The 57,671-nt window shown below is 71.4% G+C and carries 43 protein-coding genes and 1 pseudogene (2 of these 44 cut by a window edge); 23 read left to right on the forward strand and 21 right to left on the reverse strand.

Features of this window, described 5'->3' with window-relative positions; genetic code table 11:
- Both ACIBAD_RS03850 and ACIBAD_RS03855 read right to left on the reverse strand, forming a co-directional pair.
- Positions 1–272, reverse strand: partial view of a WYL domain-containing protein gene (locus ACIBAD_RS03850; RefSeq protein ID WP_134068848.1) — the start only. 745 nt of this gene lie to the left of the window's left edge; the window shows 272 of its 1,017 coding nt (coding positions 1–272); its start codon is at positions 270–272; its stop codon lies beyond the left edge, outside the window.
- A 178-nt stretch (positions 273–450) separates the two neighbouring features.
- Positions 451–1,485, reverse strand: coding sequence for an aldo/keto reductase (locus tag ACIBAD_RS03855; RefSeq protein ID WP_398904764.1), 1,035 nt, complete (start codon positions 1,483–1,485; stop codon positions 451–453).
- A 144-nt stretch (positions 1,486–1,629) separates the two neighbouring features.
- On the opposite strand from ACIBAD_RS03855, the gene ACIBAD_RS03860 reads away from it, so the two are divergent.
- On the forward strand, positions 1,630–2,259 hold the full coding sequence (locus ACIBAD_RS03860; protein WP_208328930.1) for a TetR/AcrR family transcriptional regulator: 630 nt from the start codon (positions 1,630–1,632) through the stop codon (positions 2,257–2,259).
- 29 nt (positions 2,260–2,288) lie between these two features.
- Here the strand turns inward: ACIBAD_RS03860 and ACIBAD_RS03865 are convergent, their stop codons facing one another.
- Positions 2,289–3,083 carry a polysaccharide deacetylase family protein gene (locus ACIBAD_RS03865; RefSeq protein WP_398904238.1) on the reverse strand — a complete coding sequence of 265 codons (795 nt, stop codon included), beginning with the start codon at positions 3,081–3,083 and terminating at the stop codon, positions 2,289–2,291.
- 424 nt (positions 3,084–3,507) lie between these two features.
- Here ACIBAD_RS03865 and ACIBAD_RS03870 point away from each other — a divergent pair, with 424 nt between their 5' ends.
- The 3 genes from ACIBAD_RS03870 (at position 3,508) to ACIBAD_RS03880 (ending at position 8,725) form a co-directional block, all read left to right on the forward strand.
- On the forward strand, positions 3,508–3,933 hold the full coding sequence (locus tag ACIBAD_RS03870; protein ID WP_134068850.1) for a subtilase-type protease inhibitor: 426 nt from the start codon (positions 3,508–3,510) through the stop codon (positions 3,931–3,933).
- Positions 3,934–4,078: 145 nt separating this feature from the next.
- Positions 4,079–4,579 (forward strand): VOC family protein, encoded by a 501-nt coding sequence (locus ACIBAD_RS03875; RefSeq protein WP_134068851.1) that lies wholly within the window; start codon positions 4,079–4,081, stop codon positions 4,577–4,579.
- Positions 4,580–5,050: 471 nt separating this feature from the next.
- Positions 5,051–8,725 (forward strand): DNRLRE domain-containing protein, encoded by a 3,675-nt coding sequence (locus ACIBAD_RS03880; RefSeq protein ID WP_398904241.1) that lies wholly within the window; start codon positions 5,051–5,053, stop codon positions 8,723–8,725.
- 145 nt (positions 8,726–8,870) lie between these two features.
- Here the strand turns inward: ACIBAD_RS03880 and ACIBAD_RS03885 are convergent, their stop codons facing one another.
- Both ACIBAD_RS03885 and ACIBAD_RS03890 read right to left on the reverse strand, forming a co-directional pair.
- Complete coding sequence (locus tag ACIBAD_RS03885; protein WP_398904243.1) at positions 8,871–10,016, reverse strand: RNA polymerase sigma factor; 1,146 nt, start codon at positions 10,014–10,016, stop codon at positions 8,871–8,873.
- Positions 10,013–10,420, reverse strand: coding sequence for a YciI family protein (locus ACIBAD_RS03890; RefSeq protein ID WP_208328932.1), 408 nt, complete (start codon positions 10,418–10,420; stop codon positions 10,013–10,015). The genes ACIBAD_RS03885 and ACIBAD_RS03890 overlap by 4 nt, the downstream gene beginning before the upstream one ends.
- 281 nt (positions 10,421–10,701) lie before the next feature.
- Here ACIBAD_RS03890 and ACIBAD_RS03895 point away from each other — a divergent pair, with 281 nt between their 5' ends.
- On the forward strand, positions 10,702–11,316 hold the full coding sequence (locus tag ACIBAD_RS03895; RefSeq protein WP_398904246.1) for a TetR/AcrR family transcriptional regulator: 615 nt from the start codon (positions 10,702–10,704) through the stop codon (positions 11,314–11,316).
- A gap of 104 nt (positions 11,317–11,420) precedes the next feature.
- Entirely contained in the window at positions 11,421–12,212 is a 792-nt protein-coding gene (locus ACIBAD_RS03900; protein ID WP_398904248.1) for a M15 family metallopeptidase, read from the forward strand.
- Between the two features lie 106 nt (positions 12,213–12,318).
- Here ACIBAD_RS03900 and ACIBAD_RS03905 read toward each other — a convergent pair whose 3' ends face one another.
- Positions 12,319–13,056: a TioE family transcriptional regulator gene (locus ACIBAD_RS03905; RefSeq protein WP_134068856.1), complete on the reverse strand. Its 738-nt coding sequence runs from the start codon at positions 13,054–13,056 to the stop codon at positions 12,319–12,321.
- A gap of 58 nt (positions 13,057–13,114) precedes the next feature.
- On the opposite strand from ACIBAD_RS03905, the pseudogene ACIBAD_RS03910 reads away from it, so the two are divergent.
- A pseudogene (locus ACIBAD_RS03910) lies at positions 13,115–14,348 on the forward strand (erythromycin esterase family protein).
- Here the strand turns inward: ACIBAD_RS03910 and ACIBAD_RS03915 are convergent.
- Positions 14,322–15,260, reverse strand: coding sequence for a LysR family transcriptional regulator (locus tag ACIBAD_RS03915; RefSeq protein ID WP_398904251.1), 939 nt, complete (start codon positions 15,258–15,260; stop codon positions 14,322–14,324). The pseudogene ACIBAD_RS03910 and the gene ACIBAD_RS03915 overlap by 27 nt on opposite strands.
- Before the next feature lie 135 nt (positions 15,261–15,395).
- Here ACIBAD_RS03915 and ACIBAD_RS03920 point away from each other — a divergent pair, with 135 nt between their 5' ends.
- A complete protein-coding gene (locus tag ACIBAD_RS03920) occupies positions 15,396–16,664 on the forward strand; it encodes an MFS transporter (RefSeq protein ID WP_398904253.1) in 1,269 nt (422 codons plus the stop codon).
- A gap of 68 nt (positions 16,665–16,732) precedes the next feature.
- On the opposite strand, the gene ACIBAD_RS03925 is transcribed toward ACIBAD_RS03920, so the two are convergent.
- Positions 16,733–18,961 carry an MMPL family transporter gene (locus ACIBAD_RS03925; protein WP_398904255.1) on the reverse strand — a complete coding sequence of 743 codons (2,229 nt, stop codon included), beginning with the start codon at positions 18,959–18,961 and terminating at the stop codon, positions 16,733–16,735.
- 268 nt (positions 18,962–19,229) lie between these two features.
- Here ACIBAD_RS03925 and ACIBAD_RS03930 point away from each other — a divergent pair, with 268 nt between their 5' ends.
- The 3 genes from ACIBAD_RS03930 (at position 19,230) to ACIBAD_RS03940 (ending at position 22,320) form a co-directional block, all read left to right on the forward strand.
- On the forward strand, positions 19,230–20,543 hold the full coding sequence (locus ACIBAD_RS03930; protein ID WP_398904257.1) for a sensor histidine kinase: 1,314 nt from the start codon (positions 19,230–19,232) through the stop codon (positions 20,541–20,543).
- Positions 20,540–21,208 (forward strand): response regulator, encoded by a 669-nt coding sequence (locus tag ACIBAD_RS03935; RefSeq protein ID WP_398904259.1) that lies wholly within the window; start codon positions 20,540–20,542, stop codon positions 21,206–21,208. Before ACIBAD_RS03930 ends, ACIBAD_RS03935 begins: the two co-directional genes overlap by 4 nt.
- Positions 21,209–21,276: 68 nt before the next feature.
- On the forward strand, positions 21,277–22,320 hold the full coding sequence (locus tag ACIBAD_RS03940; RefSeq protein WP_134068859.1) for a S66 peptidase family protein: 1,044 nt from the start codon (positions 21,277–21,279) through the stop codon (positions 22,318–22,320).
- A 10-nt stretch (positions 22,321–22,330) separates the two neighbouring features.
- Here ACIBAD_RS03940 and ACIBAD_RS03945 read toward each other — a convergent pair whose 3' ends face one another.
- Positions 22,331–22,945, reverse strand: coding sequence for a hypothetical protein (locus ACIBAD_RS03945; RefSeq protein ID WP_398904262.1), 615 nt, complete (start codon positions 22,943–22,945; stop codon positions 22,331–22,333).
- A gap of 505 nt (positions 22,946–23,450) precedes the next feature.
- Here ACIBAD_RS03945 and ACIBAD_RS03950 point away from each other — a divergent pair.
- Positions 23,451–23,951, forward strand: coding sequence for a DUF998 domain-containing protein (locus ACIBAD_RS03950; RefSeq protein ID WP_398904264.1), 501 nt, complete (start codon positions 23,451–23,453; stop codon positions 23,949–23,951).
- Positions 23,952–23,970: 19 nt separating this feature from the next.
- Here the strand turns inward: ACIBAD_RS03950 and ACIBAD_RS03955 are convergent, their stop codons facing one another.
- The gene (locus ACIBAD_RS03955; RefSeq protein WP_398904766.1) at positions 23,971–25,524 is read right to left on the reverse strand and encodes an MFS transporter; all 1,554 of its coding nucleotides are present in this window, start codon (positions 25,522–25,524) and stop codon (positions 23,971–23,973) included.
- A 341-nt stretch (positions 25,525–25,865) separates the two neighbouring features.
- Here ACIBAD_RS03955 and ACIBAD_RS03960 point away from each other — a divergent pair, with 341 nt between their 5' ends.
- Positions 25,866–26,483, forward strand: coding sequence for a TOPRIM nucleotidyl transferase/hydrolase domain-containing protein (locus tag ACIBAD_RS03960; protein WP_398904266.1), 618 nt, complete (start codon positions 25,866–25,868; stop codon positions 26,481–26,483).
- Here ACIBAD_RS03960 and ACIBAD_RS03965 read toward each other — a convergent pair.
- The gene (locus ACIBAD_RS03965) at positions 26,470–27,726 is read right to left on the reverse strand and encodes an MFS transporter (protein ID WP_398904268.1); all 1,257 of its coding nucleotides are present in this window, start codon (positions 27,724–27,726) and stop codon (positions 26,470–26,472) included. The two genes, ACIBAD_RS03960 and ACIBAD_RS03965, sit on opposite strands and share 14 nt — an antisense overlap.
- Positions 27,727–27,825: 99 nt before the next feature.
- Between ACIBAD_RS03965 and ACIBAD_RS03970 the strand changes: the two genes are divergently transcribed.
- Both ACIBAD_RS03970 and ACIBAD_RS03975 read left to right on the forward strand, forming a co-directional pair.
- Positions 27,826–28,911: a DUF5937 family protein gene (locus ACIBAD_RS03970; RefSeq protein ID WP_398904270.1), complete on the forward strand. Its 1,086-nt coding sequence runs from the start codon at positions 27,826–27,828 to the stop codon at positions 28,909–28,911.
- 270 nt (positions 28,912–29,181) lie between these two features.
- A complete protein-coding gene (locus ACIBAD_RS03975) occupies positions 29,182–30,618 on the forward strand; it encodes a serine/threonine-protein kinase (RefSeq protein ID WP_398904272.1) in 1,437 nt (478 codons plus the stop codon).
- A 13-nt stretch (positions 30,619–30,631) separates the two neighbouring features.
- On the opposite strand, the gene ACIBAD_RS03980 is transcribed toward ACIBAD_RS03975, so the two are convergent.
- Together ACIBAD_RS03980 and ACIBAD_RS03985 are read right to left on the reverse strand one after the other, a co-directional pair.
- Positions 30,632–31,672, reverse strand: coding sequence for an alpha/beta hydrolase (locus ACIBAD_RS03980; protein ID WP_398904274.1), 1,041 nt, complete (start codon positions 31,670–31,672; stop codon positions 30,632–30,634).
- A 96-nt stretch (positions 31,673–31,768) separates the two neighbouring features.
- Positions 31,769–34,243 carry a penicillin acylase family protein gene (locus ACIBAD_RS03985; RefSeq protein ID WP_398904276.1) on the reverse strand — a complete coding sequence of 825 codons (2,475 nt, stop codon included), beginning with the start codon at positions 34,241–34,243 and terminating at the stop codon, positions 31,769–31,771.
- Positions 34,244–34,447: 204 nt separating this feature from the next.
- Between ACIBAD_RS03985 and ACIBAD_RS03990 the strand changes: the two genes are divergently transcribed.
- Positions 34,448–35,116, forward strand: coding sequence for a cutinase family protein (locus ACIBAD_RS03990; protein ID WP_119094445.1), 669 nt, complete (start codon positions 34,448–34,450; stop codon positions 35,114–35,116).
- A gap of 16 nt (positions 35,117–35,132) precedes the next feature.
- Here the strand turns inward: ACIBAD_RS03990 and ACIBAD_RS03995 are convergent, their stop codons facing one another.
- Positions 35,133–36,188, reverse strand: coding sequence for a BTAD domain-containing putative transcriptional regulator (locus tag ACIBAD_RS03995; protein WP_398904279.1), 1,056 nt, complete (start codon positions 36,186–36,188; stop codon positions 35,133–35,135).
- 397 nt (positions 36,189–36,585) lie between these two features.
- On the opposite strand from ACIBAD_RS03995, the gene ACIBAD_RS04000 reads away from it, so the two are divergent.
- Together ACIBAD_RS04000 and ACIBAD_RS04005 are read left to right on the forward strand one after the other, a co-directional pair.
- A complete protein-coding gene (locus ACIBAD_RS04000) occupies positions 36,586–37,011 on the forward strand; it encodes a hypothetical protein (protein WP_398904281.1) in 426 nt (141 codons plus the stop codon).
- Positions 37,012–37,130: 119 nt separating this feature from the next.
- Positions 37,131–38,039, forward strand: a complete 909-nt coding sequence (locus ACIBAD_RS04005; RefSeq protein WP_134068873.1) for a poly-gamma-glutamate hydrolase family protein — start codon at positions 37,131–37,133, stop codon at positions 38,037–38,039.
- An 82-nt stretch (positions 38,040–38,121) separates the two neighbouring features.
- On the opposite strand, the gene ACIBAD_RS04010 is transcribed toward ACIBAD_RS04005, so the two are convergent.
- The gene (locus tag ACIBAD_RS04010) at positions 38,122–38,394 is read right to left on the reverse strand and encodes a hypothetical protein (protein WP_134068874.1); all 273 of its coding nucleotides are present in this window, start codon (positions 38,392–38,394) and stop codon (positions 38,122–38,124) included.
- Positions 38,385–45,587 carry a polymorphic toxin-type HINT domain-containing protein gene (locus tag ACIBAD_RS04015; protein WP_398904283.1) on the reverse strand — a complete coding sequence of 2,401 codons (7,203 nt, stop codon included), beginning with the start codon at positions 45,585–45,587 and terminating at the stop codon, positions 38,385–38,387. The genes ACIBAD_RS04010 and ACIBAD_RS04015 overlap by 10 nt, the downstream gene beginning before the upstream one ends.
- Positions 45,588–45,969: 382 nt before the next feature.
- On the opposite strand from ACIBAD_RS04015, the gene ACIBAD_RS04020 reads away from it, so the two are divergent.
- Both ACIBAD_RS04020 and ACIBAD_RS04025 read left to right on the forward strand, forming a co-directional pair.
- Entirely contained in the window at positions 45,970–50,913 is a 4,944-nt protein-coding gene (locus tag ACIBAD_RS04020; RefSeq protein WP_398904285.1) for an FG-GAP-like repeat-containing protein, read from the forward strand.
- A 214-nt stretch (positions 50,914–51,127) separates the two neighbouring features.
- Positions 51,128–51,562 carry a VOC family protein gene (locus ACIBAD_RS04025; RefSeq protein WP_398904287.1) on the forward strand — a complete coding sequence of 145 codons (435 nt, stop codon included), beginning with the start codon at positions 51,128–51,130 and terminating at the stop codon, positions 51,560–51,562.
- 198 nt (positions 51,563–51,760) lie between these two features.
- Here ACIBAD_RS04025 and ACIBAD_RS04030 read toward each other — a convergent pair whose 3' ends face one another.
- On the reverse strand, positions 51,761–52,060 hold the full coding sequence (locus ACIBAD_RS04030; RefSeq protein WP_134068880.1) for a hypothetical protein: 300 nt from the start codon (positions 52,058–52,060) through the stop codon (positions 51,761–51,763).
- 228 nt (positions 52,061–52,288) lie between these two features.
- Positions 52,289–53,101 (reverse strand): class I SAM-dependent methyltransferase, encoded by an 813-nt coding sequence (locus tag ACIBAD_RS04035; RefSeq protein WP_398904289.1) that lies wholly within the window; start codon positions 53,099–53,101, stop codon positions 52,289–52,291.
- A gap of 157 nt (positions 53,102–53,258) precedes the next feature.
- Between ACIBAD_RS04035 and ACIBAD_RS04040 the strand changes: the two genes are divergently transcribed.
- The 3 genes from ACIBAD_RS04040 to ACIBAD_RS04050 all read left to right on the forward strand — a co-directional run bounded on the left by ACIBAD_RS04040 (position 53,259) and on the right by ACIBAD_RS04050 (position 56,181).
- The gene (locus tag ACIBAD_RS04040; RefSeq protein WP_398904291.1) at positions 53,259–54,149 is read left to right on the forward strand and encodes an SDR family NAD(P)-dependent oxidoreductase; all 891 of its coding nucleotides are present in this window, start codon (positions 53,259–53,261) and stop codon (positions 54,147–54,149) included.
- Positions 54,150–54,377: 228 nt separating this feature from the next.
- Positions 54,378–54,929, forward strand: a complete 552-nt coding sequence (locus ACIBAD_RS04045) for a superoxide dismutase family protein (protein WP_398904293.1) — start codon at positions 54,378–54,380, stop codon at positions 54,927–54,929.
- A gap of 100 nt (positions 54,930–55,029) precedes the next feature.
- Complete coding sequence (locus ACIBAD_RS04050) at positions 55,030–56,181, forward strand: hypothetical protein (protein WP_398904296.1); 1,152 nt, start codon at positions 55,030–55,032, stop codon at positions 56,179–56,181.
- A gap of 28 nt (positions 56,182–56,209) precedes the next feature.
- Here the strand turns inward: ACIBAD_RS04050 and ACIBAD_RS04055 are convergent, their stop codons facing one another.
- The 3 genes from ACIBAD_RS04055 to ACIBAD_RS04065 form a co-directional block, all read right to left on the reverse strand.
- A complete protein-coding gene (locus tag ACIBAD_RS04055; RefSeq protein WP_134068885.1) occupies positions 56,210–56,761 on the reverse strand; it encodes an ATP/GTP-binding protein in 552 nt (183 codons plus the stop codon).
- Between the two features lie 34 nt (positions 56,762–56,795).
- Positions 56,796–57,167, reverse strand: a complete 372-nt coding sequence (locus tag ACIBAD_RS04060; RefSeq protein WP_398904298.1) for a DUF742 domain-containing protein — start codon at positions 57,165–57,167, stop codon at positions 56,796–56,798.
- Positions 57,168–57,283: 116 nt separating this feature from the next.
- A protein-coding gene (locus ACIBAD_RS04065) for a roadblock/LC7 domain-containing protein (protein WP_134068887.1) crosses the window boundary here: on the reverse strand, positions 57,284–57,671 show its 3' portion. It continues 47 nt past the right edge of the window; only the last 388 of its 435 coding nucleotides appear in the window; its start codon lies beyond the right edge, outside the window — the gene reads right to left on this strand; its stop codon occupies positions 57,284–57,286.

A 57,671-nucleotide genomic window follows, 5' to 3' on the forward strand; every position in this document is an offset into this window, starting at 1 on the left:
GCGGCGGTGCGCAGGGCGACGGCGATGGCGACGGCCTCGTCGTCGTCCAGGAGGAGCGGCGGCAGGTCCGTACCGGAGGCGAGGCGGTATCCGCCGCCGTGGCCGCGGGCGCTGTCGACGGGGTAGCCGAGCTCGCGCAGCCGGTCGATGTCGCGGCGCACGGTGCGCACGGTCACCCCGAGCCGGTCGGCCAGGTGGAGGCCGGACCACGCCCGCCGGGTCTGCAGCAGGGACAGCAGGCGCAGCATCCGGGCGGGCGTGTCACTCGTCATGCGTTCCACTATGCGCTCGTCAAAGGACACTTCCTGTCCTGAAACCCTCCTGGATTGGGGGCTGCCCCTTACGCGTCAGACCAGGAGATGTGGCGGTGGCCGCGCGCACGGCCGTTCGGCATCGAGGTCGTGCGCTGAAACCCCTGTCGCCGCCGCCATGACCAGCGCCGGAATCGGCCTAGACCACCGGGGGGTTGAGCCGGGCGAAGCCCTCTTGGCGCCGGTACGGGAAGTACGGGTACGGCGCCGGGCGGCTGCTCGCCGCGTCGAGCCGCGCCATCTGCTCGGGGGTGAGCGTCCAGCCGACCGCCCCGAGGTTCTGGCGCAGTTGTTCCTCGTTGCGGGCGCCGATGATGACGGAGGAGACGGTCGGCCGCTGCAACAGCCACCGGAGGGCGATCTGCGGGATCGCCTTCCCGGTTTCCCGCGCGATCTCGTCCAGGGCGTCGACGACGCGGTAGAGGTATTCGTCCTCCACCGGCGGCGCGAACTCGGCGGTGTCGTGCAGCCTGCTGCCGGCGGGCAGCGGTGCGCCGCGACGGATCTTGCCGGTGAGCCGCCCCCAGCCGAGGGGGCTCCAGACGATCGCGCCCATGCCCTGGTCGAGCCCGAGCGGCATCAGTTCCCATTCGTAGTCGCGGCCGATGAGCGAGTAGTACACCTGGTGGGCGACGTAGCGCTCGCGGCCGCGGCGGTCGGCGGTGGCGAGGGATTTCATCGCCTGCCAGCCGGAGAAGTTGGAGATGCCCAGGTGCCGGATCTTCCCGGCCCGGACCAGGTCGTCCAGCGTGGACAGCACCTCCTCCACCGGCGTGCCGGCGTCGAACGCGTGCAGCTGGAAGAGGTCGATGTGGTCGGTGTCGAGGCGGCGCAGGGCGTCGTCGACGGAGGTGATCAGACGGGACCGCGAGGTGCCCGCGTCGCCGGGCCCGTCACCCATGGGCAGGCCGGCCTTGGTGGAGATGAGCACCCGGTCCCGGCGTCCCTTGAGCGCAGCCCCCAGCACCTCCTCCGACGCGCCGTCCGAGTAGACGTCGGCGGTGTCGAACATGGTGATCCCGGCGTCGATGCAGATGTCCACGAGGCGCCGCGCCTCCTCCACGCCCGTACTGCCCCAGGCGCCGAAGAGCGGTCCCCGTCCGCCGAAGGTGCCGGCGCCGAAGCTGAGCGCCGGAACCTGAAGTCCGGACGCGCCCAGTCGCCGGTACTCCATGTCGTTCATGCCCTCGACGTCCTTCGCGTCCTTCGCGTCCGTCATGGCGAGCCCCTCCCACACATCACACTAATGGGTCCGTAGTTCCGTTAATATGGCCTCAGCCTAGCAAGGCTCGACGACTAATGGAACTGGAGTCCCGTTATGGAGTTCGTGGAGACCGAGGCGGATCCAGGGACCACCCGGCCCGGTGGGCGCACGGCGAGGGTGCGCGCGGCGGTGCTGCAGGCCGCCGCGGACACCTTGGCCGAGCAGGGCTTCGCCCACCTGGACCTCGCGGACATCGCGCGCCGGGCGGAGGTCGGGAAGACGACCGTCTACCGGCGCTGGGGCACGGTCACCGGCCTCGTGACCGACCTGCTGCTGGACATGGCACGGCAGTCGGAGCCCCGCACGGAGACGGGCTCCCTGCTCGGCGACCTCAGGGCCAACGCCTCCCTGGTGCAGCGGACACTGTCCGATCCGCGGCAGGGGGCCCTGTTCAAGGCGGTGATCGCGGCCGCCACCTGCGACCCGAAGGCGGCAGAGGCGCTGCACGGCTTCTACACCACCCGCGTCGAGGAGTGGGTGCCGTGCGTCGAAGCGGCCGCCGCCCGCGGGGAGGTGCCCGAGGGCACCGATCCGCACGAGGTGATCCGCGCGGCGTCCGCCCCGCTCTACTACCGGCTCCTGACCACCGCCCTCCCGCTCGACGCGGCCGCCGCCGATCGCGCCGCCACGGCCGCGGCGGTGGCCGCACGTGCGGGAGCGTACGTACGGGAACGGGAGGCGTAGCGGCCGGCGACGTCGGCCGGCCCCCGCCCTTACGGGGCGGTGCGGACCGGGAACGTGAAGCTGTAGCCCTGCGCGGTGAGCCAGGGCAAGTACTCCTTGAGCGCCGCGACCGTCTCGCTGCGGTCACCGCCTCCGTCGTGGAACAGGACGGTCGGCTGCCGGGGCAGCTTCCCCTCCACCGCGGCGACGATCGCCGGCAGACCCGGCCGGCTCCAGTCCTTGGGGTCCACGCTCCAGCCCAGCGGCCGCATCCCGCTCGCGACGGCTATCGCACGGCTGTCGGGGGTGAAGGCACCCCCCGGCGCGCGGTAGTAGGTGACGGCGACGCCCGGGACGGCCCGCTCGATCATGGCCTTGCCGTCCAGGATCTGCTGCCGCTGGTAGGCGACGGGCTTGTGGTCCATCGTCACGTCGTGGTCGACGGAGTGGTCACACAGCTGGTGCCCGTCGGCCGCGACCGCACGCACGAGAGCCGGGTACTTCTGCGCCTTGGCTCCGATCATGCAGAAGGTGGCCTTGACGTGGTTCTGCCGCAGGACCTTGAGGACCTGCGGAGTCCAGCGGGGGTCCGGACCGTCGTCGACGGTGATGGCCACGTTGCGGCCCGAGCCCTGGGCGAGGCGCGAGATGCCCATCGGGAGCGGGGTGGCGCCCTGGGCGCCCCGGGCGGATCCGGATATGCCCGAGGACCGGCCCCCCGAGCCGTCCGCGGCGGCGGCGAGGGCCGGCGTACCGGCGGCCGTGAGAAGGACGAGGACGGCCGCCGCCACGGCGGATCCCGCCCGGCGCCGGCGACGGCGTGCGGGATTGCTGGTGATACCCATGGACGCGCTCTTCCTTTGCGCTCGACCCCCGGAACTCACGATTCCGATCCAGGGTAGGTCACTCGTACGGGCCCCTCCCTCAGCCGAACGGCCGAACGGGACCGCCGACGGAGGCCGGGGAACCGCACCGATCCGGACAAGCCGGATGACCTTCAGGTGAACGCGGAACGCGCAAGGGCAGGTCAGCGAGCCGGATTCGAGCGGGGAACGGGGCGTCACCCCCTGTTTCCGAGCGGGTACGGAGTGAGCACACCCCCTGCGAGCTGCCCGAACGACCATTCGTTATCCGATATTCGAACGCGGTGTCCGTAAAACGGCCATCGATATGCGGTCTGCCTTCGTCTCGGACAGACTCAGCCACATCGAAGCGCGACAACACAAGTAGATGTCGCGCTTGACCTTCGAATCGAATGTGAGTCCTGTCGTGCGTTATCGCTCCCTTGCCGTCTCCTCCGCCGCTGTCCTCTGCCTGGCCGGCGCCACCGGGATGGCGGAGGCCAAGCCGACCAGCCTGTACGCCCCGTCCGCCATGGTCTTCGCCGTATCCCAGGGGGACGGCGCGAACGGCGGCACGGTCCTGCGCGCCGCGACCCTCAGCTGCATGCCGTCCGCGCAGGGCACGCACCCCGACCCCAAGGCCGCCTGTACGACCCTGAACTCCACGGGCGGAACCTTCGACCAGCTGCTGGCCGCGCCCGACACGAACCGCGCGTGCCCGATGCACTACGCGCCCGTGACCGTGACGGCCGACGGCATCTGGCAGGGCAGCCGGGTCGCCTGGAAGCACACCTTCGCCAACAGCTGCACCATGTCCGCGACCCTGAACGGCAACGCCGTCTTCGCGTTCTGATCCACCGGCTCCGGCCCGACCGCCACGGGCCGGCCCCTCCCCCACGCGCTTCCGCCGCCAACCGGGGCCAGTAGTTCGAATTTGAACGTTATGCTGGGGTCACCGTATCGAGCCAGACCATTCGAGCCACCGGGAGCGCTGCAGCATGTCCGTCCGCCGCCTGAACCACGCCGTGCTCTGGATCCGTGACGTCGAGCGCTCCGTGGAGTTCTACACCGACGTCTTCGGATTCCAGGTCGACCACCTGACCGCCGGCCGCGCCGCCTTCCTGAGCGCGCCCGGCAGCCTCAACGACCACGACCTCGGACTGTTCGCCGTCGGCGCCGACGCGCCCGGTCCCGAGCAGGGCCGGGTCGGCCTCTACCACCTGGCCTGGGAGGTCGGCACGCTCGGCGAGCTGGCCGAGCTGGGCCGCAAGCTCAGGCAGCGGGGTGCACTCGTCGGCGCGAGCGACCACCTCGTCTCCAAGTCCTTCTACGCCAAGGACCCGGACGGCAACGAGTTCGAGGTCATGTGGCGCGTCCCCCGCGAGGACTGGCCCGCCGAAGACGCCGACATGCGCCCGGGTGCGCTCGACCTGCCGGCCGCGATCGCGCGCTGGGGCGCGGACCTCCCGACGGGTTCGGCGGCAGGATCCGCCACCTGAGGCCGCGGAAGTCCGCCCGGCTCGGTTCGCCCCTGCAGAAGAAATGCTTCCCGGGCCGGACATCGGCGCCGTCCGGCCCGGGCCTTCCCTGCACACCGGCGGGCGGGCCGAATTCGAGGCCTCCACAGGTCGAAAAGGAGATTGAGTTTGTTTGGATTTCCGACCCGCACGGGCCGGCGCTGAAACGCTGAAACTACCCGCCGAATTCGACGCCTCCCACGTTCGACCAGCTCGTTCGCCCACCCGGAGTGGGGCAACGCGGAGCAACGTGGATCTTGAAGACTAATTGGACACCCGGCCCGAGAGCGGCACAATTGCCCATCCGATGAGGATGCGTATGCGCCGCACAGCCACTAGGGTGACGCCAATAGTCGAAGCGTTGGAGTTTGCGTGAGAATAAGAAAGGCCCGTTCCGGTAATCCGGACGGGCGGGGGGTTTCACGTTTTATTTCGCTTGTTTTGATCAGCGGAATGGCGGCAGCCGGACTGGGGACGCTCGCGTCCGCAGGGACGGCGGCCGCAGCGGCCGATCCGGTCGCCGACGGGTCGATGAGCGCCGAGGACTTCGCGCTCGCCAAGGCCAAGGAGACGGGCCAGCCGTACGAGCTGGTGTCCGCGAGGACCGAGTCGTCGGACACGTGGGCGACGCCGGCCGGCAAGTGGTCGGTCAAGCGCTACGGCACTCCCGTGCGGGTGCTGCGCGGCGGTGTGTGGGTGGCGACGGATCCGACGCTGGTGTTCGCCGCTGACGGACGGGTGGTCTCCAAGGCCGCCACGGTGTCCGTGGCGTTCTCCGGGGGTGGGAGCGGACCCCTGCTGACGGGTGCGAAGGACGGGCGGACTCTGTCGCTGTCCTGGCCGAAGGCGCTGCCGAAGCCGACCCTGGCGGCGAACGTGGCGACGTACGCGAACGTGCTGCCGGATGTCGACCTCCAGGTGAAGGCCGAGGTCGAGGGCTTCAGCCAGCTGCTGGTGGTGAAGACGGCAGCCGCAGCCGCCAACCCGGAGCTCGCGTCGCTGAAGTTCAAGGTCGACACGGTGGGGCTCAACGTCTCCGCCGACGCCGGGACCGGTGCGATCAGCGCGGTCAATCCCGCGGGGCAGACGGTCTTCACCAGTCCGTCTCCCCTGATGTGGGACTCCACCACGGCCGCCCCGGCGGGCGCGCAGCCGGTGGCCGGGGTCTCGAAGACCTCGATGTCCGCGTCGATGTCGATGTCGGCCGCAGCCGGTGCGGGAGTTGCGTCCGCGCCTTCCGACGCGTTCATCCCTCCTGCGGGCGCCAAGGACGCGCAGATGCCGACGACGGTGGCCAACGGCAGCCTGGAGATCAAGCCGGACCAGGCGCTGCTGACGGGCGCGCAGACGAAGTACCCCGTGTTCATCGACCCGTCCTGGGCGTGGGGCGAGCGGCAGAACTGGACGCGGGTCTACAAGAAGTACCCGAACACCTCGTACTGGAACACCAAGGACGACGTCCGGGTCGGCTACGAGGCCGAGACCAACGGGCTCTCCCGCTCCTTCTTCCAGCTCGACACGTCCAACATCAAGGGTGCACTGGTCAGCAAGTCGACGCTGCGGGTCCGCAACACCTGGTCCTGGTCGTGTCAGGCACGCCCTGTGGAGTTGTGGCACGTCGGTGCGATCTCGTCCAAGACGAGCTGGAGCAACCAGCCCGAGCGGATCTCCAAGGTCGCATCGGTGAACCAGTCCAAGGGCTGGAGCTCTGACTGTGCGGCCGGAAACCTGGAGTTCGACGCCACCGACCTGGCCCGAAAGGCCGCAGCGGGTGGCTGGTCCGGCGTGACCGTCGGCCTGTACGCCGCCAACGAGTCGGACACCTACGGCTGGAAGCGTTTCGACCCCAAGACGCTGACGCTGGAGACCGAGTACAACAACCCTCCCAAGACGCCCTCGTCCCTGGGCACCAGCCCGCGCACCGCCTGCTCGGGCGGCAGCATCGGCAATACGGGCATCTCGCTGTACGCGACGGTCGAGGACCCGGACGCCGGCAACCTGAGCGCGGAGTTCGAGCTCTTCAAGGCCGGCCAGAGCACCCCGACCGCGAGCCAGGCGGTGCCGGCACTGCAAGGACGCTTCGCCACATGGGTCGTGCCCGACGCCTCTCTGCCCAGCGGCAGCTACACGTGGAAGGTACGGGCCAAGGACCAGGAAGGCGCCTCCTCGCCATGGACCGCGGGCTGCACCTTCACCGTGGACCGGGACCGGCCCAGCAAGAAGCCCGGCATCACCTCCGCCGAGTTCCCCAGTGGTGAGAGCGGCTGGCCGGCGAACACCGGCAAGGCCCGTACGCCGGGCACCTTCACCTTCGACGCCAACGGCGTGGCCGATGTGGCGGAGTACATCTACTGGTCGGACACCGACGCGGAGCAGCAGTCCACCCCGCCCGGCAAGGCCGTCAAGATCACACCGATGAGCTACGGCCCGCACGTCTTGAACGTGCAGAGCGTGGACGCGGCGGGCAACCGCTCGGACACGACCGTCTACAAGTACTACGCCAACCGCGGCGGCGCCCTTCGTGACGCTCCGGGTGACCTCAACGGTGACGGCTTCAAGGACATCTGGTCGACGGACTCCAACGGCATCCTGTCGATGTACGCCGGAGTGGGCAACGGCTCCTTCGTGGCCGGGGTCAACGGCGGCGCGACCGCGACGTTCCAGGGTCAGCAGGCCCTGAGCGGCGGGGACTGGACGTGGGACGGCTACAACGACCTCGTCACGTTCGGGTACGACAGCGTGGCGAACAGGAAGCTTCTGTGGGCCTACGCGAACAAGGGCGGCGGCATCATCGACGAGCACTCCAGGACGGAGCTCACCGTCTCGTGCCCGGTCAAGAACCCCGACCTCGGCTGTGACTTCGGCGACGACTGGAACGGCGACGACCACTGGTACAACGCCGAGCAGGTCCTCGCTCCCGGGGACCTCAACGGAGACAACGACCCCGACATCCTGGTCAAGCAGGGCAAGCAACTGTGGGTCTACTACAGTTCCGGCAACATGCTGGACGCCCGCGAGCCGGTGCTGGTCGGCGAGGGCGACTGGGACAAGTACACCGTCATCACCCCGGGCGACACCAACGGCGACGCGATCCCCGACCTGTGGCTGCGCGACAACGCCACCGGTGACATGTTCCGCGCGTACGGGGCCAAGGGCACCGACGGCAACGTCGACCCGACGACCTGGGGCAACAAGGCCGGCCGTGTGTACATCGGCTACGGGGTGAAGCAGAGCGACTACCCCTCCATCGGGTCCGCCGGTGACGCCAACGGCGACGGGACGGCAGACCTGTGGGCCCGCAAGGCGGACAACACGATGATCGCGTGGCTCGGCAAGAACGTGCAGCCGGGCCAGGTGGCGTTCGACGCGGGCGTCGTGGTCGACGGCAGCATCGCCTTCCAGCCCGGCACCAGGCTGGCCTCGGGCCAGACCTACACCACCCCTTCGGTCAAGCTGGTCATGCAGAGTGACGGCAACCTGGTCCTCTACCACCGCACCGGCGGAGACGGCAAGGGAGGCGCCCTGTGGGCCTCCGAGACGTACGGGAACCCCGGCGCGTACGCGGTCATGCAGGCCGACGGCAACCTCGTCGTCTACAAGCAGGACGGGGGCGAGGGCAAGGGCGGCGCCCTGTGGGCCTCACAGACCTACGGCAACCCCGGTGCCCGCCTGCAGCTCCAGGCTGACGGCAACCTCGTCATCTACAAGAGCGGCACCAGCAGCGGCTGGCAGAACGGCCTCTGGGCCACCGACACCTGGATGCGGAGCCCCCGCCTCCAGAGCGGCCAGGAGCTGACTCCCGGCGCCTGGATCCAAGGAAAGCGCAACGCCCTGCTCATGGACCGGAACGGCCACTTGTCCCTGCGCGACCTCGCCACGGGCAAGGAGCAGTGGCTCACCGACTTCTGGAGCCCGGGTGCGCACGCCCGCATGCAGGCCGACGGCAACTTCGTCCTGTACAGCAAGGACGGCGGCGAGGGCAAGGGCGGCGCCCTGTGGGCCTCGCAGACCTACGGCAACGCGGGCGCCTACCTTCAGCTCCAGGACGACGGCAATCTCGTCGTGTACCGCAAGGACGGCGACGGGACGTGGCAGACGGCCCTCTGGGCCACCAACACGTGGCGCTGACGAAGCGATAGCCCGCTCCCGCGGGTAACACCGAACGGCCCGGACCACACGGTCCGGGCCGTTCGGCTGTCCGCCAGGCGCGAGCAGTGCCGGCTCGGGCCATGTCCACGGGTCCACGGGTACTCGGCGCGCAAGCGGTCGGCGCTCAACCGCGCAGCTGCGCGTTGAGGCGGGCGGCCTGGCGCGTGAGGTGGTCGCGTTCGGGGATGTTGGGCGCTGATCGGGCGGCCCGGGCGTAGAGCCGGGCTGCGGTCACCGGATCGCCGTCACGCTCGTGCAGGTATGCCGCGACGGCGGCGTGCCGTGGCAGGGAGGGGTCGAGCTCCGCCAGGGCGGCCAGACCGGCCCGCGGCCCGTCGGCCTCGCCCACCGCGACGGCCCGGTTGAGGCGGGCCACCGGGTTGCCGGTGAAGCGCACCAGTTCGTCGTACCACTCGACGATCTGCACCCAGTCGGTCTCCTCGGCGGTCCGGGCGTCGGCGTGGAGCGCGGCGATGGCCGCCTGGGCCTGGAATTCGCCCAGGCGGTCACGGGCGAGGGCGGTCTGGAGCATCGCGACGCCCTCGGCGATCAGCCCGGTGTCCCACAGGCTGCGGTCCTGCTCGGAGAGCGCCACGAGCCGGCCGTCGGGGGCGGTCCGTGCCGGGCGCCGGGCGTGGTGGAGCAGCATGAGCGCCAACAGGCCCACGACCTCCTCGTGAGTGGTCTTGGCGGCCAGTTGGCGGGTGAGCCGGATCGCCTCGGCGGCGAGGTCGACGTCACCGGAGTAGCCCTCGTTGAAGACCAGGTAGAGCACGCGCAGCACCGTGGCCACGTCGCCGGTCCGGTCGAACCGGACACCGGAGACGGTCCGCTTGGCCCTGCTGATCCGCTGGGCCATGGTCGCCTCCGGCACGAGGTAGGCCTGCGCGATCTGCCGCGTGGTCAGACCGCCGACCGCTCGCAGCGTGAGCGCGACGGCCGACGCCGGTGTCAGGGACGGGTGCGCGCACAGAAAGTACAGCTGGAGCGTGTCGTCCCCCGCCTCGCCCGCGCCGGGTACGGGCTCGGCCTCGACCAGCTCCTCTCGCCGCCGCCGGGAGGTATCGGCGCGGACGGCGTCGAGGAACTTGCGCCAGGCCACCGTCACCAGCCAGCCCTTGGGGTCCCCCGGCGGCTCGTCCGGCCACCTCCGCACGGCCTCGACCAGAGCGTCCTGCACGGCGTCCTCGGCCGCCGCGAACTCGGCTCCGCGGCGGACGAGCACACCGATCACCGCGGGCACCAGCTCCCGGAGCAGCGACTCGTTCACTCGGTGGCCGTGGGCTGCTCGGCGTAGAACGGGCGCACCTCAAGCCACTCGTGGATCGGCTTCCCGCCCGCGCCCGGAGCCGCGGACAGCTCGCCGGCCAGCTCCAGCGCGCGCTCGTATGTCTCGACGTCGATCACCATCCAGCCGGCGATGAGGTCCTTGGTCTCCGCGAACGGCCCGTCGGTCACCGGCGGGCGCCCCTCGCCGTCGTACCGGACGAACGTGCCTTCCGGGGAGAGTGCCTGACCGTCGACGAACTCGCCGGTCCCCTCAAGCCGGGCGGCGAAGTCGCGCATGTACTGGATGTGCGCCGAGATCTCCTGGGGCGTCCACTGGTCCATGGGCACGTCGTTGACCGGAGCCGGGGCGCCGCGGTAGTGCTTGAGCAGCAGGTACTTGGCCATCGTGTTCTCCTTGGTGCGGTAGGGCCCATTGTGGCCGTGTTCGCTCCTGGGACGGAGCCGCGCGCGCGTTCTCGACATGCCGTCGCGAAATTTCTCGGCGGACTTCGAAAACTCCGCGCTCCGGCCGGCTCCCGCTCGTCCGTGGCGCCCCCGGATCGTCGCGGGCGTACCGAACGGACCGACGGTCTGGATCGCCGTCCGGCGGCACCGGCCACGCTCCGGCACGCGGCAGCCGCATATGATTCCCGGGGCCCGGACAGGCCCGAGACCGAGGAGGACCTGTGGCCCAGCGCCCGGAGCGCGCGGACGCCCAGCGCAACCGAAAAGCCGTCCTGGCTGCCGCCGACGCCCTGTTCGCCGCGAGCAGCAGCCCCCACAGCGTGTCGATGGACGACATCGCGGCCGCCGCGGGGGTGGGCAAGGGCACCCTCTTCCGCCGCTTCGGCGACCGCGCCGGCCTGATCGGCGCCGTCATCGCCTCCCGCCTCGAACCCCTGCACGAAGCCGTGCAGGGGGCACAGGAGGCGGCCGGATCCTCGCCGCGGGAGCGGGTGCTCAAGCTCCTCGACGCCTCGCTGCGGTTCAAGGTCGAGAACCGGAACCTGATGGCGGCCGCGGAGGACGCCGGAGTCAGCAGCCCCTACCAGGCCGAGCACTACGGCTGGTGGCACGGGACGCTGCGCGCGGCGCTGGACGAGGTGCCCGGCGTCCGCGACGCGGACTTCACCGCCCACGCACTGCTGGCCGCCATCCGCGCCGATCTCGTGGCACACCTGATCGACGAGCAGAAGATGACCCCTGAAGCCCTGCGTACCGCACTCGCGGGCTACCTCGACAACGTCCTCGGCTCCGGCTCCGGCTCCGGCTCCGCTGAGGGCGAAGCGATATTGCACTGATCCCGCACGGCCGGCGGAACGAAATCGGAGTCGGCCGTGTCGATCAGTTCCCCGACTCCGTCGCTCGTCCCACCACGTACGGTTCTCGAATCGGAACGGAAGCCATGAAGAAGCGCACTCCCCTCCTCGTCACCGTCGGCGCAGTGCTGATCGCAGGCTCCCTCGCCCCTCTCGCCCACGCCGCGCCGGCGCCGAAGGCGCCGAAGGACTTCGTCGCTTTGCACTCCGTTGATCCCTCGATCATCCAGGACATGCGCTATGCCACGAAGATCAACTTCATCGGTCGGCGCATCGACGGCTACCGGCAACCCCTCTGCATCCTCACCAAGCCGGCCGCCGAGGCCCTTCACCGGGCTCAGGAGCAGCTGCTGCCGCAGGGCTACTCGCTGAAGGTGTACGACTGCTACCGGCCCCAGCGGGCCGTCGACCACTTCGCTCGATGGGCAAAGGACCTCGAAGACGACCGGATGAAGGAGGAGTTCTACCCGCGCGTCGCCAAGGACCGGCTGTTCGCGGACGGCTACATCGCGGAGAAGTCGGGCCACAGCCGGGGCAGCACCGTGGATCTGACGATCGTCAAGGTGAATCCACCGGCAACCACGGGCGGATCGGTGCGGCCCGCCGGCCCCTGCTATGCGCCGCAGGGCGAAAGGCGCCCCGACGACTCGGTGGACATGGGCACGGGGTTCGACTGCTTCGACACCCTGGCGCACACCGACGACCCTCGGATCCAGGGCGCACAGCGGGCGAACCGGCAGTTCCTGAAGGGCACCCTGGCCGCCGAAGACTTCGTCAACCTGCCCGAGGAGTGGTGGCACTTCACGTACAAGCCGGAGAGGTACCCCGACACGTACTTCGATTTCCCCGTGGCGTACCGGTCGGTAGCCGGACACTGACGTCCGGACCGGACCTGCGGCGCACCCATCGGTTCGGCGGCGTACCGGGGCGGACCCCGCCGCGGAGGCGAGGGCAGGGGGAGAGATGCCGCCCGGACCGGATCCGTCAGTCGGCGGGGAGCGGCTCGGCCCTCGCGCGTGCGCGGAGGTACGCGTCCAGCCCTGCCGCCCCGGTCAGCATCGCCCGCCCCCGGGCGGACAGGCGGGCGCCCCACTCGCGCAGTGCGGCCTCCAGCGGTTCCAGGCCCCCGGCCGTGCGCACCTGGGCGATCAGCGGGGCGATCTGCTCCAGCAGGTAGCCGCCGCGCCTGAGTTGGTGGGCGAGCCGGGCGTCCCGTACGTCGGCCTCGCCGTACACGCGGTAGCCGGTCAGAGGGTCCCGGCGTGGGCGCACCAGCCCGGCGCGCTCCCATTTGCGCAGCGTCGCGGGCCGGATTCCGAGCGCTTCCGCCAGCAGTCCGATGAACATCTCGCCGGGCTCGGGCGCCGCGGTCGGCTCCAGGTCGCGCAGGGCGCTCTCCACGGCCTGGAGGGTGCGCCGGTCGTCGAGGAGCTGGGCGTGGCTCTCGTCGATGAGGTGGAACGCCTCGTCGACCGCGCCCTGGTTCGCGGCGCGCATGATCGAGGCCGCCGTCCGGTGGCCGTGGCCGGGCACGAGGGCGAGAAACGCGCGCAGGGCCGCCGCGTGCAACGAGGTGTAGGTGCGGTAGCCGTGGGGTGTGCGGCCGGCGGCCGGGAGGACGCCGGCCTCCTCGTAATTCCTGACCGCCTGCGTGGACAGGCCGTGCTCGCGCGCCAAGTCGACCGGCCTGAGCCGTTCAGCGGTTTGAAGGTTTCGCCCCATGTTGCTGATGATATCGCGGAAAAGTTTCAACCGAAGGTTCAAAGATACCGTTGAAGGCATGGCAACTCACATCAAGGAAAGCGCCCATGCCGTAGAGGCCTCAGCCGTCATGGGGCTGCTCCCGGCCCGGCCCCGGCTGCTCGCCCTGGGCGAGCCGACCCACGGCGAGGACTCTCTGCTCGACCTGCGCAACGAGCTCTTCCGGCAGCTCGTCGAGCAGGAGGGCTACCGGACCATCGCGATCGAGAGCGACTGCATGGCGGGCCTTCGTGGACGACTACGTCACCTCGGGGAAGGGGACCCTCGACGAGGCCATGGCGCGCGGATTCAGCCACGGTTGGGGCTCCTCCGCGGCCAACCGCGAGCTCGTGCGCTGGATGCGCGCCCACAACGACGGCCGGCCGGAGTCCGAGCGGGTCCGCTTCGCCGGCCTCGACGGTCCGCTGGAGATCACGGCGGCCGCGAGCCCGCGGCAGGCCCTCACCGCGCTCCACGGCTACCTCTCGACCCGGGTGGACGCGGACCTGCTCCCCTGCACCGCGGAAACGCTCGACCGCTTGCTCGGCTCCGACGACCGGTGGACCGATCCCGCCGCGATGATGGAGCCGGCCCGGTCCGCGGGCCAGTCGGCCGACGCGGGTCGGCTGCGGCTGCTCGCCGACGATCTGGTGGCGCTCCTCGATGCGCAGACCCCGCACCTGCTCGCCGCCTCCTCGCGGGAGGAGTGGGACCGGGCGCACCTGTACGCGCGCACCGCGACCGGCCTGCTGCGCTACCACCGCTGGATGGCCGACGGCTCGCCGGCGCGCATGGCGCGGCTGTGCGCGCTGCGGGATCTGATGATGGCCCACAACCTGCTCGCCGTCGCCGCCAGGGGCCCGGCGCTCGTCCACGCCCAGAACTCCCATCTCCAAAGGGAGAAGAGCTCGATGCAGATGTGGCAGGGGCGGGTGGAGTGGTGGAGCGCCGGTGCTCTGGTGAGCGCCCGGCTCGGCGGGGAGTACGCCTTCGTGGCCACGGCCGTCGGCACGATCCGGCACCGGGGAGTGGACGTGCCGCCGCCGGACACCGTCGAAGGGATCCTGTACGGGCTCCCCCACGACAGCTGCGTCGTCGACACCACGCGGCTGGCCACAGCCCTCGGTGACACGCGGACCGTTCGCCGGGTATCCCCCTGGTTCGGCTACGCCCCGTTCGACCCTGCCCACTTGGCGGACAGCGACGGCATCGTGTTCGTCAAGGACCTCCCGGAACGCCAGGCCGTGTCAGTCCCGTCCCGCCCAGCCCGGTGACCAGGTTGCGCAGGCCCCCGGGTCCCCCGGGGGTGTGGCGGCGAGGTGGGCGCGGAGCGTGGCCAGGGCCGGGTGGGGGTTGTCGCGGTGCCAGAGGAGCGAGTGCGGGTAGACGGGTGTCGGGTCGGTCACCGGGATGCGGCGCAGGCCGTGGCCGGCGGGCCAGACCAGGCGGGTGTGTCCGCCCATGAAGGTGGCCAGGGCCGGGGTGTCGGCGATGGTGTCGAGGAGCGCGTCGGAGCCGAAGTTGGGGCCGGTCGCCTCGATGGTGAGGCCGAACTCGGCGACGAGGTCCTCGTAGTACGCGGCCCACTCGGTCCCGGGGACGATGCCGGGCATCCAGATCCGGTGCCCGGCGAGCTGGGCGAGGGGCACCGACCGGGCGCCCGCCAGCGCGTGGGCGGGGCCGGTGAGGAGCTGGAGCGGCTCGTCGAGGACCCGGACGGACTCGATGTCCTCGGGGAGGGGCCGGCCGGGCGCGGCGACGGCGCGGAAGGACGCATCGATCTCGCCGGAGCGGATGGCGGCCAGGGCCGTCTCGATCTGGAACAGCATGAGCACGTCGAGGTCGATGCCGGGGTGCGCGCGGTGGAAGCCGCGCATCAGGCCCGACGCGGCGCCGCGCGAGGCGATGATGTCGACGCGCAGCGGCCGGCGGGCGGTGTGCACGGACGCGACCGCGCGCTCGGCGACGCGCAGCAGCTCGCGTGCGTGGGACAGGAAGGCCTGCCCGTCGATGGTGAGCTCGGCGCCGCGCGGAGTACGGGTGAACAGCCGTACTCCGAGGCTGCGCTCCAGCGCGGCGATGCGCTTGGAGGCGGCCTGCTGGGTGACCGCCAGCTCGGCGGCGGCCTCCTGGAACCGGCCCGTGTCGGCGACGGCGACGAAGGTCCGGACGGAGTCGAGGTCCATACCGACACCCTACGGCTACAACCATTGGTTGTGGCCGATGGTCCCCCGGTTGTTTGATTCCCAGTCGTCGTGCTCGCTTTGATGGTCCCGGACACGGATCGGTTGTGCGGGTGGCTTGGTGAGGGGCGGTGGGGCGTGAGGAGCGGGCACCGGCTGGGGCGGCGGTTCGGGTGGCTCTGGGGGGCGTACGGGACCAGCGCGCTCGGCACGTGGCTGGCCTTCGGCTCCTTCCCGCTGATCGCCGTCCAGGTGCTGCACGCGGGACCGGCCGAGGTCGCCGCGCTCTCCTGCGCGGGGGCGGCGGTGGGCGCCGCCGCGGCGGTGCCGCTCGGCCCGTGGGTGGAGTTCCGCCGCAAGCGGCCGGTGCTGATCGCCATGGACCTCGTACGGTTCGCCGCGCTGCTGACGGTCCCCGCCGCGTTCGCGCTCGGCGTGCTCACCTTCCTTCAGCTCCTGCTGGTCTCGGTCGTCGTCGCGGCGGCCGACATCACCTTCCGCACCGCCTCGGGCGCGTACGTGAAGACGCTGCTGCCGGCCGAGGACCTGCTCGTCGCGCAAGCCCGGTTCGAGTCCACGGCCTGGACGACGACGATCATCGGACCGCCGCTGGGCGGCGCGGCGATCGGACTCCTCGGTCCGGTGGTGACGGTGGCGGCCGACGCGGTCAGCTACCTGCTCTCGGCCCTGGGCATCCGCGCCATGGGCGGGGACGAGCCGCGGCCCGAGCACCGGGAGGGCGCGCGCATGCGGGCCGGGGACCTGCTCGACGGCTGGCGGTACATCCTCGCCGACGAGGTCCTGCGTCGGCTGTTCTTCAACACCGCTTCGTTCAACGGCCTCGTGATGGCCGTCCAGCCGCTGCTGGCCGTGCTGATGCTCGGCCGGCTCGGGTTCGCGCCGTGGGAGTACGGCCTCGCCTTCGCCGCGCCCTCGATCGGCGGGCTGATCGGTTCGCGGCTGGCCCGGCCCCTCGTGACCCGGTTCGGACAGCGCCAGGTCCTGGTCGCGGCCGGGGCACTGCGCGCGCTCTGGCCCGTCGGCCTGGCCTTCGTGGGGCCGGGTGTCGCAGGACTGATGCTGGTCATGGGCGTGGAGCTCGGGCTCATCTTCTGTTGCGGGGTCTTCAACCCCGTCCACGCCACCTGCCGCCTCCGGCTCACCGCGACCGACCGCGTCGCCCGTACGCTGTCCGCCTGGGCGGTGACGGCCAAGGCCTCGACCGCGCTCCTGACCGCCGTCTGGGGTGTGCTCGGCGGCCTGCTCGGCCCGCGCACGGCCATCGGCCTGGCCGGCGTACTCCTGCTGGCGACCCCGCTGCTGCTCCCCCGCCGCGCGGAAGCGCGATGCCCCGAGACCGAGCCGGAGCCGGAGCCGGAGTCGGACCCGGCGCCGAGCCGCACCTGACGGACGGACCACGGCGGCCGCCGCCGCGATCGGGCGGCGACGGCCTGTCGGACCGCGTGGTCCCCCGGTCAGCCCACCGGGACGGGCCGCTCCTTGTCACCGGCGTGCCCGGTCCGTCCCTGCCCGCCGTCATGCCGGGCGGGGTGGTCGGTGCGCCGCGGCTGTACCGGCCACCAGATCGACCGGCCCAGCAGCGCGGCCAGCGCCGGAACCAGCACGATCGACAGGACGAACGCCGACAGCATGATCCCGAGCGCCGTCGCGAAGCCGATCTCCTGGGTTCCCGGATTCGGGTTGACGGCCAGGCTCCCGAACGAGGCGGCCAGGACCAGGCCCGCCGTCGCGATCGCCGGAGCGGTGTGCCGTACCGCCCGGGCGACGGCCGCCCGGGCCGGACCGGGCTTCTCCATCTCCTCCCGTATCCGGTCGCTGATGAGGATGTTGTAGTCGGTGCCCAGCGCGACGACGAACAGGAACAGCACCAGTGGCAGCATGAAGTTCACCCCCGGCCGGTCCAGGAGGTTCTGGGAAACGAGCGCCGCGGCGCCGAGGGTGCCCGCGAAGCCCAGGCCGACGGAGATCATCAGGATCAGCGGGGCGAGCAGACTGCGCAGGAGCAGGATCAGGATCAGCGAGATCAGGCCCGCTGCCACCGGGAAGACCACCCGCAGGTCGCCGGAGACGGCGGACGAGATGTCGGCGAAGATCGCGGCCGTGCCGCCCACGTGCGCCTCCGTACCGTCGGGCCGGTGTGCGGCCACCGCGTCCCGGACCGGTCCGGACACCAGGTCGCGTGCCTGCTGCCCCTGCGGATCGGCGGTCAGGAACAGGTCGATCCGCGCCGCCCTGCCGTCCTCGCTGGGCACGGCCGGGGCGACCTGGCCGACGCCGTCGACCGCTGCGAGCGCCTTGGACAGTCCGCCCAGCGCCTGGGGGTCGAGCCCGCCGACGCCGGTGGCCGTGACGAACACGGTCGTCGGGTCCGACACCCCGGCGGGCAGGGCGTGCGAGATCTCGGCCGCTGTGCGCGCCGCCGCCGTACTCGTGGCCCCCGAGCCGCCCTGCCCGTAGTCCGTGTGCATCCCCGCCAGGCCCGCAGCCAGCGCGCCGAGCAGTGCCAGTGTGGCGAGCACCATGGTCGCCGGACGCGATGCAACCCGGCGGCCCATCCGCCCGGCCATCCCCTCCGGGGGCTCGCGGCGCAGGTCGCGCGAGGGCCAGAACATCTTCCGACCGGTGACGGCCAGCAGCGCCGGCATCAGGGTGAGACTGCCCAGCAGCATCACCAGTACGGACACGGCGATCGCCGGGCCGAGCACCCGGAACTGGCCGAAGGAGGCGACCGCGAGGGTGGAGAACGCGGCGACGATCGTCAGCGCCGCTGAGGTGACTGCCGTGCCCACCCGGCCGGCGACCTCGGCGGCCGCGGCGCGCCCGGTCTGCTCGGGCCGGTTGCGCAGCTGCTCGCGGAAGCGGAACAGCAGGAAGAGGAAGTAGTCGATGCCGATCCCGATCAGCACCACGTTGATCAACTGCGGGGTGGAGGCATCGAGTCGGACGCCCGTGAGCAGGGAGGCCGCGACCACCACGCCGGCGGCCGCACCGCCGATCACCGACACCACGAGCAGCGGCAGCAGCGCCGCGAGGACGCTGCGGAACACCAGCACGTGCAGCAGAACGATCACCGCGAGCATGGCGATGCCGACGATCTTCGAACGGGACTTCTCGGCGTCGGCGGTGTCCACGCTGTCCGCGAGCCCGGACGTGAACCCGGTCCGCAGGCCGGCCTCGGCGAACTCGGCCCGGGCGTGGTCCCGGAAGGCCCGGTAGAGGTCCTGCATCCCGGGGTCCAGGGGATTGCCGGTCAGTTCGACCGACAGCAGCCGGAAGGTCCGGTCGGGCGCCGTCATCGCCGGGCTGACATGGGGGACCTGCGAACGGTCCTGCGTGAACGGCGGCGTTTCCTTCGTCTTGGGCATCGCCACCTCGCGCCGGGCGAGCTTCGCGGCCTGGGCGTCGATCAGGCGCTCGTCGGACTCGGACAGCTTCGCCCCGTCCTCCCGCGCGACCAGCACGGTGAGCGGATTGGCGTCGGGTTTGACGCCGAAGTGCTCCTCGGCGACCTTCAGCGCGGCCGCCGAATCGTAGGTGGCGGGCAGGAACGCGCCGGCACTGGGCTGGGTGGCGCGGAAGACGAATGCCTGGCCGAGGACGGCCATGGCGATGCCCAGCACCGCCCAGAGAGCGATGACCTTCCAGGGACTTCGGGTCGCGAAGCCGGTCAGGGCGCGGATCACAGGGGCCTCCGTAACTCGATCGACCGGGGTTTCCCGGACGTCGTCCAGCTCATCAGCGCCCGCGCCGGGAAACGTCGTGACCTGGGAGGACCCGTACTCGGGCCCGGGGTCCGGCGCGCTGTCGGGACCAGGACCGGAGTCCTGGTCCGTCCTCCGCCTGCGGGCCCAGGGCCGCCTCTCGCGCCGCTGCGAGAATGGATCCCGTACGCGAACCGCGGCGCACCGGTCCGGATCCGGCGGGCCGGTGACAGAGGGGGGACCGGCAAGCATGCCGATACGCAGTCAGGACCGGGCCGAGGAGACGGACGGGGGCGGGGCCGGGGTCGGCGTCGGCGGCAGGGCCGGGACAGGGACCGCGGGCGACTTCGGCGGGAGCGGCCGGGGCGAGGCGCGCGGGCCGGTCTTCGACTGGACCCGCAATGACGCGCTCGTCGCCATCGGGGCGGCCGTGAACGACCTGATCGGCTATTCGCTCGGCGCCGCGGACGACGGCCGGCCCCTCACCGTGCAGGCTCTGGTCCTCGTGGTCGTGGCCGCGCCCTGCCTGCTGGCCCGCCGGGCCTGGCCGGTGACCGTGCTCTGCGCCGTCCTCGCCCTCGGCGCGGCGCTGAACGTCACCACGCCGCAGGGTCCGCACTTCTCCGCCGCCTACATGGTCGCGCTGTACACCGTGACCCGCCTGCGCAGCACGGCGGTCACGGTGGCGGCCGCCGTGGCGACCGTCCCGGTCACGATGATCAGCGGGGGCTACGGTGACTCGTCCGTCCTGACCGGCCTGCTCGGCAACACGGTCGCGGTGGTGCTCGTCGTCGGCACCGGACTGGTGGTGCGGCGCTGGCAGCAGGAGGCGGAGGCCAAGCGCGTCCTGCTGGCCGACCGGGCGGTGGCCGAGGAACGCCGTCGGATCGCACGGGAGTTGCACGACATCGTCGCGCACCACATCACCACCATGCAGCTGATGGCCGGCGGCGCCCGGGCCAACCTGGCGCACGACCCGGGCACCGCCCGCGAGGCGCTGGTCACGCTGGAGGACTCCGGGCGGATGGCGCTGCGGGAGATGCGGCAGCTCCTCGACGTCCTGCGGGCCGGGGAGGAACCGGAGCAGGTCCCGCCGGAGCCGCAGCCCGGGACGGGGGATCTCGGTCGGATCATCACCGAGTCCCGGCTGGCGGGTACGCCCACCGAGTTCACCGTACGGGGGACGGCCCGCCCGCTGCCGCCGACCGTCGGTCTGACGGTGTTCCGCATCGTCCAGGAGGCGCTGACCAACGCCCGCAAGCACGCCGTCGGCGCGCAGGCCCACGTACGGCTGGCCTACGGCCCGGACGGCGTCGAGGTGGAGGTACGGGACGACGGCCCGGGCGTCGCCCGGTCGGGGACCGCCCGGCCGGGGGCCTCGCGGCCCGGCGCCGGCAGCGGCGGCAGTCGCAGCAGCGGGTACGGTCTGATCGGAATGCGGGAACGCGTCGCGCTGCAAGGCGGCACCCTGGAGGCCGGCCCGTGCGAGGGCGGCGGATTCAGGGTGGCGGCCAGGCTCCCGGCGGGCGACCCGGTGGGACAGCGAGAGGACCGACGCGGATGATCCGTGTGCTCATAGCCGACGACCAGCCGCTGGTACGGCGGGGCCTGGCGCTGATCCTTGCGCCCGACCCGGCGTTCGAGGTGGTGGGCGAGGCCGAGGACGGCGCCCGGGCCGTCGACCTGGCCCGCGAACTGCGGCCCGACGTGGTCGTCATGGACATCCGGATGCCGGTCCTCGACGGGGTCCAGGCCACCGAGGAGCTGGCCCGGACGCTGCCGCAATCCCGCGTCCTGGCCCTCAGCACCTTCGACATGGACGAATACGTGGTCGCCGCACTGCGCGCCGGCGCGTACGGGTTCCTCCCCAAGGACGTCTCCCCGGAGGAGCTCATCGCAGCGGTCCACACCGTCCACACCGGAGAGGCCGCCGTCGCACCCCGGCTGCTCACCCGGCTGATCTCCACCTACGTACGGGCCTCCCCCGCCCGGCCGCGCCCGGCGGCGACGGCCCCGGCCGGCCTCACGCCGCGCGAGCTGGAGATCTGGCAGCTGCTGGCGACCGGGTTCGACAACGCGGAGATCGCCGGAGACCTGGAGATCAGCGTCTCCACGGTCAAGAACCACATCACCGGCATCTTCACGAAACTGGGCGTCCGCGACCGGGCCCAGGCGGTCATCGCGGCGTACGAATCGGGCCTGGTGGCGGCCGGACACGGCAGCGGCTGAGCCCCAACCGCCCGCAAGCCCGGCCATGCAGACCAGCACGCCGGCGCGCCGACTCCTATGATCTTCCGATGACGGATCCTGTCCACCCCGCGAAGCCCCGCCCCGGCGACCTGGTCGCGGTGCTGTCCCCCTCGTCCGGCCTGCCCGGTCTCCTCCCCCTGCCCTACGAGTTGGGGCTGCGCAGGCTCCGGGACGACTTCGGGCTGAAGACGGTGGAGTACCCGACGACACGCACGATGGGCGCTTCGCCCGAGGCGCGGGCCGCGGACATCCACGCGGCCTTCGCGGATCCCGACGTCAAAGCCGTGTTCGCCAGCATCGGCGGCGACGACCAGATCACCGTCCTGCCCCATCTCGACCGCAGCCTGCTCCGAGCCAATCCCAAGCCGTTCTTCGGCTACAGCGACAACACCAACCTGCTGCTGTTCCTGCGGAACGCCGGCATCGTCGGATACCACGGCGGCTCGGTGATGGTCGAGCTCGGCCGCCCCGGCGCCCTCCACCCGCTGACCGCGGATTCCCTCAGAGCGGCGCTGTTCACCTCAGGAGCGTACGAACTCACCCCGGCCGTCGCCTTCGGGGACGTCAACCGGCCTTGGGAGGACCCGCGTACGTTCGAGTCCGAACCCGAGATGGAGCCCGCCGGCGGGTGGATCTGGCACAACGGTGACCACGTGGTGGAAGGCATCGGCTGGGGCGGCAACCTGGAGATCATCTCCTGGCTGCTGATGGCCGACCGCGCCGTACTGCCGGCCGACGCCTACACCGGCGACGTGCTCTTCCTGGAGACCTCCGAAGAAATGCCGAACGCCGAAGAGGTCTACCGGATCCTGCGGAACATGGGCGAACGCGGCCTGCTCCAGCAGTTCCCCGCCCTCCTGATGGGCCGGGCCAAGGCCTGGTCGTTCGAGAATCCGCTCGGCCCCCCGGAGAGGGCCCGCTACCGCCGGCAACAGCGCGAGGCCGTGCTCCGAGCCCTCCGGCGGTACGCCCCCGACACCATGGCGGTGTTCGACGTCGACCTCGGCCACACCGATCCACAACTCGTGATCCCCGTCGGAGGCCGCATCCGGGTGGACGGCCGGTCGCGCCGGATCACCGTCACCTACTGAGCCTGAGGCGCTACTTGTTGAGGCAGTTCTGGCGGAACGCCTCGTCGTACGCGGTGTCGTAGCCGACCGCGTAGCCGTTCTGGAAGGCGAGGATCAGCGGGTCGGGCTGTTTCTGCGGGATCAGGCGGGCGTGGGTGCGTGCGGTCACGCATGCCTTGCCCTCGTCGCGCCCCCAGGTCTCGCCTGCGGCCTGCCCGGCGGCCGCCATGCTCTCCTGGGTCTGCTGCTGCGGCTTGGGCGGCTGCGGCTTGTTCATCGCATCGCACGCAGCCTTGTTGGCGGCCGCGGACTTGGCGTACGCCTGGTTGTAGCCGTACGTGTAGCCCTCGGCCTTCCCCTGTACGAAGGGGGAGGGGTTGGGCGGGACCAGCGGCGGAAGGGTCTTGCGGCAGAGGGGCGGCTTGCCGTCACGGTTGCCGGAGCTGGAACCCTGGAGATAGCCCTCCCGGCACCCCCGGTGGTACGGGTCCTGGCCCTGTGTCAGGCCGTGGCAGATCGACGGCAGCGCCGCGGCGGCCTGCGCCGGCCGCTGGGCTGCTGCGGGAACGACCGCCAGCAACACCAGCGCGGGTGTGGACAGCAGTACGAGCGGGGCGAGCGCCCGCCGCCGGAAATGGCGGGTCATGGTCAGCCTCCCGGACGGGTGGTCCGGCACCGGGCGGTACACCGGGCGCGCGGCCCACGTGCGGAATCCGTGTCGCCCGCCCGGGGGCGCCGACGACACGCCGGAACCCTGTGGGCTGGTCCCGCCCGGCAAAACGGGCGGCCCACACAGCCCGGGGTGAGCGCAGGACGTACACCTCCACTCTATTCGCCGCCACCGCGAAGCGCCTGTCCTACGAAGTGGCGGGCGGGTCCGGCGGCGACATGGCGGGACTCGCCGGGCAGGGATCAGCCTGCGGCAGCCCGCGGCGGGACATACTGGATCGGCTTCAACGGTCAACGACTCGCCCGACAGCAAGTGGCGGCATGCGCGAACTCACCTTCACGGCTTCGAGGAGTCTCGCCGCCGGGGGCCTCCTCTGGGCCTCGTTGGTCCAGATCTTCGTGGTGAACAACGCCATCGTCCTGCCCCGTGCTTCGAGTCGGAACCTGGTGGAGCACATCATCTCCGCGCTCGGCGACACCCGGTGCGGCCGTGTCGGGGGTTCCGGTTCTGCTCCCCCTGGCACGAAGCCGCCGACATCGCCTGGATCGTCGGAGGGGTATGCCTCATCCTGGGCGCGCTGCTCAACGCGGCGGTGGTCCTCCCGGCGGACCGCCTCAGGAGCCTGGCGTTCGGCGTTCTGGCCGTCAGCGGAGTGGGACTCGTGTCGACCGGCTTCAATCCCTACAACCTCCGCCCGGCCGTACACCTGCTGTCCGCCGGAACGTGCTTCTTCTGCGGGGCGGTGGGCGTACTGCTGCTGGGAGGCATGCTGAGGCAGGCGCACCGGCCGTACTGGGGGACGACGGGCATCCTGTGCGGAGTCACGTCCATCGCCTCGGCCACGCTCACCGCGCTCAGACCGGACCCGTACGTCCAGGGCTTGTTCGAGCGGATCGCCGCGTGGCCCAGCGTGGTGTGGGTCATCTGCTTCGGGGCGTACATCGCCTTCTCCACGCGGCGTGCGTACCGCGGCGGGCGTTGACGCCGCGAGCGCACGGGGTTCAGGGGGGCATCCGCTCCTGTGTGGTCCGTTCCGTCTCCGTGACCTCGCCCGTCACTCGCGTACCCGGGTGCAGGAAGGTGCACAGACATGCCAGCCCCAGCGCGATGGCCATCCCGTAGAACACCCACTGGTTGGCCTCGGCGAAGTCCAGGTGGATCGCCTGGAAGGAGCTCCGCATCAGCGTGGCGGTCGGTCCGCCGTCGGTGGGCGTGCGGTCGTCCGGGTGGCCGATGACCGCTTCCGCGATGTCGTGGGCCGCACCCCGGACCTCCTCCTCCGGCACGCCCTTCGCGGCCAGCGTCTGCGCGATCCGGCTGGTGTCGGCATGGGTGAGGAGCGTGCCGAACACCGCCATACCGACGGCTCCCGCGTAGTTGCGCACGGTCTGGGTGATACCGGTGACCTCGCCGTACGAGGCGTCGATCGCCCGGTTGACGGCGTCGGTGGAGGCCGGGGAGAGCACGAGGCCCATGCCGACTCCGGCGAGGCAGGCGTAGGGCCACTGGTCGTGCGGAGACAGGTCCGTCAGTTTCCACGCCCACAGGGCGAATCCCGTGCAGGCGAGCGCCGTGCCGAGCTGCATCGTGGGCCGGGCGCCGTGTTTGTCGAGGATCCTGCCGCCCCACTGGGCCGAGAGGCCGTAGCCGACGAAGAAGTACAGCACGTAGAGCGCGGCCTGGTGGGGCGACGAGCTGAGCGAGATCTGCGCGTACACCGACGCGAAGAACAGCACGGGGATGAACGCCAGCACCGAGAAGAAGAGCACCAGGGCGTCGGCCGTGAACGCCCGGTCGCGGAAGACGCGCAGCTTGATGAGCGGCTCGTCGGTGCGCAGTTCGTACCAGCAGAAGAACACGAGGACGAGGAGCCCGCCGATGACGCACGCCCAGGTGGCGAGGCTGCTCCAGCCCCAGGTCGCCGCCTGCTGGATCCCGAAGACGTTCAGCGCCATGCCGGTGGCGACGAGTACGGCACCCGGCACGTCGAGGCGCTCGCGCCGCCGGGCGTCGGGGATGTGGGCCCGGGCGGTCAGGACGAGCGCGACGAGGGCCACGGGGACGTTGATCCAGAAGACGGCCCGCCAGGTCCAGGAGGTCAGCCAGCCGCCGAGCAGCGGTCCGATGGCGGTGAGCGCGCCGGCGAGTGCGAAGAACAGGGCCAGCACCCGGCCCCGTCTGCCCACGGGGACGACGCCGACGACCACGGCGATGGCGGCGGGGAACACCAGTGCCGCGCCCACGCCCTGGGTGGCCCGGAAGATGACGAGCCAGCTCTGGGCGAAGCCGCCGGACGGCACCGAGCCGCACAGCACGGAGGAGACGACGAACACGAGGGTGCCCGCCACGACCATCCGGCGGTGCCCGAGGACGTCGGCGAGGCGGCCGCCGAGCGCGAAGAACGCGGCGAGCGCGAGCAGGTACGCGTTGACCATGCGTTGCAAGCCGGAGGAGGAGAGGCCGAGTTCCTCGACGATGCTGGGGGCGGCGATGCTGACGATCGTCTGGTCGACGAAGACCATCGCCACCGCGAAGAGCATGGCCGCGAGGGCCATGGCCTGCTTCGGCGCCCCGCCCCGGCGGCCGGACTCCCCCGGCGGGCTTCCGGTCGGCCCACCGGAACCGATCGGAGCACCGTAGCGGGACTCCCCGTAGGACTCCCCGGCAGCGCTCCGTCTGTCCTGCACAGTCCTCATACTCCCCGCCGGAGATCCGTTCCGCACGCCGGTACCGCGCCGTCACGTCGGCGCTCGCCGAAGACGTCCAACCGTGGTGGGGGGCGTCCGAGGCCGGGCGCCTGCCCTGTACCTGGGCCTCGGGCCGGCGCTCCGGCCTCTCGGGCGCCCCGGTCCGTAATTCCGAGCCGCGGCGCTCTCCGGGAGTGCAGACTCCCTCCATGGTGGACATGTGGGCGTTCCGGGACGCGGTCGGTCGCTGGGCGGCGGGTGGGCCCGGCGGACCGGCGGGGGACCTGGCAGTACGGCTGGGGCTGCGGACCGCGGTGCTGCTGGAAGGGCTGAGTGATCTGGCGGCCGTCGAGGTGCTCGCGGCACGGCGTGGCCGGGACCTGGCTGCCGAGGGGGTGTGCGTCGTGTCGATGGGCGGCGCGATGAACGTCGGCCGCTACGCCGGCCTTCTCGGGCCGCCGGGACTCGGCCTGCGCCTGACGGGACTGTGCGACGAGAGGGAAGAGCCGTACTACGAACGCGGCTTGAAGCGGGCCGGGGCGAACGGGGCGGAGTTCTTCGTGTGCGCGGCGGACCTGGAGGACGAGCTCATCCGCGCGCTCGGCACGGGGACCGTCGAGGAGATCATCCGGGTCGAGGGCGACCTGCGTCCATGGCAGACGTTCCTGCGGCAGCCCGCACAGGACGGTCGGCCCCGGCAGCAGCAGCTGCGGCGCTTCCTCGGCACGAAGAAGGGCCGCAAGATCCGCTACGGCCGTCTGCTGGTGGAGGCCCTCGACCCCGCACGGGTACCGGCCCCGCTGGCGGACCTCCTCACCAGCCTCTGACCGGGGGCCACTCGGCGGGCGGCTGCCGCCGCCCGCGGCCGGGTCTCAGGGAGACTTTCGCCGGGGCGACGGCGGAGGCGGAGAGGAGGGTGGCCGCGCCGAGGGTGCCCCACAGGGCGGCCGGACCGTAGGGGGCGAGGGCGGTGAGGGCCGCCGGGGAGACGGCGAGGCCGAAACCCGTGGAGAGCTCGAAGCGGGCGAGCGTGCGCCCCAGGACGTGGGGCGGGGCGAGGGCGGTGACGAGCGCCGTGGCGCTGCCCGCGTAGATGATCTCGCCGACCGTGCAGAGCACGGACACCGCGGCGACGGCCGGGGCGCCCCACCCGGGTCCCAGTGAGGTCGCCGCGAGGAAGCCGAGGTAGGACGCGGTGAGGACCACGCCGGCGAGGGCCAGTACGGTCCGCCGGGAGAAGCGGGACATCAGGACGGTGACCGGAACCTGCAGCGTGACCACCAGCACCGTGTTCGCCACGAAGACGACTGCCGACCACACCGGGGATGCGTGCATCTGCGTCACCAGGACCAGCGGCAGGGCGATCTCGGGGACGTTGAGGCAGAAGACGTAGACCACGTTGGCGGCCAGCAGCGCGCGCATCCGGGGAGCGGGTTCGCCGGCGGCGGCGCCGGCGCGGGGGGCGGACGGATCCGCGCGGAGGCGGACCGACCAGGCCAGCGCCGCCGCCGTGAGGTAGGCGAGCCCGGTGACGGCTGCCAGCACCTGAAGGGCCATGGCGCCGCCCGCCAGGCACGCGGTGGCGAGCAGCGCGCCCACGCCGAGGCCGGCGTTGCGCAGGGCGCGGGCCGCCGCGAGCGCGGTGTCGCGTTGCCGGCCGTGGGAGACCGTAACCACGAGGGCTGCGTGGGCGGCCGGCCAGGCCTGGTTCCCGAGGCCGAGGAAGAGCGCCGCCGCCGCGAACGGCCAGGCCCGCCCCGCCGGGGTGGCCAGCAGCAGTGCCACGCCCAGCACCCGTACCAGCATCGACGCCGCCACGACCGAGCTGCGGGCACCACGGTCCAGCCAGCGGCCCACCGCGGGCATGCACACCAGGCCCACGACCACGCCGCCCGTCATGGCGATGCCGGTGACCGGTGCGGACAGCCTCAGCACCGTCACCCCGTAGAGCAGCAGGAATGGTCGCAGCATGCCGGTGCCGAGCGCGTCCACGGCCAGGGCGACGGCGTAGCGGGGACCGCCGGAGGCGTGGAGGAGGGCGCGGGGCCGGATCTTGGTGAGGTTTGCCATGGCGCCAACCGTGCGTTCGGCAGCCGGGCCGGCCGCGTCGGTTGACGGACACCGTCAACCGACGCCGTCGGCGCCCCCCGGGTCGGCGATGCTGAGGGGATGACGTTGAGGATCGACATCGGCGGGCTGCCGTCCGAGCGGCTGCGGTTCGCCGCCTCCCCGCTGGCCGAGCTGACCGCGATGCTGCACGTGCTCGCCGAGCCCGGGCACCACCAGCAGCTCGCCGGGTGGGCCGCGGACGTCTGGGCCGGGCTGAAGCCGGAGCTGGCCGAGCGCTTGCGGGAGGCGGAGTTCCTCTGGCGTTCCTCACAAGCCGACTTCCTGCTCCCCGCCCGGCCCCGGCCGACCCTCGCCGAGGAGTTGGACGACGTGGACCGGATCGACGACGAAACGTATGTGACCGCCGCCCTCGTCACCACGTGCGGCGGCAACCGGGTCCGCCTCGCCGCGCCGTCGCCGCTCACCGATGCCCGTGCGCGCGAGCGGGCCCTGGACCTGGCCCAGGCGCGCGGTGCGCGACAAGAGGCCTTCGCCGAACGGCTGCTGGCGGACCCGGCCGCCGTACGGGCGCGGGTGCGGCGCACCCTCGAACAGTGTGCCGGGGCCTTCTTCGATGAGGCCTGGACGGACGCCGCCGTACGGCTGGCCACGGATCTGCGCCTGAAGAACGACCTGTTGAAGCACCAGGGCGTCGCCGCGGCACTCGCCTCGGTCTCCGGCGCCGTCACCCTGGCACCGGACGGCCGGTGCATCGTCGTGGACAAGTTGCAGGACAAGGCGACCGCCGCCCACGGCACCGGGGTCACCTTCATTCCCAGCGTCTTCGGCAGCCCGCACCTGGTGGTGGTCCATGCGCCCGGGTGGCAGCCGGTGGTGCAGTACCCCGTGGCCGAGCCGGGTCCGGCGGAGCCCGTATCGCTGGAGACGGTCACGCTGCGGCTGGAGGCGCTGGCACATCCGGTACGGCTGCGGCTGCTGCGTACGCTGGCCCGCGGCCCGCACACCAACGGGGAGCTGGCCCACACCTGGGAGCTTTCGCCCCCGGAGGTCTCCCGCCACCTCGCCGTCCTGCGCGGCGCGGGCCTGCTCACAGCCCGGCGACACGGCCGTTACGTCCGCTACACCCTCAGTCTGCCCGATCTGACGGCGCTGGGCACCGACCTGCTGGCAGCCGTACTGCGCTGAGGGCGCGTCGGCGCTCAGGGGGCGGAGGGCCACGTCCGCAGCAGCGCGGAGATCTTCCCGGCGGAGCAGGCGGGGCTGAGGAGGAGGTTCTCGTCCAGCGCCAGGACGAAAGCGAGGCCCACCCGGCCGCCGCCGGTGATGGTGACCCGCAGCGTGCCGGGGTCTGGCGATGGGCCGGGGTCCGAAGATTTTCTCGCGCCCGGGTGAACTCGGGACCCGGCCGGTACGTGATGCTCACGTCGGACGGCTTTGAGAGGAAGAACCGCCCCCATGTACAACGAGGAAACCGAGACCGTGACAGAGGCCGCGCTCGCGGCCGCGCCGGGTGCACCGGGCGGCGAACGGCTGATCGCGGGCCGCTACCGGCTGCTGTCCCGCCTCGGCGAGGGCGGGATGGGCACCGTGTGGCGGGCCCGCGACGAGACACTGGACCGCGAGGTCGCCGTCAAGGAGGTACGGGCCCCGGCCGGTCTGCAGGCCGGCGACATCACGCGGATGTACAGCCGGTTGGAGCGGGAGGCGTGGGCGGCGGCGCGGATACCCGACCGCAATGTGGTGACGGTCCACGACGTGGTCATGGACGACGGCCGGCCCTGGATCGTGATGGAACTGGTCCGCGGACCCTCGTTGGCCGATCTGCTCCGCGCCGGGGGGCCGCTCAGCCCGCAGTACACCGCGCACATCGGCGCCGAGGTGCTGAGCGCGCTGCGTGCCGCCCATGCCGTCGGGGTGGAGCACCGGGACGTGAAGCCGGCGAACGTGCTGCTCGCCGAGGACGGGCGGGTGGTGCTCGGCGACTTCGGCATCGCGATGGTCGAGGGCAGTACCGCCCTGACCATGGCCGGCGAAGTGGTCGGCTCCCCCGAGTACTTGCCGCCGGAGCGGGCGCTGGGCCGCCCCTCGGGCCCCGCGTCGGACCTGTGGTCGCTCGGCGTGACGCTGTACGCGGCCGTGGAGGGAATCTCCCCGTTCCGGCAGGACACCGCGCTGAGCACGCTGCGGGCCGTCGTGGACGGGGAGCCGCCGGTGCCGACCCGGGCCGGCCCGCTCGCCCCGGTGATCGCCGGGTTGCTCCGCAAGGAGCCCGCCGAGCGGACCCCCGCCGCCCGGGTCGCCGAAGCCCTGCGGGGCATCGCCCGGGAACCGGACGCCACCACGGCCGCCGCCCGCGTCGTGCGGAATGCCGCGGAACCCGCCGCCGCGGAGGCGCCCGTTCCCGCCCCGGCGTCCGCCACCGCGCGCGTCCACGCCGCCCCGCCCCGCAAGAGACGTACGGCGGCCCTCGTCGCGGCCGGCGCGGCCGCCTGCGTACTGGGCGCCGCAGGGCTGGCCTACGCCCTCACCGGCCACGACGAGGACCGCGCGCCCGGTTCGGGAGTGCGCATGTCGGTGGCGGGCGCGAACACGGCCTACACCGGCCGCTGCCCGGTCCCCGCCAACCAGGCCCCGGCGTTCACCGCGACCTTCACCGCGTCCGAGCCGACCCTGATCTCCTTCCGCTGGGTGTCCGGCGACGGCTCGGTCGTGGATCCGCACTGGCGCACCATGTCGGTCGGGGACAAGGCCACCCCCACGGGACGCGACACGGTGCGCCTGACGACCTACGCGAAGGCCGGCACCCTGAGGACCGGGATGGCCGTTGAACTCCAGAGCCCCATCCGCGCCACATCCGACCCGGTGCCCTTCTCCATCACCTGCACCGGCTGATCCCGGCGGGGCATCAGGAGGCGAAGGACCTCTCCAGCCTGGGGATCAGGTCCCGGAGGTCCTGTTCCCAGCAGCCGGCGTTGTGGCCGCCGTTGCACTGGTCGCCCCAGCCGGAGCCGTCGCCGTAGTCGACGTAGTGGTACGACATGCCCACGGCGTCCATGCCTTCCTTGACGTGCTGGGACGCGCTTTCGAGCCAGAACTCCAGGTTGGTGGGCGAGCCGCCCCCGTTGCCCACGTAGATGGAGACCCCGACTCCGCCGGCCTTGATCTTGTCCATGTGCTGTGACGGGTCGACCTCGTTCCACCGCCAGTCGACGTTGAACACCGGGTAGGGCGAGCCGAACAGGGCGTCGCTGTCCACGCCGGGCTTGTAGGGGGAATCGGGGATGCCGCAGACACCGGAGTACGGACCGCAGATCGCCCCCTGCGCGTCGATGAGGGATGCGACGACCGCGAGCCGCAGGTCCATGGAGCGGGCCGACAGATCGATGTCCCCCGACAGGGAGGCGGTCTGGCTGAACAGGTCGGGACGGACCTGGGCGTAGTGCAGGGCCCCGAACCCGCCCATGGAGACGCCTGCGACGGCCCTGGCCTTCTTGGTGGGGATGGTCCGCAGGTTCGCGTCGATGAACGGAATCACCTGCTCGAGGTGGAAGTTCTCCCAGTTCTGGGCACCGGCCCGGGTCTTCTGGTCGAGCCAGTTGGCGTACCAGCCCCGAGCGCCCCCGTCCGGTATGACTGTGATCATCTGGTCCAAGGCGGTCAGCGCCGGATAGTCCTGCCGGATCGGGTCGTCGGGCGAACCGTGCAGGAAGTACAGCACCGGATAGCGCCTGGCCGGGTCGTCGTAGTAGCCGCTCGGCAGGATGATTTTGATGTGGTGCTTGCCCGTCACCTCCGGTGTGGTCACGGTGAGGTGGAAGTTGCCGGGACCTCCGGTCGGCGTGTCCACCTGGGTCAGGCCGAAGCCGTCCGCCATCGGCGGCGGCGCGGTCCGTTCGGCGGCCTGCGCCGGACCTGCCGGCACGGCCGTCGCCACCAGGGCTGCCATCAATGCCACCAGCACGCGCCGGCGACTCGTTTTCGTGATCACGGTGTTGTTCCCCCTCGGGAGCCTTGTCGTGGGAACCCTGCTGAAGGAGTGGCCTCAGGAAAGGACCTTGGTCTCCAGTGCCGGCGAAGCCGCGATCTGCGCCTCGGTGAACCGTTCCGTCACCCACTGGCCCGCCGCGAACAGCTTGGTCTGGTCGACGTGGTGCGGCGAGTTCGGATCGGCCGACTGGGAGTAGGCCAGCACCGAGCAGGCTTGCGGCGGACCGTCGGCGGTGAACTTCACCAGCTGGATGAAACTGGACCCGAAGACGATGTCCGGCTCTCCGTCGACCAGGCCGGGAGTGACCACGTTCAGCACGCCCAGCTCGCTGATCGAACCGTGGATCGGGATCTGCTCGCCGTTTCGGGTGACCTTCTGGACGTCCGACAGCGGGGCGTTCAGCGGAACACCCGCCCTGCGCAGCGCGAGGACCGCCCGGCCGAACGCGTCGCGGACGGCGGAACTTCCGGAGTCCAGCGAATTGGGCGTGTGCACCGGGTCCTTGGGGTCGAAGGGCACCCGCCACGGCAGTTTCTCGATCGCCTGCCCACCGAGCAGGAAGGCCCAGTAGTTCTCGAACAGCCACGATCCCCGGCTGTCCGCCGTGTAGGCGTGGTCCCTCCAGGCGGCCAGGATCGGACACGCCTCGCTCACGTTGACCAGGTTGCCGTCCACCACGATGAGCCCGAAGGGAAGGCTCCGGCACATCGCCACCGTGGCGTCGAGGGCCAGGTCGGCCGCCCTGCTGTTGTCGGCGAAGAGCAACTGCCGCATGTTCTCCGGTGTGAAACCCCTGCCGGGCAGTCCGTCCGTGCCGTCGATCCGCTTCTGCGCGGTCAGGATCAGCTCCTGGGTACGCAGCGAGCGGGGCGCCGCCGTATCGCCCATCACCCTGGGGAAGGACAGCGGCTGCTCGGGATTGGCCAGCCAGGCGCTGTCATTGGCGTTGCCGGCGAAGTCCTTGCGGATCAGGCGCGGCTGCTTGTGGGGGTCCAGCAGTCCCGGCGCGACCGCGTTCGGGTCGTCGGGCCAGTCGCACGCGCTGCGCTTGCCGTCGAAGACGGAGACCGGCGGCACGTTCGGCAGCCGCAGCTCCTGGTGGAACAGCAGCCGCCCGGTCAGGGTGAGGCACGATTCCGCGTGCTCGTCGGTGATGTTCGGCGTCGCCTGGATGTCCGCGTACAGCGCGTTGCCCTTGCGGTCGGAGGCGACGGTGTTGAAGAAGGGGACGCCCTGGGTGGTTTCCAGGGCGTCGACCACCCCGTTGACGTCCTTGGCCTGGTCGAGGTGGAACCAGGTGTTGAGCGCCCGCAGGTTGTCCATGTTCACGTCGCGCACCGCGTGGGCGCTGACCACCCACGGCAGCGGAATGCCCAGTACGGAAGTGACGATCGGGCCGTACCGGGTGGACCACAGCGTCCTGGTGACCTTGCCGATGGAGCCGTCAGCGTTGAGTACGTCGACGCCGACCTGCTGCGAGGCCATCTGCTGCCAGGCGCCGTCGACCAGGTAGTGGGTCGGGTTGAGGGGATCCACCTGTACGTCGAACAGCCCGAACGGGGCCACCGTGGCGACGGTGTGGCTCCAGGCGACGTCCTCGTTGTGCCCGATGTTCACCGCGGGGAATCCGAGCAGGCTGGCCCCGGAGACGTTGATCTTCCCCGGGATCGTCAGCTGGCTCTGCCACATCCGGTTCTTGCCCTGCCACGGGAAGTGCGGGTTGGCCAGCAGCATGCCGGTACCCCCGCCCACACCCTGCGAACCCACCGCCAAGGCGTTGCTGCCCATGCTCTGTTGACGGCTGACGGCCAGGGCGTCACGGATCCTCGCGGCGGTCTCCTGGGGTGAGGGTGCCTGCGGGGCGGCGGCCGAGGCCCCCGGGGGCGCGGCGGTCACCTGACCGTCCAGCAGCGGATCGGCGCTGCCCATGATGATCTCGGCGTGCGCGTGCCGGTAGACGTCCAGCTCCGTGATCGGCCGCACCCAGGCCGCACCGCGGCAGGCCGGATCCGAGATGTTGTTCACGCCCGTCTCGGCCAGGTACCGGTTGTACCCCTGGACATAGCCGCGGATGGCCTCTTTGACCTCGGGCTCCGGCCCGTTGGGGGCGGGCTGGTCGAGCAGCCGCTCCACCACGCGGTTGTCCTTGATCCGCTGGAAGTACAGGTCGCTGTTGAGGTTGGTGGTGGTGTTCTGATTCTCGCCGGGGCTCGCCTTGCCATCGGGGCCCAGGTAGCGGGACCTCTGGGCGTTGGCCATCAGATAGGTGTCGGCCAAGGTGCAGATGTTGTCCTTGGCCGCGGCGTATCCGTAGCCCGTTCCCAGCCCCTCCCAGTTCGAGGCGGTGATGTGCGGGATTCCGTACTCGGTGTAACGGATCGTCGGCTTGTCCGGTCCCTGTCCTGCGGCCGCCGCCGCGAGGGCCGACGCCCCGGCGGCAGGCGACACGGCGGCCGCCATCGTGCTCAGCACCGCCACCGCGGCCATGACCGCCATCGGCAGCCTCGCCGTGAATCTCCTGCGTGCCATCGAGCCGTCCTTCCCCTGTGGTCCAGGCCTTCGTCCGAACGCGGCCACGGTAGGGAGGACCGATGAAATCCCGATGGATCGGCCGCGCCGCCGCGGGTTTCATCGGTATGTCATCGGCCGCTGCCACTCTCGTCCGGTGACCTCGGCCGACTGCGCTTCGCATCGGAAGGCGGGCGCGTGGGCCGACTACTTGGGGAGGATCGAATGCGAGCCAGAAGGATCGCGGCCGTGGCAGCCGGGTTTCTGCTGACGGTCGGGCTTTCAGCGGTACAGGGGGCCAACGCGCAGGGGGCCGCGGCCAAAGCGACGGCTTCGTGCGAGGGCACCTACACGATCGTCGTCGGGGGCACCGGCAGCTCGTGGAACAACGACGGCTTCTACGGCAACATCCAGCAGCACGTCGGGTACCCCACCCAGATCCCCAACGGCGCCAGCGCCCGGGCGGGCGTCAACGAGCTGAACCGGCTGGTCCGTGACCAGCGTGCCGCGTGTCCGGGCCAGCACGTCAAGATGGCCGGGTACTCCCTGGGCGCCGCCGTGGTGCACGTCTGGGTCACCGAGAACTGGCAGACGTTCGACAACGTCAACGCCGTTCTCATCGCGGACCCCAAGCGCCAGGGCCCTCCCGGCGCCAACGGCGGGTCCGTGCCGTTCGGCGGTATCGTCGGCGCCCCGCTCGCCGGTGCCGACAGGTTCTTCGGCAACGTGCCGGTCAAGACCATCTGCCATTGGGACTACGTCTGCGACGAGTCCGCCGGCATCTGGACCTACCCGAACAACCACGTCAAGAACTACCCCGAAGACTTCAACATGGACCACCACAACGACGGCGCCAGCGAGCAGTGGTACAACGGCGCCTGGTACCCCTGGTAGCCACGGAGCGGACTCCTCACCACCTGTCGGCGGCCGCGCAGTCGGCTGTTGACGGGTGGTCCCCGCGCAGGATCGTCTCGTACGTCCGCGAGAGCATCCGACTCGGCGGAACCCCCAGGTCGTCGGCCAGACGGCGGCGGGTGTGGTCGAACACGGCCAGGGCGTCCGTCCGTCGGCCGGTGCGGTGGAGCGCGCGCATCAGCGTCGCGGCCACCGGCTCGTTCAGCGGGTGCGCCGCGGACAGGGCGAACAACTCGGCGATCGCTTCGAAGTGCCGGCCGAGCCTGAGCTGCCACTGCGCCTTCCGCTGCATGACGGCGATCCTGCGCTCGGTGAGCCGCAGCCGCTCCACCTCGGCGAGCGGCCCGGGCAGGCCGGCCAGGGGCTCCCCGCAGAACAGGTCCAGGGCTTGGGAACACAGGCGGACCACCTCGCTCCCCTCGCCCGCCCGGTCGGCCCTCCCGACCTCGGTGAGCAGCCTGTCCATGCGCGCCACGTCCACTTCGACGGCGCCCGGGGCGAGGCGGTATCCGCACCGGTCGTGCTCGATCACCGAGTCGGGGCCGTCCCCGATGCGCAGGGCCTTGCGCAATCGGTAGACGTACACGGGCACCACGTTCGTGAGGGGCGACTCCATGCCCCATACCCCGTCGAGCAGTTCCTGACGGCTGACCGTCCGTCCCGCGCCGAGCGCGAGCGCGGCCAGTACGGACTGCTGGCGCAGGTGCCCCAGGTTCAGGGGTCGCCCGTCGTGCGATGCCTGCAGCGGCCCGAGCAGGGAGATCCGTACTCTCGGTCCGCCCGTCGGCGTCACGGCGGTTCGCGGCGCCGGGCTCGCTTCCCGCGTGCGGGGGCCGCTGCCGGGGACGACGAGGCCGCTGTCGAAGGCGTGGACGATGGCGGCAGCCCGGTCGCGCAGCCCGAGCGTCGCGAGGATGCGCGCGAGGTGTCCGGCCACTGCGGCTTCGGGGATGGCGAGGTCGGCGGCGATCTCGTCGTCCCGCAGGCCGCAGCCGACGGCATGGAGCACCCTGCGCTCCTGCTGCCTGAGCGTGGTGGCAGTCGTCGGCATCACTGCTCCCTGGGCTGGCCGGGCGGTCGGACGCGATCGAAAAGGTAACGGCGCGAACCCAGGCCGGAACATCCGGAACGTTCCGGAGTGACACGCGAAAATGACCTTGCGGGTCAGACCGGACGGCACACATACAGCGGTTCGTTCGGGACATTCGGGCGGACGGGGTGTCTCACGGTTGAAGACTTCGCGCTCGCCAAGGCGAAGGAGACGGGTCAGCCGTACGAGCTGGTGTCCGCGCGGACGGAGTCCTCCGACACCTGGGCCACGCCCGCCGGTAAGTGGTCCGTGAAGCGGCACGGCACCCCGGTGCGGGTGCTGCGTGCCGGAGAGTGGGTGGCGCTGGTCGGCAGCGTGCAAGTTCTCCATCGACCGCACACGGCCCGAGAAGCCTCCGGTGATCGGCTCTGCCCAGTTCCCTGACGGGGTGAACGGCTGGCCGGCCACCACCGGCAAGGCCCGCACCCCGGGCAGCTTCACGTTCGGTGCCGACGGGGTGACCGACGCGAAGGAGATCCTCTACTCCACGGACGTCGAGCCCGGACCGCGTTCGATCGCGCCCGGTGCGACCCTGAGCATCGCGCCGCCCGGCTACGGACCCCACCTCGTCTACGCCTCCACCGTGGACAAGGCCGGCAACCGTTCCAACACGGCCGTCTACCGCTCCTACGCGGACCGCTCCGCGGAGCGCGATGGTCCGAACGACCTGAACGGTGACGGCAACCGGGACATCTGGACGCTCGACAGCCAGGGTTCGCTACTCGCGTACGCGGGTCAGGGCAACGCCGGTGACGGCTGGCAGAGCTACAGCGTCATCCTCTGACGCAGCCGGCCCAGCGAGGGGCGAGGTACCGCACAGCCCGTGCGGGACCTCGCCCCTTTCACGCTCTCGTTGTCCGGACGCCTCGCTCACCGGCCGGCGGCATCGGAGATGATCTCCGTATGAAATCCACCAGTCGGCGTACCGTCCTGACGTCCGTGGCGGCCGCAGCCGCCGCAATGCCCCTGCTCAACGACCTCGCCGGGAACGGCAGCACGGCCGCAGCGGCCACCGCGGCGGCCACGGGTGACCGGTTCGCCTCGAACTCCGAGCTCTACAACAGCGGCAGCTTCCAGGAGGGCGTGCACTGGATGCGCCGCTTCCGCTGCACCCCTCGGACCGAGCTCCTCGACAACGCCGGCCCCACGAGCGTCCCCGTCCGCAGCACCGCCGTGATCGCCCCGCACGGCGGCGGCATCGAGGCGGGCACCAGCGAACTGTGCCTCGCGCTCGCCGGCTACCAGCCCGCCGGGGCGGGAGACGCCCTGCCCGCGCCCCTGGGCGGCGTACCGCAGCGCGACTACTGGATGTTCGAGGCGCTGGCCTCCTCCGGGGAGCTGCACGTCACCTCCACCCACTGCGACGACCCGGCCGCCCTGGCGGTGTGCGGCAACAACCTGTACGCGGTGTCCCTGCACGGCTTCGCTCCGAAGGCCGGCCAGCCGGCCAAACAGATCCTCGTCGGCGGTCGCGACCAGCGGCTGATGCGGAACCTGGCGTGGGCCTTCGAGAAGTACGGGTTCACCCCCTCGGCCACCGACCCCGAGCTGGCCGTGACGGTGACCGTCTCCGGGACGGACGCCTCCCTGGACGGTGACGACCCCGCGAACATCGTCAACCGCACCCGCACCGGGGCCGGCGCCCAGCTGGAGCTTTCGACCGCGCTGCGCGAGGCGATGTTCGGCGCCTTCGGCAGCGCGGCCGACCGCAGGAGGACCGCCGGTGCGGGAGAGGGCAACCAGGCCCACTTCTGGAACGGCTTCGTGGGGGCTGTGCGCGAAGCCGTCGACCGGCACGAACTCGGCCGCTGAGCGAACGCGGCGGGAAACACAGGAGAGCCCCGCCGGACGGGTGTCCGGCGGGGCTCTCCCCAGGGCTCTCAGGCCGTACGGGCTACCAGGGCGGCAGCGGCAGGCCCGCCGCGCGCCTCGGCTCCAGGAAGTCCTCCCGGAAGATCTCCAGGGAGGCCCTGAGCAGCGGGATGCCGACCTCCGCACCGAGGTGGGTCAGCGTGGCCGACTCCTCGGTCAGGCGGAACTCCAGCAGGAGCCCGCGCGGCCCGGCGTCCGTCATCTCCACCACTTCCATGGCGTCGAAGGCGTCGCTTCCGAGCACGGTGAGTGCGGCGTATTCCCGTCCGTCGACGGTGAAGGACCTCATAGCCATCCCTCGAATTGCAGGCCGCCACCGCGCAGGCTCCATCTCGCACCGCGCCCGGTGGCCTTCTCGATGATGTTGAGATGGTACCCACCGTAGAACGCGGACGCCGGTTCGATGGTCCTCGTGGTGGTCGCGCTGCCGAGGATCTCTTCCAGCAGCGCCTCACCGCCGTCGTTCAGCGCCCGCTTGTCAGTGATCCTGTTCGCGCCCTTGAGGAACGGCAGGTATTTCGCGACGTGGTCAGCGGTCCGCTTGACCGGGTCGGTGTGCTTCTGCAGCGCGCGCCCGGCCTCGGTGTTGTGCATGTCGCGCCGGAACGGCTTGCCGTTCTTCGGCGGGATCTCCTTCAGCGCCGCGGCCCGCAGGTCGTCGTCGGTGGCGTTCTTCAGGGCACCGCAGTTGTGGACCAGGACGGCGGCCGCGCCCGCGCGCACGTAGTACGTGTGCGTGTCGGTGACCGTCAGGTTGTGGACGCGCTGTGCCTGCGTCCACGCCGCCACGGAGGTGACCTGCACCCACGTCCCCGAGGACGTCTGGAGCCACTGGCCGGCCTTCAGCTCGCCGGCGTCGACCCAGCGCCGCTGCTCCGGCACCCAGAAGGGGTGGCCGTCGGTCGCGGTGATGACGTCGGTGGCCGTGCCCTCGTCGCCGTCGGTGTCGACGGTGATGCGGACCAGGTGCTTCTCGCCCTCGCCGACGATCCGCGCGGAGACGGGCTCGGTGGTGGTGTTCCCGGTCTCGGGGTCGGTCGTGAGGACCTGCTCGCCGATCCCCACGTCCTCGATGGGCTTGGCGGAGCCGTCGGCCATCACGACCTCGGTGCCGGGGGTGAAGCTGTTGCGGACCTTGCAGCCGCCGCCTCCCCCGTCGCCGCCGTCCTCCTTCGACGCCTTCTTCGGCTCGGCCGACTTGGAGGACTTTCCGTGCCGGTCGGCCTTCTTCGCGCGGGCCGAGGCCTCCCTGGCCTGCCGGGCGGCGGTGGCCTTGGCCTCCTCGGCCTTGCGGGCCGCAGCCGCGGCGCGTTCCTGTGCGGCTCTTCGGGCCGCCGCCGCTTCCTCCTCCAGTTTTCTGGCCCGTTCGGCCGCTTCCTCGATCTGGCGTTTCCATTCGGCCAGGTCCTCGGCGTACTTGGCCATGGCCTGCTGGTAGCGCTCGACGCGCGCCAGGATGTCCCGGGCGAGCTTCAGCTTGCCCATCCAGCTGTTGAACGCGTCCCAGGCGCGGTCCAGGGCCTTGAGGATGCGCTTGGCCTTGCCCGCGAAGGGCAGGGCCGCCTCGAACGCGAGGCCGGCGCAGGCACCCCAGTCGCCGCCGAGGCAGGCCTTGATGTCGTTGTAGCCGGAGGCGTCCTTGAGGATGCCGATGGCCACGTCCAGCGCGACGTCGAGGGCGCTGCGGCCGTTCGCCCAGTTCGCCCAGGCCACTTCGGCGTCCGTGAAGTCCTTGATCGGCATCACCGGGGGCGCGATGGCCTGACCGGAGGGGTCCGAGAACGTCACGGGCGAGTTGTTGGCGTAGGCGTACGGGTTCTGCTGCGCGGCCTCGTTGTAGTCGACGATCGGGTCGACGGACAGGAACCGCCCGGTGGCCGGGTCGTACTCCCGCGCCCCCAGGTGGACCAGCCCGGTGGACTCGTCCGTCTCGCCGCCGACGAAGGCCTTCTTGCCGGGCCACACCGCCGGGGCGGTGCCGCGCGCGTCACCGAACGGGGTGAACTTGCGGCGCGTGACGGCCTGGGTGGCCCCGTCGACGGCCGTGGTGGCCGTGCCGTTGTTGTCGGCGAGCAGGTACGAGGTGGTGACCGTACCGTCCTTGGCGGTCCTCACCATCGTCGGGCCGGCCGTGTGCGCGTAGTAGCGCGTGGCCTCCGTCGCACCGTTCGGCTTGAGCCGGACCTCGGTTCCGGGCAGGTACAGCGTCGTACCGGCCGGGTCCCGCTTGATGAGGCGGTTGCCGTTGGCGTCGTAGAGGAACTCGGTCGTCTTCGCGCCCTCGGTCACCTTGGCGAGGTGGCCCTCGACGTCCCACTCCATCCGCTGGCTGTTGCCCTGGACGGTGCGGGTCTCGGTGTTGCCGGCGTCGTCGTAGGTGAACGAGTCGCTGCGCGTGCCGCCGGGGCCGGTGGTGTCGACCCGCTGGAGGCGGTTGGCGGCGGGCTTGCCCGGGGTGCCGTACCCGTAGGAGCGGATGACGTCCTTGGTCAGATCGCCGCTCGTGGAGTGCTGGACCTCCTTGGTCCGGTTGCCCGCCGTGTCGAAGGAGTACGACGTCCAGTACGGGGCCGGGCCGCCGACCTTCGGCGCGGAGCCGGGGCCGGTGGCGTTCGGCTTGGCCGCACAGTCGTCGGTCGCCGTCCACGCCTCGCTCATGCGGCGCATGTAGTCGTAGGCGAAGCACTGCGTGTCCGTCGTGCCGGTGGCGGCCGCGCCCTCCTGGTCCTTGACCTTGAGGATGTTGCCGACGGCGTCGTACTCGTACGACGTGTCGTTGATCCGGCCGGGGGCCTTCTCCCGGTCGTTGACGCTGCGCGTCAGGCGCCGGGTCTGCTCGTCGTAGAAATTGGTGGTGAACAGCTGGGAACCGGCGGATCCGGTCTCCGTGCGCAGCACGTCGCCCATCGGCGAGTAGTCGACCTTGCCCACGAACGTCTTGCCGGCCACACCCATGACGGTGGGCAGCTCGAAGTGGTTGTAGGCCATGGTCACGCGCTCGGCGGGAAGCCCGCCGACCGCCGGCTGCTGCGTCCACGCGGTCAGGCCGGTGTTGGGCCGGTAGCCGGTGGAGAAGGAGTACGTGCCGGCGAGCGCGCCCTCCGACTTGGGGATGGTCACCGTGGATCCGGTGGGCCGGTACCCCTGGTCGTAGCCGGTGATGGCGTGGGTGTAGGCGTTGCCGCCCACGTAGCGGGTGGAGGAGACCGGGAGGCCGACGGCGCCCGGGAGGGTGTCGTAGACGATCTCGCTGAGCTTGGCACCGGCCAGCGAGCCCTCGTGGGTCTCGGTGACACGGCCCAGGCCGTCGTAGGCGAACGCCACGGTCTTGTTGCGCTGGTCGGTCACCGACTCCAGGCGGTCGCCCTTGCCGAAGACCTTGGAGGTGGTGCCCTTCTCCGGGTCGGTGACCTTCGTCTGGCGGCCCCGGATGTCGTACTGGAAGGTCCAGGTGTCCCCCGCCTCGTTGACGACGCTCTCCAGCTGGCCGCGCTGGTCGTAGCCGTAGCGGGTCCGGTCGTACGCGCCGGTCGGCGAGTCCGAGCGGAAGGAGCGCAGCTCCGTCTTGCGGCCCTGGCCGTCGAGGAACGCCTGGGTGGGCGTCTCACCGGTCGGAGGGTCGACGGTGATGCTGTCGCCGCCGTACGAGGTGGTCGTCCGGGAGGTCTCCTCGCCGAACTTGCGGGAGATCTGCGCGGTGGGCCGTCCGCTGCCGTCGTACTCGGTGACGGTGGAGGACGACACCTCGTTGTCCTTCGGGGCCCACTGCTCGCCGGAGGCGGTGCCGCCGGTGTAGTAGGCGCCGTTGGACTTCCAGACCTGGCCGAGGCTGTTGTAGAAGGTGTCGGCGATCACCCGGCCGCCGCCGAGGGCTTCCAGCTGGGTCTGGCGGATGCGCAGGCTGCTGTCGAAGATCTCGTAGCTGCTGCGGTAGCTGCCGTCGTCGACGAGGGACTTGGTCGTGATGACGACGGGCGCGTCCGGGCGGACGTCGTAGGCGAATTCGGCGTCCGGGGACTTGGTGACGGGGTCGCGGTCCGGGGACCAGGCCTTGGCGAGGCGGCCGAGCGCGTCGTACTGCATGACGCTGCGGCGGCCGTTGGTGTCCTGCTTGGCCAGGATCGAACCGCGGCCGAGGTCGGTCTCGGTGGTGTCGGTGTGGCCGAGCGGGTTGGTGGTGACGACCTTGGTGACGATCTGTCCGGCGGCCGGGGTGTAGTCGATCTTGGTGACCTTGCCGAACACGTCGGTCGTCGTCTTCGGGCGCCCGTAGGCGTCGAAGGTGAGCGAGCCGTCCAGCGTGTACTGGGGCTTGCCGTTCGCGTACCCGGACAGGGACTCCGAGCGGACCACGTTGCCGACGGCGTCGTAGGACAGGCGGGCGTCGGAGATGACGTCGTCCGGACGCTTCACGTCCTTGGCGTCACAGGCCTTGCCGACCGTCTCGATCCGCTTCTCGCGGCCGATGATCCACAGGGTCTCGTCGGACTCGTACTCGTAGCGGGTGCAGCTGTCGTCCTTCGGGTCGGCGAGGTCGCCGAGGTCCGAGACGGTCAGCGGCTTGCCCTGCTCGTCCAGTTCCGTCTGCTGCGCGTTGCGCCGCCAGCCCCGGTTGTCGGAGAGCAGGGTGCGGGAGGAGACGTCGGTGGTGCCCCGGACGAAGGCCTGGAGCGGCTCGATGCCCTCGCGCAGGCGGGTGGCCGTCGGGCCGTGCAGCCACGGGGTGTACGTGGTCGCGGCCTCCAGGGCGCCGCCCTCGCCGTTGTAGGCCAGGACCTCGCGGGTCTGGCCGGCGAAGAGGCGGTGGTCGGCGATCTCCTTGCCCTCGGAGTCCTTGACCTTCACCGAGCGCTTGCCGCCCGAGGGGGCGGCCCGGTCGCCGTCGAGGCCGCGGAAGTACAGCGTCTCGGTCAGGGACCGCTTGTCCGGTGCCGCGCCGATCAGCGTCCGTACGCGCTCGTAGCCGCGCCACTGCGACCACGTGCGCGTGTTCGGGCGCATCGTCTCGGTCTCGTCGTCGTACGCCCACGCCGGCGTCCCGAGGTACTGGTACTCGGTGACGCGCGTCGGGGAGTTGCCGTTGCGGTCCTCCTCCTGCACCTGGTCGACGAGGTGCTTGTGGAACCAGTCGGTGACGTAGAGCTTCTTCTCGCGCTTGGGGTCGTTCGGGTCCGGTATCTCGCTGATGACCGGGTAGCACCGCAGCGTGTTCGACTCGTGCGAGGAGGGGATCACGCGCGGGTTCGCCGCCCGGCACTCCGGCGCGCGGTAGTGCACGTTGACCGTGGAGCCGGTCTCGGTGTCGATGGCCTCGATGCGGTAGCGCAGGTACGGCGGCTTGCCGTCGTCCAGGCCGTCCACGCGGTTGGGCAGCTGCTTGCCGCGGAAGGTGACCGGCGGGAGGCTGATCTCCTTGCCGTTCCTGCCGGTGTGCTGGACGGCGGCGAGCCACAGCGGGTAGTCGGTGCCGTCACCGGTCTGCGGGAAGTCCTGGGTGAGCTTCCAGGTGTCGACGGGCTGGTGGGCGGTGCCGTTCCAGACCTCGGTGGTGACCTCGGTCAGCCGCTTGCGGGTGAAGAAGGTCGGCGTGAAGCGTGCCTTGCACTCCTCCTTGGCCGCGCACAGCTGGTCGCCGGGGGTGTCGGGCCACATCTTGGCGATGTTCCAGTCCACCTCGGGCTTCAGCTTGTCCTCGGCGCAGTCGAAGTCCTTCGTCTTCAGACAGCGCTCGGCGACGGTGAACTGCACCTGGGCCGGGGCCTTGGCGAAGAGGTTGTCGCTGCGCAGGCCGTAGGAGATGTGGTCGAGCCAGCCGCCGCGGTCGTAGGCGCGGTTGGTGGAACCACCCGCGATCTTGTAGTTCGACCCGTAGTGGTTGACCTCCTTCTCGTACCAGTAGGTCATCGCGTTGCCGCGGGGGTCCACCACGTAGTCGAGGTTCCAGCGGTAGACCTCGTCGCAGACCGAGTTCGCGAAGTCGCCCGCCTTGAAGCAGTCCTCGCCCGGGTGGTTGCCGTAGACCGGCACGAGCAGCGCCGAGTTGGTGACGGGCTTGCCCGCGCTCCAGCCCGGCACCTTGTTCAGGCCGAAGTGGAACTGCACGCCCTGCGGGGTGGTGACCCGCCAGTGCTCGCCCTTCTTGTCGCCGTTGTCGGCGCCGGAGAGCAGCTCCACGCGGGAGCCGTCGTCGTCGGAGGGGCGCCAGGCGCCGGTCTTGTCGTCCCGGACGAGCTGCGTGGAGCCGCCGTTGAGGGACATCGTGACCGTGGAGACGGCGTGGCAGAGGTCGCCGGTGTCGTCCTTGGGGTTGTTGAACCCCGAACCCTCCTTCTTGTCCTGGCTGCAGGGGATGAACGAGCGCTCGATGAAGTTCGACCCCAGGTCCCAGCCGTCGCCGACCCAGGAGGTCTGCTGCGAGGACGCCGAGGTGCGGCCGTCGATCTGGGCGCTGGAGTACCCGAGCGCCAGCGACGGGCTCGGGCCGCCGAGCGAGGCCGGCACTTCGAGCGGGTAGGACCAGGAGAAGTCGCCGGCCGAGCCGCCCGCCTGCCAGGAGCCGGACGGGTTCAGCGAGGTTGCCTTGAAGGTGCCGTTGGCGCCGTCGGCGCTCGGCGCGGCGGCCAGCACCGCGGGGGCGGCCGAGGCGGCCGAGGCCAGCATCATGGGCGTGCCGGCGCGCGCGCCGCCGCCGCCCGTGGCGAACGCGCCTGTCGCGGCGGCGGAGCCGGGCTGCGCGGCGGTGGCGACGGTGGCCGTGAGCGTGCCCGTACTCGCGTCGTTCTTCGCGGTGACCGGGGTGGCCGTACGGCACTCCGGCCGCTCGGGGGTCGTCAGTGCGCAGGCCGGCAGCGCGGTGAAGCGGAGCCGGGAACCCCAGCTGCCGCCGTACGCGTTCTTGAAGGCGTTGTAGTCGAGCTCGACCGAGACCGGTGCGTCGCCGGCACGGCTGTCGGTCCGCTTGACGGCCATCAGGAGTCCGCCCGGGACGCCCGCCTTCTCGGCGGCGCTCCGGTCGAGCAGCTCGACCTTCACCTTGACCGGGGTCTCGGCGGCAGGGGTGTCGGCGGCCGGGGCGGCGGGCGCCTGGGGGGCACCGGCGCCACGGAGCTGCGGCGCGGCGGGGGTTGCGGGCGCGCCGGCCGCCGCCGGGTCTGCGGCGGCGATCCGTACCGGAAGCGTTCCGGCCTTGGCCGGGCCCGGCGGCGGGGCGGCGGGGCCGCCCGCCGCGGGAGCCGAGAGCAGCCGCGAGCGGCCGTCGGCGGGCGCGGAGCCCCGGGCAGGGGCCGCGGCGGGGACGTGGACCTCGGCCGAACCGGCCGCGGGCCAGGCCACCTTGGGCGGTGCGGTCCACTTGTTGCGCTGGGACTCGCCGGGTGTGGGGGCGGGCTTGCCGGTGACCGGCTTGCCGCCCACCTTGGTCAGCTTCTGCAGGGACGGTGGGGTGGACGAGGAGGCTGCGGACGCCGGTGGCGACGCGAGCCCGGTCACGCACAGGGCAACGGACAGGGCCGGTATCGACCAGCCGAGTGCGCGTCTGCGCTTTCCGTCCCTAGCGTACCAATTTCGATTTCGCAAATTGGGTTCCGTCAAAGCTCACGCGTGCACGAATGTACACACTATTCGGACGTAGGCCCAAGACCGTAACAGTGAGGGCTGCACCACATTTCCGACCGCCTCAACCGCAGTAATTCCGTACCGCAAAGTACGCACCAAGTCGAGGCAAAGTCGGACAGAAGGCGAGTGGAATAGGAATTTCCACTTCCGATTTTTCCGGAGGCGCCGCAGGTCGTGAGAAGCTCGCCCGGACTGATCAAGCCATCCGTGCGCAGGAACCCTCCGTACGTGCCCGGATCGACTACGAGGAACCTCCGTGAGACCACCCCTGGCGCGCCAACGCGCCACCGGCCAGCGTCGCTTGCGGGCGTCGGCACTGGTCACGACACTGGCCCTGGCCGCGGGCCTGACCGGTACCGCGCCCCTCGCCGCCGCGGCGGACTCCGGCCCCGCCGCCGGGCTGTCCGCGCCCGCCGCCGAAGCCGAGAAGGCGGCCGCCGAGGCCGAGCGGACCGGAAAGCCGGTCGAAATCATCGGCCTGCGCACGGAGACGGACGAGGTGTGGGCCAATCCGAACGGAACACGAACGGCGGAGCACGCCCTGGTGCCCGTACGCGTACGCCGGGGCGGAAAGCTCATTCCCGTCGACACCACGCTGCACAAAGGCGACGACGGCCGCCTCGCCCCGAAGGCCGCCTCGATCGGCCTGACGTTTTCGGGCGGTGGCGACTCCCCTCTCGCGGTGATGTCGCAGAACGGCCGCGACGTGGCCCTGAGCTGGCCGGCGCCGCTGCCCGAGCCCCGGCTCGACGGCAGCAGCGCGCTCTACCCCGAGGTGCTGCCCGGGGTGGACCTGCGGGTGAGCGCGACCGTGGACAGCTTCTCCCACGCGCTCGTCGTCAAGACCCGCGAGGGCGCCGCCAACCCGGCCCTGGCCTCCCTCTCGTTCGGCCTGAAGGCCGAGGGGCTGACCGTACGGGCCGAGGCCGACGGGCAGCTGCGTGCCGTGGACCCGGCCGGGCAGACCGTCTTCGGCTCGGCGAAGCCGCAGATGTGGGACGCGGGCGGGCAGAAGGCCGAGGCTGCTGCCGGTGCGCCGGCCGCCCCGGCGACCGCCGCCAAGTCCCTGCTGCGTTCCGCGTCCGCTTCCGCGCCGGCCGCGCCCGCCGCCGGGTCCGCCCCCGCCGAGGCTCCTCCGGCGCCGGTCGAGGGCGTCACCACCGGTGCCAGGCAGGCCGACCTCGGAGTCCGGCTGAACGGCTCCACGCTCACCCTGACCCCGGACCAGGGCCTGCTCAAAGCACCGGAGACCACGTACCCGGTCGTGATCGACCCGACCTGGGACGCCTGGAAGACGGCGTGGACGATCGCGTACAAACACAACGCGTTCCCGTCCTCGCCGAACACGAACTACTGGAACGGCGGCACCCTCAGCAAGGACGCCCGCGTCGGCTGCGCCAAGGACGCCGCCAACGGCGGCGCCGTGATCTGCGCCAAGACCTTCTTCCAGGTCGGAATGAAGGACTACTGGGACAAGCAGATCATCGAGTCGACCCTGCGCATCAAGCAGAAGTCGGCGGGCTCCTGGAGCTGCAAGTCCGGTGACGTCCAGGCCTGGGAGACGGGCCCCATCTCCAAGTCGACCACCTGGAACGACCAGCCCGACTGGAGGCGGCTCGTCGACTCCAGCGGCCAGTCCTACGGGGGGCGCAACTGCCCCGGCGACGGCGACCTGATCGAGTTCAACGTGAAGTCGGCCGTCGCGGCGGCCGCGCAGAAGCACTGGGGCACCTGGACCATCGGCCTGAAGGCCGCCAAGGACACCGTCGACGTCTCCTGGCGCAAGTTCGACCCGAACAGCGCCCGCGTCTCCACGACGTTCAACACCACCCCGGACAAGATCACTGACCGTTCCACCGACCCCTCCGTGCCCTGCACGGGGGGTGTCATCGGGACCACCGACGAGATCGTCCTGCGCGCCCGGGTGAAGGACAAGGACAAGGGGGACGTCTCCCTCAATGCCGAGTTCCACTGGTGGAAGGACGGCTCCTCCAGCCAGACCAAGTCCGTCATCAAGGCCAGCAACGGCAACGTCGCGCAGCTGCGCATCCCCGCCAAGGACCTGAACGGCACGTACCGCTGGGACGTACGGACGCTGGACAACGTCGGCCCGCCCGGCCCCTGGGCCGGCCAGTGCCTCTTCACCATCGACCGGACCCGCCCGGACCGGACGCCACTCGTGACGTCGAAGCAGTTCCCGGAGAACGAGGACGATCCCGCGAAGACCGGCTTCGCCCGCTCCGAGGGGACCTTCACCCTGAGCGCCAACGGGGTCAAGGACGTCACGGGCTTCGAGTGGTGGACCGACTCCAACCCGAAGGTCAACAAGATCCCGCCGACCGCCGTCGGCGGCGCGGTGGACGTCAAGTACACGCCGACCACGGCCGGTCCGCAGCGCCTGTTCGTGCGCAGCCTCGACGCTTCGGGCAACCGGTCGAACCTCAAGGAATACCTGTTCTACGCCAAGCGCCTGGCCACCCGTGACAGGCACGGCGACCTCAACGGCGACGGCACGGTGGACATCTGGAGCGTCGACCCGGGCTCCGGACTGCTGTGGATGCACCCGGGCAAGGGCGACGGCACCTTCGACCTCTCCCGCCAACTCGGCGACCAGGGCTCCTTCGCCGACGCCGCCTCGCTGACGCACCGCGGCAGCTGGAACGAGGACTACTACGAGGACCTCGTCGCCCTGCAGCCGAGCCCCGACAACTCCCGCAAGAACCTCTACGTCTACCCCAACAAGGGCGACGGAGACCTGGAGAGCGCGGACGCCAACCGCATCGAGCTCCAGGTCGGCAACCCCGACGTGGACGACCACTGGGCCGACGCGGACCAGGCCGTCGCGATCGGAAGCGTGGACGACGACAACGGCGACGGCAAGGTGGACGACGCCGACCAGCCCGACCTGCTGGTGAAGACCGGGGACCAGCTGTGGCTGTACCGCGGCTCGGCCGTCGGCTTCCTCGACGCCTTCGGTGAGCCGATCCTGCTCGGCAACGCCGACTGGAAGAACATGACGCTCATGGCGCCGGGCGACCTCAACGGCGACCGGCTGCCCGAGGTCTGGGCCCGCGACACGGTCACCGGGAAGATCCACCAGTACACGAGCCGCGTCACCACCGAGCCGGGCGCGGCCACCGTGGCCGACCTGTCGGTCTTCGCCGACCCCGCGGTCCGTACGACCTCCATCGGCAGCGGCTTCACCGGCGCGGCCTACGCGCACCTGTCCAGCAACGGGGACTTCGAGGGCAACGGCTTCGCCGACCTGTGGTCGCGCGACGGCAACGGCCGCATCACCGAGTTCCCGGGGCAGGCCCCGGCCCAGGGTTCGGCCTTCGGCGCGGGCAGGCAGCTGGTACTCGGCGGCACCTCCTGGTCGGAGTGCCAGGCCTTCACCTCCTCCGCCACCGGCACGCACACCCTGTGCGGTCCGATCCTGGCCAAGTACCTGGCCAAGGGCGGCACTTCGATCGGCTACCCGACCACCGACGTGCTCGTCCCGTCCGACGGGGCGGGCCGCTACGTCAACCTCCGCGGACCGGGCCAGACCAGTGACAACGGCTCCATCTACTGGCACCCCGGCAGCGGCGCGTGGATCGTCTGGGGCGGCATCCGCGCCAAGTGGCTCGCGATGGGCGCCGAGAAGGGCATCCTCGGCTACCCGACCTCCGACGAGACGCCCACCTTCGACGGCACCGGACGGTTCTCCACCTTCTACTCGGCCGCGGGCGGCAAGGGCGGCATCTTCTGGTCCGCCGAGACGGGCGCGTGGTCCGTCCACGGCTCGATCTACGCCACGTACGTCTCCCTCGGCGGTCCGGCCAGCCGGATCGGCTACCCGGTCACCGACGAGACGAACGTCGGGGACGGCTCGGTCGCCCGCTTCAACCACTTCCGACCCCGCTCGGACACCGAGGCCACCGCATCCATCTACTGGAGCAAGGGCAACGGCGCCTCGGCGATCCGCGGTTCCATCCGCAGGCGGTGGATCGCGATGGGCGCCGAGAAGAGCACCCTCGGCTACCCGACCTCCTACGAGTACGAGGTGGCGGGCGGCGTCCGCGAGGACTTCGAGAAGGGCTACATCCGCGCCAACACCGTGACCGGCGCGACCCTCGAACACCAGCCGGCCGACCGGACCGCGCACCTGCGCACCGACCTGTCCGGCGACTTCAACGGCGACGGCCGCAGCGACCTCGCCACCGTCTACGACTACGGCGACAACACCACCGCCCTGTGGGTCTTCGACGCGCTGCCCGGCGGCGGGTACGCGGAGCCCACGGTCCGCTGGACGAGCACCAAGGGCGGGTTCTCCTACCAGCGCGCCAAGTGGACGGCCGGTGACGTCGACGGCGACGGGCGCGCCGACATCGTCGCGCTCTACGGCTACGCCGACGGCTCCGACTCCCTGTGGAGCTTCCTGTCCAACACCACCGGCACCTTCACCCCGGTCAAGGGGGTGACGACCGCCGCGGGCACCGGCGCCGGCTCCTTCGACTGGGCCAGGGCCAAGCCGTTCGCGGGCGACTTCAACGGCGACGGCAAGGCGGACGTCGCCATGGTCTACGACTACGGCAACGGCGAAGCGGGGGCGCACACCTGGACCTCGAAGGGTGACGGGTTCTTCAACCCGGCCGCGGCCAGCTGGCGCACGCCCGCGGGCAACTGGTGGACCGACCACGCCACGTGGCGGGTCGGCGACTTCAACGGCGACAAGCGGGACGACGTCGTCGCCCTGTACGGCTACACGGCCGGCGGCGTCGCGGTCTTCACCTTCCTCTCCCAGCCGAACGGCGGCCTCGCCGCCCCGGTGAAGTCGTGGAGCCAGCCCGCCGGCGGGGCGTGGGAGTACGCGAAGATCAAGTTCACGGCCGGCGACTACAACGGCGACGGCCGCGCCGACGCCGCCCTGATGTACGACCACGGGGACGGCCACGCCTCGCTGTCGACGCTGCTCGCCAAGCCCGACGGCACGGTCGGCGACGCGGTCCGCAGCTGGGACACCCCGGAGGGGAACTGGTACGGCACGAACGCCGGCATGCCGCTCTCGGGCGACTCCGACGGGGACGGCCGGGCCGACATCTCCTCGCTGTACAACTACGCGAGCGGTGCCTCGGGGACCTTCACCTTCAAGAGCCGCCCCGACGGTGGTTTCGAGAACGGCTTCCTGAGCTGGCAGACCCTGCCCGGCACCTGGTGACCGCAGCCACTCCGCGTTGACCCGGCCCGCCGTTCCGGGGCCCCGTACCGCCACCACCACGGCGGTGCGGGGCCCTTTCGCCTGCGGCGAGGGTCTTTGAGGTGGTGCCTTCGCTCATGGGTCCCCTGGTCCCCGGCTCCCTGGGTCGCCCACCGTCCAACACTCCTACGACCACCCGGTGATGGGCAGCGGGTCCGCCTGCTATGGTGCGCCGATGTCAACGATCAAGAAGCTTCAGATCACCTTCGACTGCGCGGAACCCGAGCGCGTCGCCCGCTTCTGGTGCGAGGTGTTGGGGTACGTCGTACCGCCGCCGCCGGAGGGGTTCGCCACTTGGGACGACTACGACCGCTCGCTGCCGGCCGAGCGCCAGGGCGCAGGGTTCGTCTGCATGGATCCCACGGGTGTGGGTCCGCGCATGTACTTCCAGCGTGTTCCCGAGGGCAAGGTCGTCAAGAATCGGGTGCATCTCGACGTGCGGGTCGCCACCGGGCTCGTGGGTGAGGAGCGCGTGGCCGCGCTGGAGGCCGAGTGTGAACGACTGGTCGCGTTCGGCGCGACACGCGTGCAACTCCTGCGTGCCGATGAGTACAACGAGTCATGCCTCGTGATGCAGGACATCGAGGGCAACGAGTTCTGTCTCGACTGAGCCGCAGCGCACCGCACCCGACCGGTCGCTCGAACGGCCTCAGAAGGCGGGTTGCGGGTGCGACGATCACGTTGCCGTACGGGTCCGCGAAGTGGAGCGAACGGACCTCCCCCCGGCTTGTTCGTTCCACACCCGCACGCTCCGATCACGCAAGCTCCGCCCGGCCTCCTGCGCCTCCGGTGGGTGGCCGGCGGGCGCTCAGTCGACGCCGAGCAGGGGGCGCCCGTCGTCGGGGCGGGAGGCGAATTCCGCGCAGGGCGCCAGTACGTCGCCGTCATGCCCGGGCCGCGGAACAGGCGAGCCCCGGGTTCTGCTCGACGAGGACGACGGACCCACGCCCTGCGCCCCCACCTCCCGGATGACCTCGCCGAGCTGGGCGACGACCGCGGGGAAGGACGCCCAGCCGGCGGGATTCCAGCCGTACCGCGCCCCCGCCGCGTCCGTGCGGAGCCGCGCATCCGGAAGGGAGCTGGCGACCAGTTCGGTCTCGGTGCGCACGTCCGTGCATCCCGCCTGGACCAGCAGTCGCCGCAGGACCGGCCGATCCGGCGGCGCGGCACGTGGCTGCCGACCGCGTCCGCGACGATGCGCGCCGACGAGTTCGTGTCCCGGCTGCTCCTTCGGCGGTTGCGTCGCCACCGTCTGGGCCGAGCAGATTCCCCCGTCCGCGCCGGCGTGGCCCTCGGCACGAGGGCCGCAGCCCATCACGCCTGAACCCGCCACGCCTCAATCCGTCGCGGCGCGGCGCGCGGTGACGATCCAGGCCCGGGAGTCGAACCAGACGCCGTCGTCGCCCAGATGCGCGGCGAGCGCCACGCGCAGGTCCTCGACCGCCCGCCGTGCGGCGGCCGGGTCCATCCCCTTCAGGATCGCGCTGGTGCACGTGAAGCCGCGGACCCATGCGAGGGCCGCGGCCACGTCCGGACCGTAGTAGACCCGTTCGTGGACGTCGGTGAACGCGACGTCGGCGAACCCCGAGGCATGCAGGATCTCCCGGACGGCCGGCGGATCGCCGAGCGAGAACGGATCCGGCCCCTCGGTGCCACCGGCTGCCGGCTCTTCGGCCGCTCCGAGGGATCGGCGGATGGCGACGTCCCATGCGTTGCGCTCGCGGGACTGCCAGACCATCATCACCAGGCGCCCGGCCGGGCGCAGCGCCTGCCCGACGTTGGCGAACGCGGTGACGGGATCGTCGAAGAACATCGTCCCGAACCTGCTGATCACCAGGTCGAACCGCTCCTGCTGGAAGCGGTGGGCCTGGGCGTCGGCCTGCTCGAACGTGACGTTGCGGAGCCCTTCGGCCCGGGCCAGTTCGCGGGCGCGCCTGACCGCGGGCTCCGAGACGTCGACCCCGAGTGCACTGCCCGCCCGGGCCCTGCGCGCGGCCTCGCGGGTGGTCTGCCCGCTGCCGCAGCCGATGTCGAGGACGTGGTCGTGGGGCCGGATGCGGGCCGCCCGGCGCAGCACCTGGTTGTGCCGCTGGAGCTCGGCGTCGTACCCGCTGGCGGCGGGCGCGTGATCGCCCGTGGCGTGTCGCATCGCAGTCCCTTCACGTCGCCCCGACCGAGGCCTCCTGGGTGCCGTTGATCGGTCGGGACCATCATGGCCCGGACTTCAACCGGATACATCATCCGCATGTGCTACGGTCGCAATGAACCGGATGACCTATCCGCATACCGTCTGGAGTGGACGAGCCATGAAGAAGACCGCCGTGATCACGGCCGGAACCGCCGGCATCGGCCTGGAGACGGCGCTCGGGCTGGCCGCCGCCGGCTACGCGGTCACCGTTGTCGGACGCAACCCGGACCTGGGCACCCGGGCGGTCGGCCGCGTCAACGCGACGAACCCTGCGCACCCGGCCCGGTTCCTGGCCGCCGACCTCGCCGCCCTCGACGAAGTACGCGCGCTCGCCGAGCGGATCGCCTCCGACCACGCCACCTCGGGCGAACCGCTGAACGTACTGGTCAACAACGTCGGCGCGATGTTCACCGACCGGCAGAACGTGGGCGGCGTGGAGGCGTCGTTCGTCGTCAACCACCTCTCCCCCTACCTGCTCACCGAACTGCTGCTGCCCACCCTGACGGCCGCCGCACCGAGCAGGATCGTGAACGTCACCTCGGCCGCGGTCGGGGTCGCCAAGCGGGTGTTCGACGACGTCGAGCCGCCCGGCGGCTACTACGGCTTCCACTGGTACGGCCGCGCCAAACTGGCCAACCTCGCCTACACCCTGGACCTGGCCGCGCGGCTGGAAGGTACCGGCGTGTCCGTCTTCGCCGCCGACCCGGGAGGCGCCGCCACCGACATGACCAACGGCACCATGACCGACCCGAAGATCGTCGCCCCCGCCCTGCGCCTCCTGTGGCCCCTGGTACGCCGCAAGTTCGCACGCTCGATTTCCGGCCCCGCCTCCGTCGCGGCCAGACCTTCCATCGTCGCCGCCACCGACCACACGCTCACCGGCCGGACCGGCATCGTCATCGGCGCCGGGGCGACCCCGGTCGCCCCCTTCCGCGCCGCGACCGACCCCCGCATCGCCGGGGCCGTACGCCGACTCAGCGAACGACACGCACCTCTCCGCGCCCTCTGACCCGGCGTTCCGCGCCGAGCCGCCCGGCGGCCGAAGGGGTGACGGGGGCTCACCACCTGCCTGCCCGCCCGGCAGCCGGCCCGGCAGTGGCGCAGACGAACGAAAGGCAGGACGACACCGTCGGGGCGCCCCGCGCCAGGCCGCCGGGTGCGCGAACATGGTCCCCGGAAGCGCCCGCCGGGCCGTCGCGCCGGCGATCCGGCACACCCGTGGTGACAGGAGCGGAAGATGTCCTTCCTCGTTTCGGCGCTCACCGCCTCCCTGGCTGCCGTCCTGCCCCTGAGCGCGGTCACCGGCCAGGACGTGACGATCGAGGAGACCTTCCGGGCGGCCGGGAGCCTTCCCGCGCACCAGGCGGTCACCTTCGACACCGAAGCGGTACCGCTCGGCAGCAAGGTGACGGTCACCGAGCGGGTCGGCGACGACACCCACGTGGAGCTGCGCATCCACGGCGTGGAGGCCAACCGGACGTTCGGCGCCCACGTGCACCGCAACCCCTGCGGCGGCAAGCCGAACGACTCCGGGTCGCACTACCAGAACGCCGTGGACCCCGAGCAGCCCTCGACGAACCCCGCTTACGCCGGCCCCCGCAACGAGGTGTGGCTCGACATCACCACCGACCACCACGGTGACGGCGCCTCGGCATCCACCGTGGAGTGGCGGTTCCGGACCGGTCAGGCCCGCTCCGTGGTGATCCACGAGCACGCCACCCACACCGGAACCGGCACGGCCGGCACGGCCGGGGCACGGCTCGCCTGCGTCAACGTGCCGTTCCAGTAGGAACGTCGGCGGGCACGGCAGCAGCGGTCGGCCTGCCATGTCCCTGACCAGCTGGGATATGTTGTGCGTCCCACAGGGGGACGACATACGGAGCATGTGCATGACGCAGAACAGCTGGCCGGGAGCGCACGGGGGCGGTTGGGACGGCGCCCCCCAGTGGGGAGGCTGGCGGCCGGCCGCACCTCAGCCGGGAGTGATACCCCTGCGCCCGCTGGCCCTCGGGGAGATCATCAGCGGATCGTTCGCGACCATCCGGGCCCACTGGAAGACGCTCGCCGGTGTGGTGCTGGCCGTGCAGGCCGTCGTCCTGCCGGCCATGGCCCTCGTGGTGGGCGTCGCCGTGGCCGCGGTCCACGACCACTTCGAGCCCGTCTTCGATCCGCCGTTCGGCGAGGAGCCGCCGACCGAGCACATCGTGCCGCTGGTCGTCGCCGCCATCGCGGTGTTCGTACTGCTCTTCGCCATCGGCGTGATGGGCATCTCGGTCGTCGCCGCGCTCTGTCCGGCCGTCCTCAAGGAAGCCGTGATGGGCCGCCCCACCACCTTCCGCGCGCTGTGGCGGACCTCGGTCCGGCGGGCTCCCGCGGTGGCCGGCGCGCTGTTCCTCGGCATCCTGATCGCCGCCTCCCCGGTGTTCGCCGTCCTGGCGGTGTGGGTGCCGTTGGCGGTCTCCGCCGGTTCCAGGGACGGCGCAGTCGCGCTGCTCGGCCTCCTGCCGCTGCTGATGCTGGCCGCCATGCCGCTGGCCGTCTGGCTCAACGTCCGTTTCGGCCTGACCTCGGCCGTCGTGGTCCTGGAAGGCGCGGGTCCGGTCACCGGGCTGCGGCGCTCGGCGGCCCTGGTCCGGGGCGACTGGTGGCGGATCTTCGGCTACACCGTGGTCGCCGTCATGCTGGCGGGGGCGATCGCGTATGCGATCCAGCTGCCGTTCAACCTCATCGGCACCTTCGCGATGATGCCCGCCCTTCAGGCGATACCCGAGGGCGGCACCCCGTCGGCGGGGGCCATCGCCGCCCTCGTGTTCGCCTTCCTCCTCATGCTCTTCGGCGGCGCTGCCGGCCAGATCTTCCAGATCGGGTTCGGCCAGCTCGCGAGCGCCATGCTCTACGTCGACCAGCGGATACGCCGCGAGGGTCTCGCCGAGGCACTCCTCGCCGAACTCGCCGCAGCCCCGGTCGCCGCATCCGCACCTCCGGCAGCCGGCACAGCGGCCGCCGCACCGCCCCAGCCCGCCGGTGACGGTGATTCCTGAGGAACCCGTACGCTTCGGCGCCGCCTGTCTACGCCGCGTCCGCCGAACTGATCAGCAGGTCGAGGAGGGCGAGGAGCGCATCGCGGACGTCGGTACGGGCGCGCGCGTCGAGCAGGAGGACGGGCGTGTCCGGATCGCGCAGGTGCAGCGCGGCGGCGATCTCCTCGGCGCTGTACTGCTGTTCGCCGTGGAAGCAGTTCGCGCCGACCACGAACGGCAGCCCGCGGCTCTCGAAGAAGTCGATGGCCGGGAAACTGCGGTCCAGGCGCCGCGTGTCGACCAGGACGAGCGCGCCGAGGGCGCCGGCCAGCAGGTCGTCCCACATGAACCAGAAACGCTCCTGGCCCGGAGTGCCGAAGAGGTAGAGGACGACCCCCGCTTCGGTGAGGGTGAGCCGGCCGAAGTCCATCGCCACGGTGGTCACCGCTTTGGACTCGATGCCGTCGAGGTCGTCCACGCCCACTCCGGCCGCGGTCAGCCGCTCCTCCGTGCGCAGCGGCTCGATCTCGGAGATCGTCTCGACCAGGGTCGTCTTGCCGACGCCGAAGCCTCCCGCTACGAGGATTTTCACAGGCGACACCTGTCCGGCAGGGGCGACAGACGGGTCATATCCATCATATCCGGGCAAGGTTGTCCCTGATTCTCATGAGCATGTGAACGTTGGTGGTCTCCGCCCCCTGCAAGGGCGGCTGGTGGTGGATCAGCCCGCGGTCCGCGAGTTCGCCGAGCAGCAGCGTCATCGGCGTGAGCCGGATCCCCATCCGCGCAGCGATCTCGGCGACCGCCAGCCCGCTCGGCGCGGCGCACATGGCGAGGACGGCCTGCCATTCGGTGGGCAGGCCCCCTCGGGCGTCGGGGCCGACGGCCGCCGTGATCGTGGTGTCCATGGTGAGCACCGTGTGCGGTGCGGCGGTCCGGCCGTCCGTCAGCGCGTACAGCCGGGTACGGCGGCGGCCGCCGCGCTGCGGCTCCCCCGGCTCAGACACCTCGGACACCTCGGACGCCTCGGACACCGCGTGCTCGGGCGCCTCGGGTCCGGACCGTTCCGGTTCGGACGGCTCGGATCCGGACCCCTCTGGCTCCGGCATCTCGGGCTCGGGCATTACGGCTTCGGCGCCGAGGAACGACCGGGTGTGCCCAGCCATTCTCCGAGCGCCTGGGCGGTACGTACGGCCTCGCCGCCCAGTTCGCCGAGGCGGGCCTTGCGGGAGGTCACCACGAGGAGCGTGCTGCCCTCCCCGCACCCGACCACGCAGAGGTACCGGTCGTCCATCTCGACCAGCTGGCGGATCACGCGGCCGCCTTCGATCTCCCGGGATATCGCCTTCATGGTGGCGGCGATCCCGGAGGCCGCGGCCGCCATGCGCTCCGACTGGTCCCGGTCGAGTAGGTAGGCGGTGAGCGGGATCCCGTCGTTGGAGAGGAGTACGGCTCCCTGGATGCCGGCGATCCGGCTCAGGTGGTTGTCCAGGACGCTGAAGATCGCGTCG

The organism is Streptomyces sp. NPDC051109, from assembly GCF_044455885.1.
Classification (GTDB): domain Bacteria; phylum Actinomycetota; class Actinomycetes; order Streptomycetales; family Streptomycetaceae; genus Streptomyces.

Coding starts and splice junctions, on each gene's coding strand:
- ACIBAD_RS03915 (WP_398904251.1), bottom strand. CDS start 15,260: ATGGACCTCGACTCCGTCCGGACCTTCGTCGCCGTCGCCGACACGGGC.
- ACIBAD_RS03955 (WP_398904766.1), bottom strand. CDS start 25,524: ATGGCCCTCGCGGCCATGCTCTTCGCGGTGGCGATGGTCTTCGTCGAC.
- ACIBAD_RS03930 (WP_398904257.1), top strand. CDS start 19,230: ATGCCGATACGCAGTCAGGACCGGGCCGAGGAGACGGACGGGGGCGGG.
- ACIBAD_RS03890 (WP_208328932.1), bottom strand. CDS start 10,420: ATGGCCAAGTACCTGCTGCTCAAGCACTACCGCGGCGCCCCGGCTCCG.
- ACIBAD_RS03900 (WP_398904248.1), top strand. CDS start 11,421: ATGAAGAAGCGCACTCCCCTCCTCGTCACCGTCGGCGCAGTGCTGATC.
- ACIBAD_RS03990 (WP_119094445.1), top strand. CDS start 34,448: ATGCGAGCCAGAAGGATCGCGGCCGTGGCAGCCGGGTTTCTGCTGACG.
- ACIBAD_RS04010 (WP_134068874.1), bottom strand. CDS start 38,394: ATGGCTATGAGGTCCTTCACCGTCGACGGACGGGAATACGCCGCACTC.
- ACIBAD_RS03855 (WP_398904764.1), bottom strand. CDS start 1,485: ATGGAGTACCGGCGACTGGGCGCGTCCGGACTTCAGGTTCCGGCGCTC.
- ACIBAD_RS03905 (WP_134068856.1), bottom strand. CDS start 13,056: ATGGGGCGAAACCTTCAAACCGCTGAACGGCTCAGGCCGGTCGACTTG.
- ACIBAD_RS04025 (WP_398904287.1), top strand. CDS start 51,128: ATGTCAACGATCAAGAAGCTTCAGATCACCTTCGACTGCGCGGAACCC.
- ACIBAD_RS03980 (WP_398904274.1), bottom strand. CDS start 31,672: ATGGCAGCCCTGGTGGCGACGGCCGTGCCGGCAGGTCCGGCGCAGGCC.
- ACIBAD_RS03960 (WP_398904266.1), top strand. CDS start 25,866: ATGGTGGACATGTGGGCGTTCCGGGACGCGGTCGGTCGCTGGGCGGCG.
- ACIBAD_RS03860 (WP_208328930.1), top strand. CDS start 1,630: ATGGAGTTCGTGGAGACCGAGGCGGATCCAGGGACCACCCGGCCCGGT.
- ACIBAD_RS03865 (WP_398904238.1), bottom strand. CDS start 3,083: ATGGGTATCACCAGCAATCCCGCACGCCGTCGCCGGCGCCGGGCGGGA.
- ACIBAD_RS03995 (WP_398904279.1), bottom strand. CDS start 36,188: ATGCCGACGACTGCCACCACGCTCAGGCAGCAGGAGCGCAGGGTGCTC.
- ACIBAD_RS03880 (WP_398904241.1), top strand. CDS start 5,051: ATGGCGGCAGCCGGACTGGGGACGCTCGCGTCCGCAGGGACGGCGGCC.
- ACIBAD_RS03970 (WP_398904270.1), top strand. CDS start 27,826: ATGACGTTGAGGATCGACATCGGCGGGCTGCCGTCCGAGCGGCTGCGG.
- ACIBAD_RS04050 (WP_398904296.1), top strand. CDS start 55,030: ATGACGCAGAACAGCTGGCCGGGAGCGCACGGGGGCGGTTGGGACGGC.
- ACIBAD_RS04005 (WP_134068873.1), top strand. CDS start 37,131: ATGAAATCCACCAGTCGGCGTACCGTCCTGACGTCCGTGGCGGCCGCA.
- ACIBAD_RS03875 (WP_134068851.1), top strand. CDS start 4,079: ATGTCCGTCCGCCGCCTGAACCACGCCGTGCTCTGGATCCGTGACGTC.
- ACIBAD_RS03975 (WP_398904272.1), top strand. CDS start 29,182: ATGTACAACGAGGAAACCGAGACCGTGACAGAGGCCGCGCTCGCGGCC.
- ACIBAD_RS03985 (WP_398904276.1), bottom strand. CDS start 34,243: ATGGCACGCAGGAGATTCACGGCGAGGCTGCCGATGGCGGTCATGGCC.
- ACIBAD_RS04035 (WP_398904289.1), bottom strand. CDS start 53,101: ATGCGACACGCCACGGGCGATCACGCGCCCGCCGCCAGCGGGTACGAC.
- ACIBAD_RS03940 (WP_134068859.1), top strand. CDS start 21,277: ATGACGGATCCTGTCCACCCCGCGAAGCCCCGCCCCGGCGACCTGGTC.
- ACIBAD_RS03945 (WP_398904262.1), bottom strand. CDS start 22,945: ATGACCCGCCATTTCCGGCGGCGGGCGCTCGCCCCGCTCGTACTGCTG.
- ACIBAD_RS04040 (WP_398904291.1), top strand. CDS start 53,259: ATGAAGAAGACCGCCGTGATCACGGCCGGAACCGCCGGCATCGGCCTG.
- ACIBAD_RS03935 (WP_398904259.1), top strand. CDS start 20,540: ATGATCCGTGTGCTCATAGCCGACGACCAGCCGCTGGTACGGCGGGGC.
- ACIBAD_RS03965 (WP_398904268.1), bottom strand. CDS start 27,726: ATGGCAAACCTCACCAAGATCCGGCCCCGCGCCCTCCTCCACGCCTCC.
- ACIBAD_RS04045 (WP_398904293.1), top strand. CDS start 54,378: ATGTCCTTCCTCGTTTCGGCGCTCACCGCCTCCCTGGCTGCCGTCCTG.